Origin of the sequence: Dyella marensis (assembly GCF_900112865.1) — a bacterium.
GTDB classification, from domain to species: domain Bacteria; phylum Pseudomonadota; class Gammaproteobacteria; order Xanthomonadales; family Rhodanobacteraceae; genus Dyella_D; species Dyella_D marensis_A.
Genome location: NZ_FONH01000002.1, coordinates 1 through 57,221, shown reverse-complemented (window position 1 = coordinate 57,221; position 57,221 = coordinate 1). Strand labels below are relative to the sequence as shown.

Here is a 57,221-nt window from a genome sequence, read left to right as displayed (position 1 = left end):
ACGTATGGACAGGCGGAACGTTTGTTGGGGTTCGCTGCGCTCACCCCAACCTACGCCTTCGGCTTGCGGTCGACATACGCGGTCCCGGCGAGCGCGGCATTGACGCCGGCGAAGCCGCGCTCCATCACGCTGGCCAGCGCCTCGCCCGCCTTGCGCTTCGCACGGAACGCCCGCAACGCCTCGCCGTATGCCACCACCAGCGTGCCCATCAGCATGGCCGCAGCGAGGCGCGCTTCCGGGTCGGCGTGCGGTCGTCCGACCGCGTCGGCCAGCATGCCGGCCAGGTCGTCGGTCAGGGTTCCCTGCAGTTCGCGGGCGCGAAGGGTGAGCGAAGGGCTGTCGGCGACAGCGCCCCAGAACTGGATGGGCCGTCGGTTGATGCGCAGCATCGGGTGCTGCTCATCCAGCAGCGCACGCATCAATGCCTGGAACACCGGCACGGGCGGCTGTTCGCCGCGCGCTGCGAGCGCCTGGTGCACCAGTTCGCGGCTCTCCTCCTCGCGATCGAAGACCAGGTCTTCCTTGCGCGGAAAGTAGTTGAACACCGTTTTCCGAGCGACGCCCGCTTCGATCGCGATCTCGTCGATCGAGACGTTTTCGAAGCCGCGCTCGACGAACAGGCGGGTGGCGACGTTCGAAATCGTCAGGCGCGTCGCGGCCTTCTTGCTGTCGCGAAGACTGGGTGGATTTGACATGGCGCTGGTCATCCCATAAAACTTACACTCAGTGTAACAATTTTCCATGCCGGTCGACACCCCCACGGATCGGCATTCCGTTCGAGGAAACAGCCTTGATCCATGACGTCGTCATTGCCGGAGCAGGCCCCGTCGGCCTGTTCCTCGCCTGCGAGCTGCGTCTCGCGAAACTTTCCGTATTGGTGCTGGAGCAGGCGGAAGAGCCGGGCTCTCCCTTGAAGCGCCTTCCATTCGGCATGCGCGGCCTGACGGTGCCCACCGTCGAGGCGCTTTACCGGCGAGGTCTGCTCGATGAGATCTCGGCGCTGCAGGTTTCCAAAGACGGAGCCAGGAACAAGGCGGCACATTGGGCAGGCCAGCCGCGCCAGCCGGGCGGGCATTTCGCCGGCATCCAGTTCTACCAGGACAGGATCGACACTTCGAAGTGGCCGTACCGTCTGCCCGGTTCGGCCGGCAGCAGCATGCTGGTCGACATGGAATCCCTCGAAACCGTCTTCGCCGCGCATGCGGATGCGATGGGGGTGGAGATCCGGCGCGGCATCGGCGTCGAGGATGTCGAGCAGTCCGATGAAGAGGTGGCCGTCCGCGCGGGTGGCAAAACCATCCGCGCGCACTGGCTGGTCGGTTGCGATGGCGGACGCAGCACGGTCCGCAAGCTGGGTGGTTTTGAGTTCGTCGGCACCGATCCCGAGTTCACCGGCTATTCCGTCGAAGTCGAACTGGCCGATCCCGCGCAGCTCCGCCCCGGCCGCCACTACACGCCCACCGGCATGTACACCTACGCGCCGCCCGGAACGGTCGCCATGGTCGATTTCGACGGCGGCGCGTTCCACCGGACCCAGCCGATTACGCCCGAACATGTTCAAGAGGTATTGCGCCGCGTCTCCGGCACGGACGTCACCGTGACATCCCTCCAACTGGCCACGACCTGGACGGACCGCGCCAACCAGGCCACGACCTATCGCAACGGACGCGTGCTGCTCGCCGGCGACGCCGCGCACATCCATTCGCCGCTGGGCGGGCAGGGGCTCAATCTGGGCCTGGGCGATGCGATGAACCTCGGCTGGAAACTCGCCGCCACTATCCGCGGCGACGCGCCGGACGGCCTGCTCGACACCTATACGAGCGAGCGGCACCCGATTGGCGCCCAGGTGCTCGACTGGTCACGCGCGCAGGTCGCGCTGATGCGGCCGAGCAGAAGTTCGCGGGCGTTGGGGGCGATCATCCGCGACCTGATCGAGACGCCGGATGGTGCGACGTATTTTGCCGAGCGCGTATGGGGTGTATCGCTGCGCCATGACCTTGGCAATGGCCATCCGCTGGCGGGACGCAGCGTGCCGGATTTCGAGCTGGTCGATGGGACGAGGCTTGGCGAGCACCTTAAGGCGGGGAAGGGGCTGATTCTCGACTTCGATGCGAGCACGCCACTGCGAACGCTGGCGAATCGCTGGGGTGATCGAGTCGCTTATATCGCGAGTGCAGCGACTGACATGCTTGGCTTGAGCGCCGTGCTCATACGCCCCGATGGCGTTGTTGCATGGACTGCTGAGGGCAATCCGAATTCTGGGGAAGCTGCACAGGCCGCATCCCGATGGTTCGGCAGGCCGAAATAGGTTTCGAAGTGACGCAAGTAGACGTCCATTCGGAGCGAGAACTAACCAATCCCCCGAACCTGCCCCCTCTCCCCTCCGGGGAGAGGGCTGGGGTGAGGGGCCGCCCGAAGCGCAACCTCCCACCCCAACCCCAGTCCCATCAGCTCTCAACCCCCGCCATCGCCCGATAACCCAGCGACTCCCCATACCGACTCAAATAATGCACCGCCGCAAACACCCCTTCGACACACGTCGGCGGCAACGGCAACTCCCCATCTTCTCCAGCCACCTCATAAGCCCGCCGATCCCGAAAGCTTTCGCTGTTCGCGAGGATGCCGTTTAAGACATTGATCGCCATGTTGATGCCGGCAAGATCGGCCAAGAGGTTCGTCTGCGGGTCGGCCTCATCGTCGGTCGGATGGAAGGCGCGCCCCAGCGGGCTGGTGGGGGAATTTTCGGTGAGAACTTTCGGGCAATAGACTGCCGTATCATCGCTAATAGCCATGACTAACTCCTAGTAAGTTGGTTGTGGTCAGCGGGTCGTATGGGTGCCAGCCCATGCGGCCCGCGCTTTACTTCTCTGCCTAAGGTCGCCGACGTTATTTATGTATGAGGGCGTCGGCGACCCTTTTGAGGGTAGGCAAAGGGGCAAGGGATGTCTGTAGGGGATCGCCTTTTTTATGTAAGCGGTCTACAGCGCTCGCATTTATGGTTTGATTTGTAACGATGTTCGCGGTCCGCTTTTAATGGGTGGTGGCGATGTGCTGCCAGGGATTATCCACAGGGGAGATATGAGGCCATGGCTGGTTCAACGTTTCAGACAAATCCCTATGACTTGCTTAAGCTTCTGGAAGATTGCCATCGAGGTGCGCTTCAGTTGCCGGATTTTCAGCGCAACTGGGTATGGGATGAAGACAGAATCAAGGGCTTGATTGCTTCTGTGTCGCGCGCTTTCCCAGTCGGTGCGCTGATGACCCTGGATACTGGCGGAGAGGTGAATTTCAAGCCCAGGTCAGTAGAAGGGGCGCCTGTCAAAGATGGCCTTACGTCGCCGCAGTCACTGCTGCTGGATGGCCAGCAACGCATGACTTCCCTCTATCAAGTCACTTTGCGTGGCAAAGTCGTGGAGACTGTCACGCCGAAGAACAAGAAGGTCAAACGATGGTTCTACATCGACATTCGCAAAGCTCTGGATCCCTTGGCTGACCGAGAGGAGGCGATCATCGGGGTGCCAGAGGATCGCGTGCAGCGAACAGATTTTGGCAGGGAAGTGGTCAGGGACCTTTCTTCATCAGATAGAGAGTACGCCGAGCTCATGTATCCAGTGGCCAGCGTGTTCGACTGGGATCGTTGGCAGGATGGTTTTGACAGACACTGGCGAGGCGATGAGCACGAAGATATCCGGCAGGCATTTCGCGACTTCAAGCGCCAGGTGCTGGAAAATTTCAAGTACTACCGTGTTCCAGTGATTTCCTTGGACCGCAGCACCTCCAAAGAAGCAGTGTGCGTGGTGTTCGAGAAGGTCAACACTGGAGGGAAACCGCTTGATGCGTTCGAGTTGGTGACCGCCATGTACGCAGCGGACGGGCATGAGCTTCGAAAAGACTGGTATGGAGACGAGGCTCAAAAGGGACGTCTTGGCCGGTTCAAGGAGACGCTCAGGCCTGCGGATTCTGAGTTCGGAATTATTGGTGGCGTCAGTAATACCGACTTTCTGCAGGCCATCTCGCTTTTCTATACGCGAGAATTGCGTCGTCAGGCGGAACAGGCCGGTAGAACAGGCAAGGATCTGCCGGCTGTTATCGGGAATCGGCAAGCTTTGTTGAGCTTGCCTCTCGCCGCCTACAAAAAATACGAGAAACAGGTCGAGCAAGGATTCGTGCAGGCTGCCAAGTTCCTGCATATGCTGCATATCTATCGGATATTCGACTTACCTTATCAGTCGCAAATCGTGCCGCTGGCGGCGATCCTCGCCGATATTGGCGATGCCGGAGAGCACGAGTCCAATCGACTGAAGCTCGTGCGTTGGTATTGGAATGGCGTTTTTGGCGAACTTTACGGTTCTGCTGTTGAGACGCGTATTGCACGTGATTTCATGGAGGTGCCGCGCTGGCTTGATGGTGGTCCCGAGCCTTCGACGGTAAGTGAAACGATCTTCCGCTCCGATCGCCTGAAGACGATGCGTATGCGGCTTTCAGCTGCGTATAAGGGGGTCAACGCCTTGTTGATGGGTGAGGGGGCTCAGGATTTTCGCTCCGGCCAGAAGTTTGACCACACGGTGTTCTTTGGGGAGAACGTGGACATTCACCACATCTTTCCTCAGGACTGGTGCAAGAAGAATGGAATCAAGCCCGCTATTTATGATTCCATCATCAACAAGACACCCCTTTCATTTCGCACGAATCGAATCATCGGTGGTGTCGCGCCATCCGCATACCTCTCCAGGCTTGAGCGAGGGGACAAGGCGACCCCGGCAATTCCCGAGGAGCGCCTCGATAGCTACCTTCGCTCACACCTGATCGATCCTTTGCTACTGCGAATGGATGATTTCGATGCGTTCATGGCGGATCGTCAGAGGCAGCTCCTGTCTCTGATCGAGAGGGCGACGGGCAAGCTGGCGTATACGGGCGAAGTGCAGGAGGAGGGGGAGGATTTGGAGGCGGACGAGGATGTCCTTGAATCTGGTTTGAGTCCTATTGATGACCGTTTGATCGTCGCTGCGTGAGCAAGGTAATGGCGTGGGGTGATGAGGCTGGCTTCGTCGCCTCCGCTTTCTTTCGATAGGGGCATTCTAAGGGGGAAGCCCATGGCTTTGACTCAAATGCAGCAAATTCAGAGCCTTGGCGAGGCTCTGGCGTGGCTTGAACGAGAAATAGGCTGGGGAGTGACGCCATCGGCTCTACAACATTTATGTGGGCGCATTGGCGAGCTCTATGCGTGTGTTCTGACGAATGGGCAGATGGCCATGGAACCACAGCAGCGTGGTTACGACGTCGTTGCAAGCACCGGTGAACGTGTAAGCGTGAAGACCACTACGCAACGCCTTCCTGCTCACGTGCAATTCAATGAGAGGACTTTTGCTGACGTTGATCGCGTCATGGTCTTCCGTATAAATACCGACGAGATGCAGGTCGAGACTGTATTCGATGCTTCTGTTGAGGCGGCTCGAGCTGCCATGTCAGGGGGGAATGGTAAGAAGTTTTCACTCTCGGTTCGTTCGGCGGCGACAAGCAATGGTGCCGCACCGTCGTCTCGTGAGGTGCGAAACGCTTCTTTCGATGCGCACAGAATTGCCGAGTTCGACAACGGTTCAATTCGCGTATGGACAATGGGCGAGCCTGTTGAGCCGGTCAAGCCGGTGCTTCGTAAGATAGCGGCTAGCCTTGGCGTAGAGACGCGGAATTCGCGTGGAAACGAATTCAATACCAGGCAGCTCGGCACACATGTGCTCGATCATTTGTCCGAGCGTTGGGGGCACATTCCATACGTGCCTGAACCATTTTCGCCGAGCAATTTTATCGGGTAAGCCGAGTTAGGTGATGGCAAGGTAAGTGCACCTAGCGGGATTGATAAAACGACGTTCTGGCTAGAGATGCACCAGATTCCAGGCCTTCGTCAAATTGCTTCTGCGCCTGAGTAATAGCCTCCTTGTTCTCCTCCGCCCACATCACCAACCCCATCACCGGCCCCAACAACCCCTTCGCCACCTCCGTCAACTCATAATCCACCCTCGGCGGAATCGTCGGATACATCGTCCGCGTCACCAGCCCATCCCGCTCCAACCCTCGCAACGTCAGCGTCAACATCCGCTGCGAAATCCCCTCCACCTCGCGCCGCAATTCATTGAACCGCCGCGGACCGTCGCGAAGCATGGCGATCACGAACAGGCTCCATTTGTCGGCGATGCGGTCGAGGATTTCGCGCGTTGCGCGGCAGTTGTCGACGGTGGGCTTGGTCGTTTCGGTAAGGTCGATGTGCGTCGGTGACATGCGTGTGCCTTCTTGTGGGACGGGGAACGGCGTCCATACCATCCCTGGTGTGGTTCGGTAACTCACGAATCATTAGTTACCTGGTTCCCATTCTACCCTTAAGGAATAATCAATGACTTATAAGAAGACCATCGCCATCTTTGGCGCCGGTCCGGGCCTCGGCGCGTCGGTGGCGGCCAGGTTCGGTGCCGAGGGTTATCGGGTGGCGCTCGTGGCGCGCCGGGCCGAACCGCTGCAGGCCCGCGTGGCCGAGCTGGCCAGTGCCGGCATCGAGGCGGCGGCGTTTCCAGCGGACCTCGGCCGGCTCGACGGCATTCCCGCGCTGGTGCGCGCGATCGAGGAGCGATTCGGCGCGATCGACGTCGCCGTCTACGCGCCGGTACCGTCCATGTTCGGTTTCATCCCCGCGACGGAAGTGTCCGCGCAGGTGCTGCAGGCGGCCGCGGACCTTTTCCTGTACGCACCCGTCGAGGTGGCGCGCGCCGTGTTGCCCGGACAGCTCGAGCGTGGCGATGGCGCGGTCGTCATCGTCGGCGGGCTGTCGGCGCTGATGCCGGTGCCGGGGCTCGCCGCGATCGGGCCGCTGATGGCGGCGGCGCGCAACTATGCGCTGGTCCTGAATGCGGAGGCAAAAGCCCGCGGGATCTATGCCGGCTCGGTGAGCATCGGCGCGATGATCGACCGCTCGGCGGGCAAGCTCGCGCTGGAAGCGCAGGGAGTGAAGCTCGAAGGCGATCTGCCCACGATGGATCCCGACGACATCGCGCAGGAGATCTGGGCGCTCGTCACCGGGCGCGATCGCACCGAGGCGATCCTGCCGCCGCTGCCCAAGGCATGAACCGGGAAGTGGTTATCTGAAGACAAGGGCGGGTTCGTCGCTTCGGGGCGAGCCTGCTCTTCAACGAGTGGCAACTCCACGCGCCAGTTTCGCCAGCGTGCGCAATAACGGCTCGTACAAATGCTCAGGCGTGTTGCCGTATCCAAGCACCAGGCCATTGTCGACCGATGCCGGCCGCATCGCGAAGGTCGACAGCGCAAGCGCCGCCATCCCATGCGCACGCGCCGCGGCGACCAGTTCACGATCGGGATAGCGGGCCGGCAGGCGAAGCGTCAGATGCAGTCCGCACGGCCCGCCTTCGACCTGGTGCTCGATGGCGAAGCAGCGTTCCAGCGCATCGAGCAATGCACGCCGCCGGTCGCGATACAGGCGCCGCATCCGTCCCAGGTGCCGTGCGTACTCGCCACCATCGATGAAATCCGCCAGCGCCAGTTGCGCATGGCGTTGCGCTCCGCGCTGCAATTCGCGCACCGCATCGGCGACGGCGGGCATCAGCGCGTCCGGCAGCACGACGAAACCTATCCTCAGTGCGGGGAACATCGTCTTGCTGAACGAGCCGACATACAGCACTGGCGCATCGGCAACCAGGCCCTGCATCGCGCCGACCGGCTCGCCGGTATGGCGAAACTCGCTGTCGTAGTCGTCCTCGATGATCCACGCGCGATGGCGGCGCGCCGCCTCGACCAGCGCCAGCCGGCGTGCGACCGAGAGCACGGCGCCGGTCGGGTACTGGTTCGACGGCGTGGTGTAGATGATGCGCGGCGACGGCACGCGTGCTTGGGCGGCCTCAACGCACAGGCCTTGCGCGTCGACGCGGACCGGCAGCACCTCCAGGTCGCCGGCATGCATGGCTGTCTTCGCACCGCGGTAGCCGGGGTCTTCGACCCAGGCGACGTCGCCCGGATCGGTCAGCAACCGTACGCACAGGGCGAGTGCATCCTGCGCGCCTTCCGTGACCACGATCCGTGCGGGCTCGCAATGCACGCCACGGGTGACGGCGAGATGTCGCGCGATCGCCGCGCGCAGCGCAGGCTCGCCGGCAGGATCGCCGTATCCGAGCGCCGCCGGGCCAGCTCGTCGCGCCGCACGGTCCAGCGCACGGCGCCACGCACCGGCCGGAAACTGCGCGAGCGCCGGCACGCCGGGGCGGAAATGCCCACCTTCGTGTGCAGGCGGCGTGGCGGCACGCGGGCGCAGGTTCGCCACCCGGCGCGCGACCGGCGGTGGCGTAGATGTCTGCCGTGTGCGCACCGGGCGAGTCAGCTCGGTGACACGCGTACCGCGACGATCCGATTGCAGGAATCCTTCGGCGAGCAGCTGCTCGTACACCGCCATCACCGTATTACGCGAGATTCCCAGCGCATCCGCCAACGCGCGCGTGCCGGGCAGCGTGCTGCCGGCCGGCAGCGTGCCGCCCAGCACCGCGTCGCGCAGGCGTTTCAGCAGCTGGCGTTGCAGCGACGGGGCGCTGGCGGCGCGCGACAGTGGCGCATCGAGCGGTTGCGGCCGGGTCGGGCGGGGAGCACGGGCGGGCAGGGAAGGCGTCACTGGCTGGCACCATAAAATGTGCTTTGGCTGGCACTTTTCATGGTACCTAGGCCTGCCTACGATCGCCAATCATGCCGGCATCCGGCCGGCCATAACCGAGCGAGACGCGCCTTGTCCCACACCACCAATGCCTTCGGACAACCCATTGGCTTGCCCGTGCCGGGCTGGACGCCGCGCCCGCGGCCCGAGCGCGTGGCGCTGGATGGTCGCTACTGCCGTCTCGAGCCCCTCGATGCGGAACGTCACGCGGCCGAACTCTATGCCGCCTATGCCGCCGCGCCGGACCAGCGCGACTGGACCTATATGGCCGCTGGTCCATTCCAGGATGCCGCGGGTTACCTCGCCTACGCACACAAGGTCGCGGCAAGCGCCGATCCGCTGCATTACACGGTGATCGACCGCGCCACTGGCCGCGCCGTCGGCACCCTGGCGCTGCTGCGGATCGAACCGGTGCACGGCGTCATCGAGGTCGGTTGGGTCGCCTTCTCGCGCGCACTGCAACGCACGCCGATCTCGACGGAAGCGCAATACCTGTTGATGAAATATGTGTTCGACACGCTCGGCTACCGCCGCTACGAATGGAAGTGCGATGCCCTCAACGGGCCGTCGCGCAACACCGCGATGCGCCTGGGCTTCCAGTACGAAGGCGTATTCCGCCAGGCGATCGTCTACAAGGGGCGCAACCGCGACACCGCCTGGTTCGCCATGATCGACCGCGACTGGCCGGCGCTGGCGGCCGCATTCGAGGCATGGCTTGCGCCGGACAACTTCGCTGCGGATGGCGCCCAGCAGCGCTCGCTCGCGGCGATTCGCGCCGGGCAGGCCTGACGTAGTCGCCTTGCCGTACGTATTGGCCTTGGCATCAGTCAGCGAGACGTTGACGCGCCCCCGACGGCTGCACGGATAATCCGCCGCTTGTGCGATGGGCTCGTCCATGCGCATGAACCGAACGACCGGCCCAGGAGATTCGCTTGATCTTTTATAGCGGGACGAAGAATGCATCCAGCTGGTCGTTCCGGGCCTGGCTCGCGCTCAAGGAAGCCGGGCTGGTCTTCGACGAGGTCGATATCGAGCTCCGGCTGCCGGCTCGACAGGAAGCGCTCGCACGCATCGCCCGCTTCTCTCCCGCCGCGTCCGTGCCCGCGCTGGTCGACGGCGAAACGGTGGTCTTCGACTCCCTTGCCATCATGGAATATGCAAACGAGCTGTGCGGTGGCCGCCTGCTGCCCGGCGACGCGAAGGGACGCGCGGTCGCGCGGTCCTTGCTGGCCTGGCAGCACAGCGAGGTCGGGCGCATCTGTCCCGCGCTGTCGTTCGAAAGCGTCTTCTACGACGACAAGCGGGTGCCTACCGCGACCGAGCAGGCCGGGGCGGAGCGCCTGCTGGCGGCATGGGGCGATTGCCTCGAACGCTCGGGCGGCCCTTATCTGATGGGCAGCTTGTCCCTGGCCGACCTCGGTTTCGTGCCCACCGTCATGCGCGTCTTCAGCCACGTGGACGTGCCTGCGCGTTGGGGGCACGTCAAGGCGTGGATGGATGCGCTGCTGCAGCGGCCGGCGGTACTCGAATGGATGGCGCAGGCGACGCCCTTGCCGCCCGTGCGCCTGCCGGAGTACTTCGGCGGTGGCCGAGGGTAGGGCATCGTCCTGCGGATTCGCCACGCCGGTGTGACAAAATCCGCCCCCGTCATGCCTCTCTTCGAGGCAGCCCAAGGCCCCCGGACGGATGAAACACCCAAGCCGCGTCTTTTTCGCCCGCTGCGCCCTGTTGGCGGCGCTGTTGTGCCTCAACGGCTGCGCCATGGTGGGCGTCAGCCATGTCAACGCCCATGACTCCATCAGCGAGCAGCGCGGCGACGTGATCAGCACGGGGCGGCTGAGCGACCAGAGCGTGCAATCGCTCAACGTGGTGGCGCTGACCGCGCGCGACTGCGAGCGTGCGTTCCCGGCCTGCGTGGAAACCGTGCTGCACTCGCCGGGGCTGGACGACGAGCAGCGGCTTTCCGCGCTGTCCGAGCTGTGGCTGGGCCTGGCCATGCGCACCGATCGCGGTACCCGCGACACCCGCATGAGCGACCAGGCGCTCGATGCCTACCTGCAGGCGGGGCGTTATGCCTATGCCTATCTGTTCTATACGAAGCGCCAACCCTCCGAGCGGTCCTTCGAGTTGCGCCAGGTGCGGGTGATCGGCTTCTACAACTTTGCCGTGCAGCGCGCGATGACGCGCTTTTTCCAGGAGCTGCCGCACCTGGAGCGCAATACGCGGCATGCCGAGCTGGCCGGCTGGCAAGTCACGGGCAATGAGCCGGCGGTGCGCTGGGCGGGGGCGGCGTCGGATCCGGCCGAGCTGATTCCCGCCTCGACGCTGCGCTTCAACGGCGTGCGCAATGTGTACCGCCGCGATGGTTTCGGTTCGGAATTCGTGGCGGTGGCGCCGCCGGATGCGCCGGCCAACGACGTGCCCTGGCGCGATCCCGACTATGTATCGATGACCGGCGCCATCCTGTTCGACGGCGCCAGCTTGAGCGATGTGCTCGCCACCAGGCAGGCCGTGGTGCAGGTCGAGGACCCCTACCGCAACGACTCGATGACCGTGGCCGGCCACGCGGTGCCGCTCGCCGGCAACTTCACCGCGGCCTATGGCGTGTGGCTGGCCCGCTCGGGTTTCGCCACCCAGTCGATCCGGTCGCTGCTGGGCCGGGAGGGTGGCATCAAGACGCCGCGCGTGCTGCTGATGCAGCCTTACGATCCCGATCGCCTGACCATCATCATGCTGCATGGCCTGGCCAGCAGCCCGGAGGCATGGATCAACGTCTCCAACGAGGTGATGGGCGACGAAGACCTGCGCAGCAATTACCAGGTGTGGGAGATCTACTACCCGACCAATGCGCCCATCGCGGTCAACCTGGCCAATATCCGCAAGGCGCTGGATGCCACCTTCCAGCACTTCGATCCGGGCGGCCAGGCGCGTGCCTCCAACAACGTCGTGCTGATCGGCCATAGCATGGGCGGCGTGATCGCGCGCCTGCTGGTGTCATCCAGCGGCGACAAGCTGTGGAGCCTGATGCCGGCGCGCGCCAACCTGTCGAAGGCGAAGCAGGACCGCCTGCGCGAGCGCCTGGCGACCTATCTGCAGTTCACGCCGATGCCGCAGGTGACGCGTGCGGTGTTCCTGGCCTCGCCGCAACGCGGCACGCCTTACGCGCAGAACACCATCGCGCGCTGGATGGCCAACCTGATCCGGCTGCCGGCCAATGTGCTCAAGGAGGTGGCGAGCATCACCGACCTGTTGAAGGAAGGCGAGGGCGGCACGCCGGTGCGCATTCCCAACAGCGTCGACAACCTGAGCGACACCGACCCCTTCATCGTGGCCGCGGCGGACCTGCCGATGTCGCCGCGGGTGCGCTACCACACCATCGTCGGCGTCTATACGCCGCCGGGGCCGCTGGCCGACAGCAGCGATGGCGTGGTGCCATACAAGAGTGCACACCTGGCAGGTGCCGAGTCGGAACTGGCCGTGCCGTCGTGGCACAGCGTGCAGGAGACGCCGGCGGCGATCCTGGAGTTGCGCAGGATACTTCGCGTGCATATGGCGGCGTCGGGCGGGGCGCGTTGAGCGGCCCCGTGTTGCAACATCTTCCTGGCCAATAACGCCTTTCGCCGGATGCACGGCACCGCGGCGCCGGTGGTGCTGTGGCTCAATCTCGAAAGCCGCGACGCGGTGGACGAACTGCACCGCGCCTGGAGCGCCAGCGACGCCCGGATCGTCTCGCCGCCCGCATCCAAGCCGTGGAAACTGCACGAATTCACCGCGGCCGATCCGGACGGCAACCTGTGGCGTGTCTTCTACGACTTCGCCTGGGAGACAGCCTGACCGGTCAGCCCCTGCGCGCCGGCAGGAACCGGCTGTTGCGCAGCAGCCCGGCCGAGACCAGCGACACCAGCACGCCGATCGGGAAGATCTCCACGAAGGTCATCGGCAGGCGGTACAGCGGGTTGGCATATTGGACTTTGAACGTCTCCATGTCGGCGCTCAGTTTCGCCAGCGCTTCGGCGCTCGCGCCCTTGGCCTTCTGGCTGGCGATGATGGCGTTGGCGTAGGAGCTGGCGAAGTCCATGTGCATCATCGACTGCACCGCCTCCCAGGCGGCCACGTAGAAGATCCCGGCGATGAAGCTGATGCCCAGCCCGACGCCGAGCGCCGGCCAGAAGCCGATGACGCCGCCGCGGTCCAGGTCGCGGTGCCGCTTGATCCCCACGAAGACCGCGCTCAGGGCGATCAGCATGGTCGTGTAGCCGACCACCATGCCGTACTTCAGTGGTGGCATTCCACGGAACAGAACGAAGGTGGCGAGCTCGAAGCCGCCGACGACCAGGCCGGCGATCAGGCCGTATTTCAGGATGGTGCGCAGCACGGTACGGTTCCTTGTGAATGGATGGTGCCGCCATTGGCCGCGATCCGGCGCCGCCAGGCAATCGCCCGAATGGATGATTTGGGGCGGTTCACCCCAAAAGATCCGGTCTCAGGGCACGATCCCCAGCTCGCGCGCCCGCCGGATGGCGTCGGTGCGCCGCTTGGCGCCGAGCTTCTCGAACAGCCGCGCCACGTGGGTCTTGATCGTGTTCGGCGAGACGTGGAGGTGCGCGGCGATCTCCTTGTTGGAGTGGCCGGCCGCCAGTTCATGCAGTACTTCCAGCTCGCGCCCGCTCAGCCCCAGCGCGGTCTGAGCCTTGGGGTTGCCGTCGAAGGTGGGCGCTGCCGGCGCGGCGAAGATCTTGGCGCCCACGACGATGCCCAGCACCAGGAAGGCGGCCGCGACCAGGAACAGATAGATGTCGCCCGGGTGCATCCGCGCCAGGCGCTGGTAGTCCAGCCACTGCAGGGCGAGCGTTCCTGCCGCCAGCAGCGCTCCGTAGCCGACTACCCGCTTCCACATCGTCGTCTCCGCTGGTCCCCTTGGCTGCGCATGTTAGCGCCGGTACTTGCGCAAATCCGGCCTTTTATCCGGGCGACACAGGATGGCTGCTCTGACTTCTGGCCCATAGGCGCCGGTGACAGGCGAGGTGTCCAATGCCCGCCTTGCTGCCCCGATTCCCGGCTTTCGTGCACGTGAACATCCACTTTGGAGGAGCTATGCGTTCATTACTCGGATTGGTCGCGCTCGGCGTTGCACTGATCGCCACGTCGGTCCAGGCAAACAACTTCGGCGACTACAGCAACTTGCCGAAAGACCTCGCCGCCGCCGCCACGGCCTACGACGTCGCGCAATTCAAGGCGGACAAGGCGGAACTCGAACGGGTCCTCGCCGACGACTACACACTGGCCGACACCGCCGGCAAGAACCTGACCAAGGCGCAATTCATCGCCGACCAGACCAAGCCCGGCAACAAGACTCTTTCGGTCCGCATCTACGACCAGGTGAGCAAGGTGTGGGGGGATGGCGCCGTGCTGGCCGGCATGGTGGATGCGAAGGGCAGCAGCGACGGCAAGGAATTTACTTTCCGCGGGCGTTTCGTCGATGTGTGGGCGAAGCGCAATGGCCAGTGGAAGGTGATCTTTACGCAGATCCATCCGGTGCAGTGAGCATGCCGGTTGCGTGTATCGCACCGTTTCTTGCGGCAAATATTTGCGGTTGACAGCGCGGCGCCTGGCCGCACACTTCATTGCGAATCCGCTCGCCGGCCGCTGCCATCGCGTGGCGCGGCGAGCGGCACTGAAGCCTGTCATCGCGAGTCGATCCGCCTCATGAAACTGCCTGTCCTCGTGCCTCTCCTGCTGGGCGTCAGCGGCCTGCTCAGCTGGTCGATCGTCTTCAAGTACCGGAAGGCGTGGGGACAGGAGCTGGGGCCGTATGCCATCTGCGCGCGGTTGTTGAAAGAAGACCGGGCCTGGGGCTGGCTGTTGATCCTGAGCCAGTTTCTCGGCGTCGCGATCGGAGCGTATGCGCTCTATCTGATCAACGTCCGCTAAGCGCGATATCACTCCGCCAGCCGGTCCAGCGCGGCGTGGACGGTGGAGCGGATCAGCGCCTCCACCGCCTTGGCCGATCGCCGCTGCGACAGCATGCGGTACATCGCCATGCTGGTCATGGCGAAGATCAGGTCGACGACGTCGCGTTTTGCCGCGGCGCCCGCCGACTTCGGCACGATGCGCTCGACCAGCCCGCGGACCAGCCCGCGCCGCCGCTCATTGCGTTCGATCAAGGCCTGGGCGAATTCAGGATCTAGCACCATCGCCTCGTGCAGCCGCTCCACCGCGGCGTCGTGGCTCCAGAACTCGCAGAAGATCCCGATCATCTGGTCCAGGCCCTGTCGCGGGTCGGCTTGCATGGCGACGTCCTTCAGGCGCACCAGCCGCCCGCGCTGAGCGATGTCGTCGAATACCGCTTCCAGCAGGCCGCGCCGCGAACCGAACTGGTTGTACAGCGTCAGCCGGGTCACTCCCGCGAGCTTGGCGACCGTATCCAGCGAGAAGCTCGCGGCGCTGCCCGACTCGCGCAGGAAGGCGGCGGCGGCCTGGATCGCGCGCTCGCGCTTCTCGGCGGCAGCGGCCGAGCGGACATGGCTGGTGTAAGAGCGCGTGGACATGGTCACCTCTTGTCTTTGTATATACAACTTGTATAGTCAATGCGGCCACCCGTCTACTCACCCTCGCAGGAGCCGGATCATGCAGTACGTACTGATGGTAGCCATATCCCTGCACGTTCTGGCCGCCGTGTTCTGGGCGGGCAGCACCGCTGCGCTGGCGCGCACCGGCGGCAGCGAAACCCGGCGCCTGTTCCGGCCGCAGATGGGCGCGGCCGCGGTCGCGGTGCTCACCGGCGGTTATCTGTGGCATGTCGTGCACGCGGGGGCGGTCGGTCCGGTGGAACGCAGCCTGATGATCGGCGCGCTGAGCGCACTCGCGGCGCTGGCCGTGCAGGTGATCGTGGTGGGCGGCGCCTTGAGAAAGGGGCGGGGCGACGGCCAGGCGGCAGCCTTGCCGCCACGCATCGTCATCGGGCATCGCATCGCGGCCGCACTGCTGATGATCGCCGTGGTGACGATGGCCGCTTCGCGTTATGTATGAATGGCCGTGGCCCGTTCGAAAACCCGGCGCCTGAAGCGGCCGTAGCGCCGGCCGGTCAGGTCCAGGCGGCGATCAGCAGCAGCACGAAGCCGATCACTGCCACCAGGGCATGCACGATCATCAGCCCCTTGGGCAAGGGCAGTTGCTTCCAGTGGTAATTGAGGTTCAGCACCACGCCGCCGATCGCCGCGAGCACGAACAGCACCAGTGCGAATTGCGCCAAGGTCGGCAGGCCGACGGTGAAATATGCGTAGACCAGCAAGGTCACCGCGGCACCGGCGATGAAGCCGTGACCCATGGCCATCCAGGTGGGCGGATGCGGCTTGCCGGCGAAACGGATGCCGGCCATGGCGAGGCCGCCCGCGGCGGCCACGGCCAGCAGCACGACCGCGGTGCGCATGATCAGGATCGGTTCCATGGCGGTACTCCCTTTCATTTGGAATACGCGGGGGATAGTCGATTCGTTCTGGTGATGCGCGTGTGGACTACGCGAGAACGAGCGGGAGCACGATTGCAGGATAGGCGTAATCGGTTACCGCCGTTCGCGTCGATTTAATTGAATCGATTTATGGCGAAGAAAATCGCCTGAAATGCGCTTTTCCCGCATGCTTTGTCGGCGCATGCATCGCGGTGCAAGTTCTCGCTCCCGCCCTTCGCAAGATTCACAACCCAGTTCGCACTTCTTTGCGTAAACCGCAGATTGTCACGTTTCATTGACCAACCCCCGTGATAGCGTCGCCCCGCCGTCGAATAGGGGCTCGGCGGCTATCTCAAGTAACTCGTTTGCACAGAAGCGCATCGCCGGTGCGGCGTAGGTTCTTGCCTGTTTCTTCGACAGGCAGGAATGGGGACGGCTTGCTTCTCACAATTGATTTTGCAAGCAGACGTTCCTGTTTTGGGGAGTGTTTCGCGCTGCCCGGTGGTTTCCCATAACCCTTTGGAGAACACCGCAAATGAATAGTGCAAAGATGGGGCATAAGCGTGCATGTCTGTGGCTGGCCGTGATGGGGCTGATCGGCGCCACCAGCGTGCATGCGGCGGATATGAAGAAACTGCAGGCGCAGAGCCTGGGCGTCACGCCGGGCAACCAGCTCGCCGCGAAGCTCGGCCTGAGTGCCGACAACAGCTTCGTCGCGCAGGGCGCGGCCAAGACGGTGCGCGGCACGCAGGTGGTGCGCATGCAGCAGTACTACAAGGGCGTGCCGGTCTACGGCCGCAGCATCGCGGTCGAGCAGGACGTGGCCGGCAATGCGCTGACCGCCGACGGCGCCGTGCTGCAGAACGTGCAGGTGGACCTGGGTTCGGTGGCGCCGCGCCTGAGCACCACGCAGGCCTTGTCCGCGCTGCGCGCGACCAAGGGCTTCCTGCCGACCACGGCCTCGGCCCCGCGCAACGAGCGCGCCGACCTGTACGTGTATCCCGATGCGAGCGGCCGCGCGCGGCTGGTGTATCTGACCTCGTACGTGGTCGACAGCCCGAATCCGACGCGTCCGACCGCCATCGTCGACGCGAACACCGGGCAGGTGATCAAGCAGTGGGAAGGCCTGACCAATGCCAATGCCACCGGTCCCGGCGGCAACGCCAAGACCGGCATGTACCAGTACAACGGCACGCAGTTTCCCTATCTCAACGTCACCCAGTCCGGCAGCACCTGCACGTTCCAGAACGCGAACGTGAAGACCTACAACATGAACCACGCCACCAGCGGCACGGGCACGCTGTGGAGCTTCACCTGCTCGAACAGCGACGAGGCGGACGTCAATGGCGCCTATGCGCCGATCAACGACGCGCACCACTTCGGCGGCGTGGTGCATGACCTGTATCAGAGCTGGTTCGGCGCTCCGCCGCTCAACCAGGTGCTGGTGATGAAGGTGCACTACGGCAACAGCTACGAGAACGCCTTCTGGGACGGCAGCTCGATGACCTTCGGCGACGGCGCCAGCACGTTCTATCCGCTGGTGTCGCTGGACGTGACCGGCCATGAGATCAGCCACGGCTTCACCGAGCAGCACTCCAACCTGGAGTACAGCGGCCAGTCCGGCGGCATGAACGAGGCCTTCTCCGACATGGCCGGCGAGGCGGCGGAGTACTTCGACCGCAACGGCAGCAACGACTTCCTGGTCGGCGCGGAGATCTTCAAGTCCAGCAGCGGCGCGCTGCGCTACATGTGCAATCCGACCCAGGACGGCTCCTCGATCGACAACGCGGCCGACTACTACGATGGCCTGGACGTCCACTACTCCAGCGGCGTCTACAACAAGGCGTTCTGCGTGCTGGCCAAGACCAGCGGCTGGAATACGCGCAAGGCGTTCGAGGTGTTCGAAGGCGCCAACGCGGTGTACTGGACCGCGACCTCGGACTACAAGGACGGCGCCTGCGGCGTGGAGAAGGCCGCGGTCGACAAGGGCTACACCAAGGCGGACGTGACCGCGGCGTTCACCGCCGTGGGCGTGAGCTGCTCGGGTGGCGGCGGTGGCGGTACCGTGTTGCAGAACGGCGTGCCGGTCACCGGCCTGTCGGGCGCCACCGGTGCGCAGCTCAACTATACCGTGGCGATCCCGGCCGGTGCGCGTAACCTGAAGATCGCCATCTCCGGCGGCAGCGGCGACTCGGATCTGTACGTGAAGTTCGGCTCCGCGCCGACCACGTCCAGCTACAACTGCCGTCCGTACCTCAACGGCAACAACGAGAGCTGCAGCTTCAGCACGCCGTCGACGGGCACGTACTACGTGATGCTGCGCGGCTACACGTCCTTCTCGGGCGTGACGCTGAAGGCGACCTGGACGCCTTGATAGGCGGGCTTCGCTCACTGCACCTGTGGCCTTGAGCGAAGCGGTCGGTTGAACGGAGGGCCGGTGGGCGCGATGCGCTCACCGGCTTTTTTCTTTTGTGGATGCGGCAAGCGCAGCCGTCCTTCGGTAGCTCGGATGGTCGCGCTCATACTGGTCTGTCCTATCGAAATTCGCCGCGGCTGCATGGAGCATGCTTGTCGTCCACTGCGCGATATGTCGGCTGCCGTCCGGATGCAGACGCGCCAAACGGGAACATTTGTCATTCGATAGAGATGCACGCCCGGCTCGATGCCTTCTTATGATGATGCTGCCAGCGTGACATGAGACGTCATCGCCAGCTCCAGCTCGTGTGCAGGCCCAGAGGTCTTTTCGGACAGGCTGCCACGACGAACATTCTCTGGCAGCGCAGAACCCAACGGCAGTACCGGGCAGGCCTGTCCTGAGTCAGCCGGTACGGTGATTCGCCAGCTGAAAATCCATCCAATGCGGGGCGTGGACGTCAATCCACGTCATGGAGGGGCGTTTCATGAGGCATCGAAATTCATATCTGATCCGCATGCTGCTTCTCGCGGGGGTGACGACGGCCGAGGCGGCTCATGTGCAGAATGTTCGCGGAGTCGTCCTCGGCAAGACGCCTGTCGAAGATCTGCCGGCGAAACTCGGCCTTGGTCCCGGTAATACTTTCAAGGCCGCTGCCTCGATCCAGGCCACGCAGGGCACGCAGGTAGTACGCATGCAGCAGCACTACAAGGGAGTGCCCATATACGGTTTCACCCTCGCCGTCGAACGGAAGGCGGATGGAAGGATCAGGGCGGATGGAAGACTGCTACAGCATGCCGGAAGCGACTTGGCCTCGGTAAAGCCGCGCCTGGATGAAAGTTCGGCGCAGGCGACATTCTCTGCCGTTCTGCCGCCCATGGCACCCCGCAGCGCTGGTGCCAAGCTGCATATTTACGTCGATGACAGTGAGCGTGCGCGGCTTGCCTACCTGGTCTATTTCAATATCGACGTACCGGCTATCTCCCGGCCCATGGCCATCGTCGATGCCAATACAGGGGAGATCATCAAGGAATGGCAGGGGCTGGCCAGGGACGCTGACAACACGGGAACGTACAACGACTGGCAATGGATCAAAGGGGACATCACTTTGGCCAGAGGTGTCGGCGGAAATCCGAGGGTGGGCCTGTACACCTATGGACGGGAGTATCCGGCCCTCGCAGTCACGCAGGACAGGAAGAACTGCTGGCTGAAGAACAAGTATGTGGTGACCTATGGCTTGAACGAATTCGGCCGGCCAGGTCCTCAGAAGTTTGCTTGCCCGTATAGCCCCTCTTATCTCGCTGCGGCGAACAATGCTCATCACTACGCCGGGGTGGTGGTCGACATGTATCGGACCTGGTTTGGCGAGCCGCCGGTCGACCTGCCGGTAAAGATAGTGGCCAATTCCAGCGTGCCCGACGGCACCTCCGGCTGGGATGGTGAGGCGGTGCACCTTGGGAAGGACGGGAATGGCCGGTATGCGCCCGCGGTGCTTGATCTGATCGCCCACGAGATCAGTCACGGCTTCACCGAGAAGCACACCAATCTATATTTCCCTCGCCCTTATCTATATTTCCCTCGTCCTTATGGTTTGGGGAAGATTCCGGCTCATCAAGAAGTAGAGGGGGCTGCCGCTGCTGTCGCCGAGGCATTCTCCGACATGGCGGGTGAGGCGGCAGAATTCTATTCGCGCGGATCAAACGACTTCCTCGTCGGAGCAGAGATCTTCGAAGCCAAGGATGACGCGCTGCGCCATATGTGCAATCCGACCAGGGATGGCAAATCGATCGACCACATGAAGGATTACTCCCCAGACCTGACCCCGCATCAGGCGGCCGGCGTATTCAACAAGGCATTCTGTCTGCTGGCCAAGACCGACGGCTGGGATACCAGGAAGGCGTTCGAGGTTTTTTATCTGGCCAACAAGGTTCTCTGGACGCCACTGGATTCCGCCGAGGAAGCGGTCAATGGCGTGGAGAACGCTGCGAGGGTCAAGGGTTATCGAAAACTCGACGTGACTGCGGCGTTCGCCGATGTCGGCTTGAGCAGCGAAGAAATCGAGGAGCTTGCGAACGGCGAGCCGGTGGCCATCAAGAGCGGCGGCAGGCGTAGCGTAAAGAACTACAAAATCGCCGTTCCGCCTGGCGCCAGAACCCTCAACATCTCCATCAGCGGAGGCAAGGGGAATGCCGATCTTTACGTCAAGCATGAGGCACTACCCACTTCATTCGACTCGGATTGCCGTTTGAAACTCGCAGACAATAACGAGACTTGCAGCTACAACGGGAGCATGTCTCCAGCCGCAGGAACCTATTTCGTGCAGGTGCGTGGGAGAAAGGCTTATTCCGGCGTGGTTTTGATGGCGACCTGGACTTACTGAGCCGCATGTTTCCGTCAGGCCGCCCATTGTGGCCGGGCGAGCGGCGGTGATGATGGGCGTCGTGCGCTCGTCGGAGTGACCGGCGAGGCACGGCGCCACTATTCTGCTTCGGCTGCCGCCATCGCGGCAGCGATACCATCCAGGCGGTTGCCATCCACCGCCAGCGCAATGCCATCGAAGCTGCCCTGGGCCAATCGGGTCAAGCTCCTGCCCGGCGGCATTTCCACCGCCAGCCGAGCGCCGCGCTCCCACGCCGCGCGCATGCTGTCGCGCCATAGCACCTGACGAGCCATGTTGCGGGCCAGGTCCGCGGCGATGTCTTCGGGGCGGAACAGCGGTCGAGCCAGGCTGCTGCTGAGATAAGTGACGCGCGGAGGGCGCAGCGCCACATGATCGAAGGCGTGCGCGTAGTTGGCGGCGGGGGCATCGAGCAAAGCGCAGTGCGAAGGCACGCTCATGCGCAGGCGATGGCTGCGCCGTGCACCGCGTTCGCGGGCGCGCCCGCTGGCGATGGCCATCGCTTCGTCGCTGCCGGCGATGACCAGTTGGGTGTCGCTGTTGAGGTTGGCCAGATAGACCGGCAAGCCCTCGCTGCGCACGTCGGCCAGCAGGGACTCCAGCATGGCCGGCATGAGTCCGTCGATTGCCGTCATGCCGTAGCCATGCGGGAAGGCCTGCTCCATCAGGCGTCCGCGCAAGGCGACCAGGCGCACGGCATCGGCGAACTCCAGCGCGCCGGCCACCACCGCAGCGGGAAACGCACCCACCGAGAGGCCGCACACCATGCCCGGCCGTGCACCCATCGCGGCGAGTGCGCGCGATGCCGCGACGCCCGCGACCAGCAGGCACAACTGCACGGCTTCGGTGGAGCGCAGGCTGGTGTCGTCGTCGAGCGCGTCGATGGATCGGCCGAGCACCGCAGCCGTCTCATCCAGCGTTTCGCGCACGATCGCCTTATCGGGCAGCCGATGCAGCATGCCCGGCCGCTGCGCCCCTTGGCCGGGGAAGGTGAACAGCACGCTCATGGCGCGACGATAGCCCAGGGATCGGCGACCAGGCGCGGACCGCGGTCGGTCTTGAGCAGCACCGGGCCGCCGCGCAGCCATTCGGCGAGGGCGAAGCCGCCGGTGCCGGTGTCGATCTGCACGTCTGCCCGCAGCGGCAATCCATCGAACAGGTGCGATGCTTGCCGAAGTTCCGCCGGATCGGGCGCGCGCGGAATGCGCAGCAGCAGATCCAGGTCGCTGCTCTCGCGCAGCACCGGCAGGCCGCTGGACATGGCGAAGCCCGCGCCGCCGGTAATGCCCCAGGCCCACGGCAGTGCGTCGAGTTGCGGAGCGAGTGTGCGCAAGGCGCAGCGGCAGGCGTGGCCGGCGGCGTCGCCCCACGGCTCCCAGGCGCGGGTGCGCGCCAGCACTTCCGGCGGCGTACGGCGCGTGATCGCCGCCTCCGCCAGATACGCCGCGTGACGCTGGTGGCGATCGCTGCCGCGCAGGCCCACCGGCACGTATCCCGGCGGCGCCTGTTCGCGGCGCACCACCATCGGCGCGACCGCCAGCCATGCCGCGTCGGCCCATGCGGGCAGCGGCGAGCCGCCGTGCAGGGCATCGGCCACGCCGCGCGCCCACAGCAGATCGTGCGGACGCGGCGCGTCCGCCGCCGCCCGTGCCGACTGCGCGTGCGGGCTGGCCGCCATGCCTTCAGCCCACCAGCGCTTTGGTGACCAGGAACAGCACGGACGGCCCCAGCAGGCAGCCAAGTCCGGTATGGAAGGTGGCGATCAGCGCCCCGTACGGCACCAGGCGCCGGTCGGTGGCCGCCAGGCCCGCGCTCACGCCGCTTACCGTGCCGGCGAGTCCGCCGAAGATCATCGCCGAGCGCGGCGTGGACAAGCCCAGTGCGCGCGCGGCCACCGGCGTGAAGATCATCACGATGATCGCCTTGACCAATCCGGTGGCGATGCTCAGCGCCATCACGTCGGAGCTCGCGCCGATCGCCGCGCCGGTGACCGGCCCGACGATATAGGTGACCGCGCCGGCGCCGATGGTGGTCATGCTCACCGCATCGCGATAGCCCATGGCATGCGCGATCGAGGCGCCCACGATGAAGGGCAGCAAGGTGCCCAGCAGCAGCGAGACCGCGCCGATCAGGCCGGCCTTGCGCGCTTCGTCCACCTGCACCTCGAACGCGGTGGCGACGATGGCGAAGTCGCGCAGCATCGCGCCGCCCATCAGGCCGATGCCGGCGAACTGCGAGAGATCGGCCAGCCCATGCTGCCCGCCGGTCTGCGTGCCGCCCCAGTAGGCCAGCAGCAGGCCGATCAGGATGGCGATGGCCGAGCCGTGCACGCGCCCGAAGGTGAGCTTGCGCGACAGCAGCACGGACAGCCACATCACCAGGCCGACCATGGCGAAGGCCGCGACCAGCCCGTTCTTGTTGAGCATCTTGTCCAGCATCTCGATCATGGGCGTGTCCTCAGCTCAGCAATTGTTCGGCGGTGGGTTCGGGCAGCGAGGTGTCGTCGCGGCCCATGCGCGTGAGCAGGGCGATGCAGCCGCCGCAGACCAGCACCGCGCCGACCGCGGCCATCAGCGCCACGGGGCCACCGCGCAGCGCGGCGACCACGTCCTGCTGCGCGGCCATGGCCACCACCACGGGGATGTACATCGCGCCCCAGTAGCCGACGCCGGCTTCGGTTTCCCGGGGCATGACGCCGCGTCGATGCAGATAGATGCGCGCCGCGATGAGCAACAGCATGGCGATGCCGACGCCGCCGACATTGGTGCCCACGCCGATCAGGCGGCCGAGCGCTTCGCCTAGGAACAGGCCGATCAGGTAACACAGGGCGAGCAAGGTGGTTCCGTAGACGATCACAAGCACCTCCACGCGCCATGGCGCGCCATGAGTGAGAGACGAAGCGCTAGCGCCACTGTGCGCGCAGGCGGGTGCGGACTTCGGCCGAGGCTGCGCGCAGCGGGCCGCGCAGGCGGCTCTCCAGGCCGCGGGAGGCGTCGTTGCGGATATCGGCGACGGCTTCGCGCAGCGCACCGGTCACGCTGGCGATGGCATCCGCGCCGGGTTCGCCCGGCTTGGCGACGGGAAGGAGTTTCCACAGCAGGCCGAGTGCGGCATAGCTGTGGATGTCATAGGCCATCGGCGGGATGTCGGCGGCGAGTGCGTCCAGCTCGTCGACGCTGCGCAGGGTGATGCGCGCGGCGGCATCGCGGCCCATCGCGTGCACCATCACCTGCGCATCGTCCAGCGCGATCAGGCGGTTGGCCTGGTAGCCGTGGGCAAGGAAGGCGCCGGACATGGCCTTGCCGACCAGCAGCGCGATCACCGGATGGCCGTGCAACCGTGCCGTGGCGTAGGCATCCGCCGCGGCGGCCAGGGCCTGGTGGATGCCATAGGCTTCTTCGTTGCGGCCATAGGCCTGGCTGGGCGTGTCGACCACCGCGACGATCGGGCGGCGGATCTCGCGTTCGCGATCGGCCTCGACGGCCTCGCGCACGGCCCTGGCCAGCGACCAGCCTTCGATCAATCCGGTCTCGCCGTTGCGGGCGCGCGGGAAGGGGTTGTGCGGATCGGGCACGATGGCGATGTAGCGCGCATGCTCGTTGCCGAGCGCTGCGTCGGCGACGCGCAGCGACGGCGCGTAGCCGGCGAGCGCGTCGGCGCCGCCGGTCAAGGCCTGCCACCACACGGTGCCGCGTTGGCTGGACATGTTCATGCGCGCAACTCCTTGCCGTAGGCGGTGGCGACGTCAGCGGGCGTGGCGGGACGCGTGCCGTCGATCTTCGCCAGCGACGCAAGGAAAGCCTCGGTGCGCTCGCTGCGGCAGCGCCCGGGGCGCCCTTCGCGCATGCAGTCGAGCAGGGCCTGGCGAAGATCCGCCGCATCGTCTTCCACGTAACGATCGGCCAGTCCACTGCGGTAGCGCTGCTCGCCGCCGGTCAGGCCCCAGATCGTCGCGCGGTCGCGCGAGTCGAATTCGCCGACACCCGCTTCCTGCTCGATCACTGCAGGACCGTTGAGGCCCAGGCGCGCCTCGCGCGTGACCAGCAGGTAGCTGCACAAGCCGGCGGCAATCGACATGCCGCCATAGCAACCGACCGGCCCGGCGACGATGCCGACCACGGGCTGGTAGCGGCGCAGGTCGACCATCGCGGCCTGGATCTCGGCGATGCCCGCCAGGCCGAGGTTGGCTTCCTGCAGGCGCACGCCGCCGGTCTCGAACACGATCGCGGCGCGGGTGGGAATGCCGCGGGCGTTGTCCTCGGCGGCCAATTCAAGGCTGCCGGCGATCTTCGCCGCCGACACTTCGCCCATGCTGCCGCCCTGGAATGCACCCTCGATCGCCAGCACCACGGCAGGGGCGCCGTCGAGCAAACCGCGCGCCACCACCAGCCCGTCGTCGGCCTGGGTGACGATGCCTTGCCGCGGCAGCCACGGCGAGCTCAGCCGCTCGAACGGATCGATCAATTCGCGGAAGCTGCCCGGATCGAGCAGTGCGCGCGCTCGCGCGCGGGCATTGAGTTCGGTAAAGCTGTTGCGGGCGAGCAGGCGTTGCGCATCCATCGTTCAGTCCTCCTGCGCCACGGCATCGAATGCCTGCGCGATGCGCAGGCCCACCACGCCCGGCGTGGCGCCGAAATCGTTGATCTGCAGGTGCACCGCCGGTCGCGTCGGTTCGGCGAACAGGCGCGCGAACAAGGCGGCCCAGGTGCGCTCCATGCCTTCCACCGAGGTGGTGACCTCGATAGTGATGCGTGCATCGGAGGCCGGTTCGAGCAGCACTTCGAGATCGCCCGAGGCGACCACGCCGGCCAGGGCGCGGCCGCGTGGCGGCGCTGCGGCAGGGAAGGTGAAGGCGAGGGTTTGCATGGGCAGTCCTCTCAGGAGCGGGAAATGCGGTCCAGCAGCAGGCTGGCGGCAAGGAGGTCGGCGGCACCGCCGGGAGAGACGCGGCGGGCCAGCAGTTCGCGGTCGAGGCGGCGCAGCTCGCGCCGGCCGGGCAAGGTGGCGCAGCCATGGGCGAGGGCGCGGCGAGCGCCGGCCTGCATGGCCTCGAGCGCATCCGGTCCGCCGCGCGACAGCACGCAGGTGTCGTCGAGCGTGGCCATGATGGCGAGCAAGGCGTCGAGGCGTGCGGCGTGTTCGCTGCCGCCGTTCGCGCGCGTGTTGCGCAAGGTCGGTACGCCAGCTTCGACGACATGCGGAAAGCCGGCCTGCGCCTGGCCGCGCGCACCGCCGACGCCGTAGCGCCGGCAGGCGCGTTCGCCAGGGTGGTCAGTGCATGCGGGAGCTGCGCCATCGGGAATGCGCGCCAACAGGCAGGCGCGTGCGGCGATGGAGGCGGGAGCGAGATCGTCCGGCACCTGCGCGGCGGCGACGGCCAATAAGCCCAGCGCCCAGATCGCTCCGCGATGCGTATTCACGCCGCCGGTCGCCGTCAGCATCGCGGCTTCCGCCTCGCGGCCGAGCGCGCCGATGCGTTCGCGCAGCGCGATGCTTGCCGGTTGCCGATAGCCGGCCACTGCCATCGCCTCGAAGCCCGGCCGCAAGGCCTGCGCCGAACGGCATAGCAACTGCCAATGCATATCGTCATGAGCACCGCGGTGGCGCGGATCGACCAGGCCGGGCTTGGGCGCGAGCATAACTTCGTCGATCAGCGCGCCGGTGACCTGACCGGCCAGCCAGGCGGCGCATTGCACTTTGGCGTTTTGCCGCGGGAGCGCGGTGGACATCCGGATGGCCATCTCCATTACCAGCTCCGATAGCGCGCAGGCGGTTGATAGAGTCCATCCGACCAGACAACCAGCTCGGCCATGTTCTTCGCCGCGAGCAGCGAGCGATCGGCTTCGCCGGGGTGGATGCCCAGGTCTTCCGGCAGCGCGACCAGCCCGTCGCGGCGGAACTGCGCCAGGGCCCGCGCATCGCTTTCCAGGCCGATCGGCGTCACGCCCGACACCGCCGCGATCATCGCCTTGCGCTGCTCGATCGAATCGGCCTTGTACAGATAGGCAATGCCTTCCTCGGTGAGCACATGGGTGACGTCGTCGCCGTAGATCATCACCGGCGCCAGCGGCATGCCGGCGCCACGGCCCACCGCGACGGCGTCCAGCGATTCGACCACGCTGGGCTTGCCGCCCGCCTGGAAGGTTTCCACCACCTGCACCACCAGCTTGCGGCCGCGCTCCAGCGGATCGTCGCTGCGGATCAGGTCCAGCCAGGCCGGCGTGGCATGGCGGCGGCCGCGCGGATCGTGGCCCATGTTCGGCGCGCCGCCGAAGCCGGTGAGGCGGCCGCGCGTCACCGTCGAGGAGTTGCCCAGGCCATCCATCTGCAAGGTGGAGCCGATGAACAGGTCGACCGCGTATTGACCCGCCAGCTGCGACAGCAACCGGTTGGAGCGCAACGAGCCGTCGCGCCCGGTGAAGAACACATCCGGCCGCGCGGCGACATAGGCCTCCATGCCCAGCTCGCCGCCGAAGCAGTGCACGCTTTCCACCCAGCCGCTTTCGATCGCCGGGATCAGGGTGGGATGCGGATTGAGCGCCCAGTGCCGGCAGATCTTGCCTTTCAGCCCCAGGCGTTCGCCGTAGGTCGGCAGGATCAGTTCGATCGCGGCGGTGTTGAAACCGATGCCGTGGTTGAGCGACTGCACCTGGTGGCGTTCGTAGATGCCGCGGATCGCCATCATCGCCATCAGGATCTGAATCGGCGTGATCAGCCGCGGATCGCGGGTGAACAGCGGCTCGATGAAGAACGGCTTGTCCGCCGGCACCACGAAGTCCACCCAGGAGCCGGGAATGTCCACGCGCGGCAGTTCGTCGACGATCTGGTTGACCTGGGCGATCACGATGCCGTCGCGGAACGCCGCCGCCTCCACCAGCGCAGGGGTGTCCTCGGTGCTGGGGCCGGTGTAGAGATTGCCCTCGCGGTCGGCGCTGTAGGCCGCCACCAGCACCACGTTCGGCGAGAGGTCGACATAGAGCCGCGCATACAGCTCGATGTACGTATGGATCGCGCCGATCTCCAACAGCCCGTCTTCCAGGCACTGCGAGATACGCAGGCTCTGCGCGCCGGCGAAAGCGAAATCCAGCTTGCGCGCGATGCCGCGCTCGAACAGGTCCAGGTGTTCGGCGCGGCTGACGCTGGGGATGATCATGTGCAGGTCGTGCAGCCTGGCCGGGTCGGCCTGGGCCAGCGCGCGCGAGAGGAAATCCGCCTGCTTCTGGTTGTTGCCCTCCAGCACCACGCGGTCGCCGGGACTGATCAATCGTTCCAGTGCCTCGGTCAGGCGCGCGGTGGGCAACTGGTTGCCGCGGGCCAGGTCGCTCACGGCGGCGAGGCGGCGCTGCTTCTCGGTGCGCCGGGTAGTCCAGCGTGCGGGGGCTGCGGAGGGGGCCGTCATCGATGGGCTCTCGCGGAAAAGGCGAGGGCGACTCTAGGTGGCGTCCGGTTGCGCTTCAATCAAGCCAAGGGTAATTTCATTAGCTTCAGGCTAATGATTCCGTGGGCTGGGAGGCAGCATGGCCATCGACGATGGCTTCACCCTGAAGAAGCTCGAGGTATTCCTGGCCTTCATGCAGCTGGGCAACATGCCCAAGGTGTCGGAGCGGCTGTCCTATAGCGTGGTCAGCGTGCACCGGGCGCTGCATTCGCTGGAGCAGGCGGTGGGGTGTCCGCTGTTCAAGCTCGACGGGCGCAAGCTGATTCCGCTGCAGACGGCCTATGCGCTGGCGGAACATGCGCAGCGTGCACTGCATGAGGCGGAAGAGGGCGTGCGCCGTGCGCGCGAGATCGCCGGCCTGTCCACGCCGCGCCTGAAAGTGGGCTCGCTCTACTCGCTGACCACCCGCACCATGCCGCCCCTGCTGGTGCGCATGAAGCTGCGCAACTCGGCCTTGGATATCGACCTGACCCTCGGCTCCAACCGGCTATTGTTGGAACAGCTGCGCGAAGGCCGCCTCGATGCCATCGTGATAGCGCTCAGCGAACCGGTGGACGACGACCAGCTGCGCGCCGTGCCCTTGTTCGAGGACAGCATCTTCTTCGCCGTGCCCGCCGACTCGCCTTATGCGCGACGCACTTCGCTCGACCTTGCCGAGGTGCGCAACGAGAAGTTCGTCTGCCTGGAAGACGACTTCGCCACCGCGGCGAGCTTCCAGCAGGCTTTTCGGCGGGCAGGCTATGAGCCGCAGGTGGCGATGCGCGTGGGCGACATCTTCTCGCTCACCAACCTGATCAGCGGCGGCGTCGGCTACAGCCTGCTGCCGGGGCGGATGGAGTCCTTCAACCCGCGCGTGCGTTTGATCCCGCTGGTGCCGCCGTATACCTCGCAGCAGATCATCACCTTGCTGATGCTGCGCAGGCGCGAGGGCGATGCGCATCTGGTGACGCTCGCAGAAGAATGCCGGCGCCTGGCTGCGCTGGGCGGTACCTGATTTTCCGCTTCGCCAATCAGTGCAGATCAGGATAAGCACGACGGCTCTGTCAGCCGTATCAGTTACGCCAGCGGATATGTCGCATCTCGATCAGCCCACCGGTGCTGACGAGGCGCAGTTCGGTGAGTGTCTTTTCATTCTGAGGTTGTCTTGAATTGTCTGGCATGCCGGACTCGGCGGCGAGCTGGTGCATATGATCAGGCCACACCAACGTCAAGGAGCGGAAAGCTAATGAAAATCCGATGCAGTCTTCTTCCGGTCGCAGCGGGACTGATGGTGGTCGGATCTGCTTATGCGGCGGGTCTCGATCCGGTTCGCGTGGAGGGCGATCTCCGCAACAAGGAGCCCTGGACCATTTCCTCAAAAGGAGGGGATTCGACGTTTTTCAGTGGTGCGAAATTCTTCAAGGTGGATATTCCACAGGGAGCGAAGAACCCGCAAGTCACTACTGCTGGCGGAACCGGGGACGTTGACCTGATTATGTTTATGAATATTTCCGGCAATCCCAAGCCCATGATTACTCAGCTGGCACATGTTTGTGGCAGTCAGCAAATGGGCAATATCGAGCAATGCAAACCGAATTCTGTCAGGCAGGCTCAGCAGTATTACGTGATGGTGTTCAGCAGGCTCGGTGGAACGGCATATTCAGATGTGCATCTGCGTGCTTCTTGGGATTAATGTGGGGAGCTGATGGGCGCAAGCCCATTAGCTTCTTCTATGGCCTAAGGCAGGCGCGATTACGTGCAGGTTCTTGCGTATATTTACTGCTGGTAGGTGGCAAATCCCGTCGGCACCCGATCGTCGACCGGTACCGCCTTGCCGATCAGCTTCTGATCCGACAGGCCTCCGGCGTCGGCCTGGCCGTCGCACTCGTGCAGCTCGGTGTGGCCACGGTTCTCCACCAGCACGCCGTTGCGTTCGTAGCCGCCGGGGCTGGTCGTTTCCGAGAAGACGGTATAGCTGGTGCTGCCATAGTTCATGCGCAGGTAGGTGAGGTTGCCGCCGGCGTTGTCGCTCACACGGTTGCCGCTGGCGAAGGCCCGCGGTGGCACCGGCTCGGTAGGGATGTTCACTTCCAGGTTGCGGTTGCTGCCGTAGCGGTAGCTCAGCGCGCCGATCGACGAGTCGTCGCCCGGGGTCGCGCACACGGCGATCTGTTTCCGTCCCGAGGAGCAGGCAAACACCACGTTCTCGCCGGCCTGGCACAGGCCGCCTTCCGGGGGACTGCCGGCGTCCGACTCTTGCGCCTGCAATCGGGCCGCGGGCCCGGCGAGCAGGCAGGCGAGCGCGAGTGCGCAGGGAAAAATGCGGCGATTCGATTTCATGACGAGCCTTTCCTTGTTGTCCATGCGTCCACCGTCCTTACTGGCGTCCCGGCGAAGCCGCAGGCGCCGCGCCGCCGATGATCCACGCGCCACGCCCGAATAGATAGAGGCCTCGGCTCGGCACCGTTGGAGTCAGTCTGGTGCAAGTGCCCGCAGGGCGATCCACGTCACCGGATCAGAATAATTCCTAGGCCATGCCCGGCTTCACGTCCTTCTAGCAAATCCTGTGTTATTCGACCGCGGCCATTCCATCAGGGGGAATGCCTTGCTCGACCTTCGCGACGCACGCTCGCGCCTCATGGCGCGGGCCTTGATCGTGCCTGCCTGCATCGCGCTGGCGGCATGCACCCAGATCCGTGTGGTGCAAGGGGGAACGACCGCGGTCTCGTACCGGTTGGGCGTGCTGCAACTGCAGTCCGATCCGGATGCGCCTTTGCTTGTCGCCGAGACCACGGGCTTCGGCGTGGTGCCGCTTGCCGACGGGACGGCGGTGGGCTGGACGCGGCAGCTGTTGATCACCAGCAAGGATCCGGATCGCTGCCAGCTGATCGTGGTGATCCGCACGGCGGAGGAGGCGGCGGCGATCAGGGAGCAACTGCAGAAGGGTGGCGGTTCGTTGGAGCACGTCTGTGAGGTCAATACACATCAAGGGGGATGACATGGATTTGCGTGCAAGGATGGTGGCGGTCGCGGCTGGACTGATGGCGCTGACGGCGTGTTCGCCGTTGCCGCAGGCGGCACTGGTGTATTCGTCGAGGGTGAGTTTCGGGGTGACCGTCACCTCGGCACCGGCGAGTGCATCGGGGCCGACGCTGAGCATCGGTTACGACCAGCTGGATGCGGCCTATGTGCCGGTGTCGGTGGCGGGCGCGAACAAGAGCGGCACCTCGGATCTGGCCTTGGAACAGATCCGCGCGAAGTATTCGAACGACCAGCAGCCGCAGGGCCAGCAGGATGCCGCCAACCTGGCCAAGGTCAACGACTACCTGCAGGCGGCGAAGACGGCCGACGCGACCAAGAGTTCGATCCAGGCGCTGAGCAGCCAGAAAGCGCCGATCGATCCGCTGAAGAGCCAGGTCGCGGTGGCGACGTCGCGGCTGAGCCAGTTGAAGGCGGCACGGCTGGATACCAGGGAAGCGGCGAGCCAGCTGCAGGACGCGAAGGGGCAGCTGGTCACCGCGCAGACTGCCAACCAGGCGATCGACAGCCAGATCAAGCAGCTCACGCCTTCGTTGACGGTCGCCGAGCAGGAGGCGGCGGCCAAGCGGCCCGCCGCGCTGGAAGCGGCCAAGCAGCTGGGGCTGGTGAGAGAGGACGCCTTGTCGGTGTATGGGCGGTTCGACGGCAAGAGCGACGCGCAGACGGCGACGGTCGGGCTGGCGATCGGCAAGGTGTTCTCGACCGGTATCGCGGCGCAGAGCCTGGCGGAAGGGGCGGGGCGTGCGGCGGCGATGGATGCGTATACCAACTGCCTGTTGGCGGCGAAGGCGGCCGGGAGCGATGGGCAGAAGTGTACGGATCTGAGTGCGGCGTCGACGGGCGCCATCCGTTGATATCGCGTAGGTTGGGGTGAGCCAAAGGCGAACCCCAACAGGCCTGCATCCCTGCCTCCATGTTGGGGTTCGCTGCGCTCACCCCAACCTACGCGGGCTGTCGATTGGTGCACTGCACTGGTGCAACTGCGCCGCGTGCGAATGATCTTGGTGCACCCTGCAGCGGCCTGATCGGCCGATTTTTCGATAAATCCCGCGCTTTCAGCGCTTTAACCGCGTGGCACATGTGTTGCATAGCAGCACATGTGTCCCGTGCATCTCCTGTGCCGGGACCGTTTCGTTCTCTGCGGGGAGAAGCGCATGTCGGGCAAGGCGACTCGGATCGAGCTGCTGCGGTGGGGGACGCCGCAGATGCGGGCGTTCCATCTCAGCTGGATGGCGTTCTTCGTATGCTTCTTCGCCTGGTTCTCGGTGGCGCCGCTGATGCCGCTGATCCGCGGCGAACTGCAGCTGAGCGCGGACCAGATCGCCAATATCAATATCGCCGCGGTCGCCGTCACCATCTTCGGCCGGCTGCTGATCGGACCGCTGTGCGACAGCCTGGGGCCGCGGCGCGTCTATACGGGATTGCTGCTGCTCGGCTCGCTGCCGGTGTTCGGCATGCTGCTGGTGCACAGCTACGAGTCGCTGCTGTTCATGCGCCTGGCCATCGGCATGATCGGCGCGAGCTTCGTGATCACGCAGTACCACACCTCGGTGATGTTCGCGCCGCAGGTAGTGGGTGCAGCCAATGCGACCGCGGCGGGCTGGGGCAATGCCGGCGGCGGCGCGGCGCAGGCGGCGATGCCGTGGGTGCTGGCTGGCGTGCTGGCGCTGGGCGTCGGGCAGGGCATGGCCTGGCGCGGCGCGATGCTGCTGCCCGGCGTGCTGATGGTGGCGGTCGGCATCTTGTATTGGCGCTGCACCCAGGACAGTCCGCAGGGCGATTACCGCGATCTGCGCGCACGCGGCGTCGCCATCGACGGCGGCAAGCCCGGCGGCTGGGCGGCGTTCCGCGCGGCGGCGCGCAACTATCGCGTGTGGTTGCTGTTCGTCACCTATGCCGGCTGTTTCGGCATCGAATTGTTCGTGCACGGCGTGGCGGCGAGCTACTACGTGGATCGTTTCGCGCTCAGCCTGCGCGATGCCGGCCTCGCGGTCGGCGGCTTCGGCCTGCTCGCGCTGTTCGCCCGTGCACTCGGCGGCATCGCTTCCGATCGATTGGTGCGCCGGCACGGCCTGCCGGTGCGGGCGCGCCTGCTCTGCGTACTGATGCTGTGCGAAGGACTGGGCCTGCTGTGGTTCTCCGGCGCGCACAGCGCGGGCGTGGCGGTGGTGGCCATGCTCGCCTTCGGCCTGTTCACGCACATGGCCTGCGGCGCGACCTACGCGCTGGTGCCCTTCATCGATCGCAAGGCACTCGGCGGCGTGGCCGGCATCGTCGGCGCCGGCGGCAACGTCGGCGCAGTGGCGGCGGGTTTCCTGCAGAAATCGCTGGGTTCGGTGCAACTGACTTTCATGTACCTGGGCGGCTTCGTGCTCGCCGGCTCGGTGTGCGCGCTCGCCGTGCGCTTCAGCCGCGAGCACGTGGCCGAGGAACGCATCCTGCGGCTGGGGCGGGCGGATGCGCCTTCGCCCGCGGCGCTGGCCATCGACTGAGGCGACGCGCATGACGACGAGACTGGTGGTGATCGGCAACGGCATGGTCGGGCACAAGCTGCTGGAGGAGCTGGCCGCGCTGGGTACGCCCGGGCTGGAGATCACCGTGCTGTGCGAGGAAAGCCGCCCCGCCTACGATCGCGTGCACCTGTCCGAATACTTCAGCGGCCGCAGCGCGGACGAACTCTCGCTGGTGACGCCGGGCTTCTTCGATCAGCCGGGCCTGCACCTGCGCCTGGCCACGCGCGCCGCGCGCATCGACCGTGCCTTCAAGCGCGTGACCACGGCGGACGGCGAAGTCATTCCCTACGACAAGCTGGTCTTCGCTACCGGCTCCTCGCCGTTCGTGCCGCCGATTCCCGGCAACGACCGGCCGGGCTGTCTCACCTATCGCACGCTCGACGACCTGGCCGCGCTGGCCGGATGGGGCGCGCAGTCGAAGCGCGGCGTGGTGGTCGGCGGCGGCCTGCTCGGCCTGGAATGCGCCAAGGCCGTGCGCGACATGGGCCTGGAGACCCACGTGGTCGAATTCGCGCCGCGCCTGATGGCGGTGCAGGTCGACGACGGCGGCGGCCGCATCCTGCACCGGACCATTGAGGAACTGGGCCTGGTGGTGCATACCGGCAAGAACACGCAGGCCATAGTTGATGGGAGCGGCATTGACGGCGCCAATGCGCGCCACGCGATGAAGTTCGCCGACGGCAGCACGCTGGAAACCGACCTGATCGTGTTCTCCGCCGGCATCCGCCCGCGCGACGAGCTGGCGCGGCAGTGCGACCTGGGCGTCGGCCAGCGCGGCGGCATCATGGTCGACAACTTCTGCCGCACGCGCGACCGCGACGTCTACGCCATCGGCGAATGCGCGCAATGGGGCGGCAAGGTGTTCGGCCTGGTGGCGCCCGGCTATGACATGGCGCGCGTGGTGGCCAAGCACCTGCATGCCCTGCTGACCCGCGAGGAAGCGCGCGACCTGCCGGAATTCGCCGGCGCCGACATGTCGACCAAACTCAAGCTGATGGGCGTGGACGTGGCCAGCCTGGGCGACGCGCACGGCGCCACGCCGGGCAGCCGCAGCTACCAGTTCAGCGACGAGCGCCGCCAGGTCTACAAGCGGCTGGTGGTGTCCGAGGACGGCAAGCGCCTGCTCGGCGGCGTGCTGGTGGGCGACGCCACCGAGTACGGCACGCTGCTGCAGATGATGCTCAACGGCATGGACCTGCCCGAGGCGCCGGAATCGCTGATCCTGCCGGCCTCCGACGGCAAGTCCAGGCCCGGGCTGGCGGTGGATGCGCTGCCGGCCGCGGCGCAGGTGTGTTCGTGCAACAACGTGTCCAAGGGGCAGTTGTGCGTGGCGGTGGCGGAAGGCGCCACCTCGATCGGCGCGCTCAAGAAAGCCACCCGCGCCGGCACCACCTGCGGCGGCTGCGTACCGCTGGTCACGCAGATCATGAAGGCGGAGATGGCGCGCCAGGGCCTGGCGGTGAACAACCACCTGTGCGAGCACTTCGCCCATTCGCGCCAGGAGCTGTACCACCTGGTGCGGGTCGAACGCATCCGCCGCTTCGAGGACCTGCTCGCGCGGCACGGACAGGGCCTGGGCTGCGATATCTGCAAGCCGGTGGCGGCCAGCATCCTGGCCTCGTGCTGGAACGAGTTCGTGCTGCAGCAGGAGCACGCCTCGCTGCAGGATTCCAACGACTACTTCCTCGCCAATATCCAGAAGGACGGCACCTACTCAGTGGTGCCGCGCATGCCCGGCGGCGAAGTGACGCCGGACGGGCTGATCGCGGTGGGGCGCATCGCCAAGTCCTACGGGCTGTACACCAAGCTCACCGGCGGCCAGCGCGTGGACCTGTTCGGCGCGCGGCTCGAACAGCTGCCGCTGATCTGGGAAGAACTGATCGCGGCCGGCTTCGAATCCGGCCATGCCTACGGCAAGTCCGTGCGCACGGTGAAATCCTGCGTGGGCTCGACCTGGTGCCGCTACGGCGTGCAGGATTCGGTCGGCACCGCGATCGACCTGGAAAACCGCTACAAGGGGTTGCGCTCGCCGCACAAGCTGAAGTTCGCCGTGTCCGGCTGCGCGCGCGAATGCGCCGAGGCGCAGAGCAAGGACGTGGGCGTGATCGCCACCGAGCAGGGCTGGAACCTCTATGTCTGCGGCAACGGCGGCATGAAGCCGCGGCACGCCGAGCTGCTGGCCGGCGACCTCGATACCGCCACGCTGATCCGCTACATCGACCGCTTCCTGATGTTCTACATCCGCACCGCCGACCGCCTGCAGCGCACCAGCGTGTGGCGCGACGGCCTCGAAGGCGGCATGGACTATCTGCGCGACGTGATCGTGCACGACAAGCTGGGCCTTGCCGACGAGCTGGAGGCGGAGATGGCGCTGGTGGTCGATACCTACGAGTGCGAATGGAAGCGCGCCGTCACCGATCCCAAGGTGCGCGCCCGCTTCCGCCATTTCGTCAACAGCGAGGCCGGCGACGACCAGGTCGCCTTCGTGCCCGAGCGCGGGCAGATCCGGCCGGCCTCCGCGCAGGAGAAGCGCGCGTTCCGCGGCATCCCGGTGGTGGTGGAGACGGAGTGAGCCCATGACGAACGAAACCAGCTGGATTTCCGTGTGCGCCGTCGGCGACATCGTGCCGGACACCGGCGTCTGCGCCCTGGTGCATGGCGCGCAGGTGGCGGTGTTCCGCGTCGGCGGCGAGCTGTACGCGATCGACAATCTCGATCCGTGTTCCGGCGCGGCCGTGCTGTCGCGCGGCCTGGTCGGCAACCTGGGCGAGCGCGTGGTGGTGGCCTCGCCGATCTATAAGCAGCACTTCGACCTGCGTACGGGCGAATGCGTGGAGGCGCCGGAGCAGGCCGTGCGCACCTGGCCGGTGCGCCGGCAGGGCGACCATGTGCAGGTGGGGCAAGCTGACGCATGAGCGAAGCCGTACGCACCACCTGTCCTTATTGCGGCGTCGGTTGCGGCGTACTGGCCAGCGTGGATGCGGACGGAACGACGCGGGTGGCAGGCGATCCGGCGCATGCGTCCAACCTTGGACGGTTGTGCGTCAAGGGCTCGGCCCTGGGCGATACGGTCGGCCCGGAAGGCCGCCTGCTGCATCCGGTGCTGCGCGGGCAGGATGGCGTGGCGCAGCGCGCGACTTGGGACGAGGCGATCCAGCGCGTGGCCGACGGCTTCTCGCGCATCGTCGCCGAGCACGGTCCGGACGCGGTGGCGTTCTATGTCTCCGGGCAATTGCTGACCGAGGACTACTACGTCGTCAACAAGCTGGCCAAGGGCTATCTGGGCACCGCCAATATCGATACCAACTCGCGCCTGTGCATGTCCTCCGCGGTGGCGGGCCACAAGCGCGCGTTCGGCGAGGACGTGGTGCCCGGCTGCTACGAGGACCTGGAGCAGGCCGAGCTGGTGGTGCTGGTCGGTTCCAACACGGCCTGGTGCCATCCGGTGCTGTTCCAGCGCGTGACCGCCGCGCGCGAAGGCCGCGACGGCCCGCGCGTGGTAGTGATCGATCCGCGCTTTACCGCCACCTGCGAAGGGGCCGACCTGCACCTGCCGATCCGGCCCGGCACCGACGTGCGGCTGTTCAACGGGCTGCTGTCGTTCCTGTTCCGGCATGGCGTGATCGATCCGGATTTCATCGACGCGCATACCGCCGGTTTCGACCAGGCGCTGGCGGCGGCCGAGGCCGAGTCGGGCGACCCGGCCATGGTGGCGCGCCAGTGCGGGCTGCAGACGGCGGACGTGGTGGCGTTCTATCGCCTGTTCGCGCGGCACGAGAAAGTGGTCACCCTGTTCTCGCAGGGCGTGAACCAGTCCACCAGCGGCACCGACAAGGTCAACGCCATCATCAATTGCCACCTCGCCACGGCGCGCATCGGGCGGCCGGGGATGGGGCCGTTCTCGATCACCGGCCAGCCCAATGCGATGGGCGGGCGCGAGGTCGGCGGGCTGTCCAACATGCTCGCCGCGCACCTGGAACTGGGCGAGCCGGCGCACCGCGACATCGTGCAGGCGTTCTGGCAATCGCCGCATATCGCCGGCACACCCGGGCTGAAGGCGGTGGAGCTGTTCGACGCGGTGGGCGAGGGGCGGATCAAGGCGCTGTGGATCATGGCGACCAATCCCGCGGTGAGCCTGCCCGATGCCGACAAGGTGCGCGCCGCGCTGGCCCGCTGCGAGCTGGTGGTGTGCTCGGACATCGTCGAGCGCACCGATACCAATGCCTATGCCCACGTGCTGCTGCCGGCGCTGGGCTGGGGCGAGAAGGACGGCACGGTCACCAGTTCGGAGCGGCGCATATCGCGGCAGCGGCCGTTCCTGCCGGCGCCGGGCGAGGCGCGCGCCGATTGGCGTGCGGTGTGCGAGGTGGCGAAGCGGATGGGTTTCGAGCGCGGTTTCGAGTTCGCCCATCCGCACGAGATCTTCGTCGAGCATGCCCAGCTCACCGCGTTTCGCAACCGCGAGCCGCTGGCCGACGGCGTGCCGGCCGCGCGCCGGCAACTGCAGCTGGGGCCGTTGGCGAAGCTGGACCGGCGCGCCTACGACGCGCTCGCTCCCGTGCAGTGGCCGGTGACGGAGCAGGGCGCCGGCACGCCGCGCCTGTTCGCCGACGGCCGCTTCAGCCATGCCGACGGCCGCGCGCGCTTTGTCACCACCGCCTCGCGCGCACCGGCGCATGCCGCGGATCGCGAATATCCGCTGGTGCTCAACACCGGCCGCATCCGCGACCAGTGGCACACCATGACGCGCACCGCGCGTTCGCCGCGCCTGAACAACCATATCGGCGAGCCGTTCGTCGACATGCATCCGCACGACGCGCTGCGCAGCGGCGTGCGCGAAGGCAGCCTGGCGCGGGTGGTGTCGCGCTGGGGTTCGATGGTGGCCCGGGTGCGCCATGGCGGCGGCATCCTGGCCGGTACCGTGTTCGCGCCGATTCATTGGAGCGACCAGTTCGCCTCGGACGCACGCGTCGGCGGTGTGGTGAACCCGGCGGTGGACCCGGTCTCCGGCGAGCCGGAGTTCAAGCACACGCCGGTGCGGGTCGAGCCGTTCCCGGTGCGCTGGTACGGCTTCGCGCTCGCGCGCCGGCCATTGCCGGCTTCCATGCTGAGCTATTGGACGCTGATCCGCGGCGACCGCTTCCTGCGTTACGAGCTGGCCCATCGCGAGCGGCCGGCCGAGATCGAGGCATGGGCGAAGGCATGGCTCGGCGTGACGGACGATCAGGCCGACTGGCTGGCCTTCGAGGACCTCGATACCGGCGTCTACCGCGCAGTGCATCTGCGGGAGGGCCGCATCGAGTCCTGCCTGTTCCTCGCCGCGCAGCCGCACCTGCCGTCGCGGCAATGGCTGGCCTCGCTGTTCGCGCGCGATCGATTGGACGAAGCGGACCGGCTGGCCTTGCTGTCGGGCGAGGCACCGGGCGGCGGTGGCGATCCCGGGCCGGTGGTGTGCTCCTGCTTCGGCGTCGGGCGCAACACCATTCTCGAGGTGATCCGCCGCAACGAGCTGGATCTGCCGGCGCAGATCACCGCGGAGCTGCGCGCGGGCGGCAATTGCGGTTCCTGCATTCCCGAGCTGCGGCGGCTGATCGCCGAGACGCGGGCGGCATCCGAGGCATGAAACGGCAGGGACGCGGCTGGAGGGCAAGACCATGAAGCTGTATCCGCTGTTTGCCGATCTGAAGGGCTTGCCCGTGCTGGTGGTGGGCGGCGGCAGTGTCGCCAGGCGCAAGGTGGCGGCCTTGCGCGACGCCGGGGCGCAGGTGCGCGTCGGTGCGCCGCATATCGATGCGGAGCTGGCGCGGTGCGCAGCGAGCGGCGAGATCGAATGGCTGCAGGGCGAGTACGCGCCGGCCTGGCTCGATGGCGTATGGCTGGTCATCACCGCCACCGGCGAGCGTGCGGTCAATGCGCGCATCGCCGCCGATGCGAGGGAGCGGCGCATCCTGGCCAACGTCGTCGACGACGCCGTGCTGTCGCGCTTCCACGTGCCGGCCATCATTGACCGTGCGCCGCTGACCATCGCCATCTCCACCGCAGGCGCCGCGCCCGCACTGGCGAGCCGCGTGCGCGAAGCGCTGGAGCGCGTGCTGGATCATGCGATCGGACCGCTGGTCGCCCTGGCGCAGCGCCATCGCGCCGGTATCGCGCGGCGCTTTCCCGATCTGGCCGAGCGCCGCGGCTTCTACGGTTGGCTGCACGACGGGCCGGTGCTGAAGCTGCTGCGGCGCGCCCGTGCGGCGGAGGCCGAGCAGGCCTTGCTCGATGCGCTGCAGGTCGGCGCGAGCGCGCCCGCCAAAGGCTCCGTCACCCTGGTCGGCGCCGGTCCCGGCGATCCGGGCCTGCTGACCCTGGCGGCCCTGCGCGCGCTCGGCCAGGCCGACGTGATCCTGCACGACCAGCTCATCGGCGAGGAGATCCTCGCCATGGCGCGGCGCGATGCCGAGCGCATCGACGTGGGCAAGCGCTGCGGCGGACGCCAGGTGCCGCAGGAGCAGACCCAGGAACTGATGCTCGCGCATGCGCGCGCCGGACGCCGCGTGGTGCGCCTGAAGGGCGGCGATCCGTTCGTGTTCGGCCGCGGTGGAGAAGAGCTGGCTTTCCTGCGCGGCCACGGCGTCGATTGCGCGATCGTGCCCGGCATCACGGCCGCCGTAGCCTGCGCGGCTTATGCCGGCATTCCGCTGACCCATCGCGAGCATGCGCAGTCGGTATGCCTGGTCACGGCGCACGGCAAGGACGCGGCGGAAACGCTCAGCGACGCCATGCTGGCGCAGCCGCGGCAGACGCTTGCGGTCTATATGGGCGTGGAGCGGCTGGGCATGCTGACGGCGCGCCTGCTGGCGCGGGGCCGCGCGCCGGATACGCCGGTGGCCTTGATCGAGCACGGCACCACGCCGCGGCAACGCGTGATCGCCGGTGTGCTGCGCGAGCTGCCGATGCTCGCCAAGACTCATGCCGTGGCTACGCCCGCGCTGCTGATCGTCGGCGAAGTGGCCGCCTTCGCGCATACGCAGGCCTGGTTCGGCGAGCTGGTGGCGGAAGCGCGGGCCATCCAGCCGCAACCTGTCCGCATGGAGGTGGCCTGATGGCCGCAGCCGAACCGTCGCTGGCCGGCCGCCGCATCGCCGTGCCCGAATCGCGCGAACTCGACGTCTTTGCCACGCTGCTCGAACGCCGCGGCGCCACGGTATTGCGCTGTCCGCTGGTGGATATCCGCGACGCGGCGGATCCCGCCCCAGTCCTCGAATGGCTGCACCGGTTCAACGACGGCGCCTGCGACGACCTGCTGCTGTACACCGGCGAGGGCCTGCGCCGGTTGCTCGGCGCGCTCGACCGGCACGCGCCCGAGCAGAAGGCGCGCTTTATCGAGCGGCTGGCGCAGGTGCGCATCGTCGCGCGCGGACCCAAGCCGGGGCGGGTGCTGCGCGAGCTGGGCCTGCGCCCGGACCTGGTCGCGGAACCGGCGACGACGCCGGGCATGATCGCGTGCCTGGCCGCATTGGACCTGCATGATCGCCATGTCGGCGTGCAGTTGTACGGCAGCGAACCCAATGCGCCGTTGATGGCCTTCCTTGCCGAGGCCGGCGCGCGGATCCTGCCGGTAGCCCCTTATCGCTACGCCGATGCGGCGGACGATGCCGACGTGCTGACGATGCTCGAGCGCATGCGCCAGGGCGAGCTGGACGCGATCGCCTTCACCAGCCTGCAGCAGGTGGAGCGGCTGTTCCGGCTGGCTGCCGCGCATGCCGGCGAAGACGCGTTGCAGGAGGCGCTGTCCCGCACCGTGGTCGCCGCGGTCGGCCCGCTGGTGGTCGACGCGCTGGCGCGTCATGGCGTGCGCGTCCACGCCGTGCCGGCCGGCAACTACTATATGAAACCCCTGGCCACGGCGCTGGCCGCAGCCCTTTCGCGCTGAGCCGCATGAGCCGCCGCTGGCCGGGCACCCTCCTCAGGGCGCCTTGGCGGCCTCGGCCAGCACGTGCTCCAGCGCTTCGGCCGCTTTCGACGGCGCGGGCCTGCGCTCGATGACGTATTCCAGCGTGCCCAGGTCGGGCAGGCCTTCGTCGAGCGGGATCAATCCTTCGGGCATGGCGTAGCTGGTGAATGCGCCGACGCCCAGGCCGGCCAGCACGGCCGCGTGGATCACCGCGATGCTGCTGCTGACCACCGCCACCCGGTAAGGGCGGCCGGCGGCCTGCAGGGCTTCGAAGATGCGGGTGCGGGTGATGCTGGGCTCGGGATGCACCGCCAGTGGCAGGACCAGGTCCGCGCCGCGCGGCGGCGTGACCGCGCTGCCGCACCAGTACAGCGGCTCGGTGCGCACGATCCGGCCGCGGCGGCTGCCGCCGAGTCGCTTGGCGAAGACCAGGTCGTGGCGGTCCTCGTCCAGTTCGCGGAACAGATCGCCACTGAGGCCGGTGCGGATGACCAGTTCCACCTCCGGGTTGCGCTCCACGAAGCTGGCCAGCGCGGCGGCCAGGCGCGAGGACGCGAAGTCCTCCGGCAACCCCAGCCGCACCGTGCCATTCAGCGGCGGGCCGCTGACCGAGGTCACCGCCTCGTCCATCAGCTGCAGGATCCGCACGGCGTAGCGATGCAGCGTTTCGCCATGCGGCGAGAGCCGCACGTTGCGCGTATCGCGCTCGAACAGCGGCTGGCCGAGCAGCTCTTCCAGCCGGCGGATGTGCTGGCTGACCGTGGACTGCGACAGGTACAACTGCTCGGCGGCCGTGGTGAAGCTGGCGGCGCGGGCCACGGCGACGAAGCTGCGCAGGAGTTCGGAGGGCAGGGGGCGCATCGGGAATCCCAATAAGTCGCTGCGGAAAACGTCATCAATCCTGGCGTTACGCCTGGGGGCGCCGGCACGAAATCCTTCGTGCAAGCCACTTCCGTCGAACCGAACCCGAGGATACCCCCATGAACAGCAAATTCACCCAAGGCCTGGCCACTTCCATCGCGCTGCTGCTGGGCACCGCCGTCACCCCCGCCATGGCCGCTCCCGCGCGCAATATCGTGCTGGTGCACGGCGCCTGGGTGAATGGCAACGGCTGGAAGCCGGTGTACGACATCCTGGTCAAGGACGGCTACCGCGTGTCGATCGCCGAGCATCCGCTGACGTCGTTCGCGGACGATGTCACCGCGGTGAAGCGCATCGTCGACATGCAGGACGGCCCCACCATCCTGGTCGGCCACAGCTATGGCGGTGCGCTGATTACCGACGTCGGTAACGACGCGAAGGTCACCGGCCTGGTGTATATCGCCGCGCATGCGCTGGACCAGGGCGAGACGGAAGTCGCCAATGGCAAGCGCTATCCGAGCGAGACCAGCAAGACGACCGATATCAAGAAGACGGCCGACGGCTTCCTCTATCTCGACCCCGCCAAGTACCCGGCCGATTTCGCCGCCGACCTGCCGCCGGCGCAGGCGCGTTTCGAGGCGAATGCGCAGGAGCTGACCGCGGCTTCCGTCTTCAATACGCCGGCCGGCGTGCCGGCGTGGAAGAGCAAGCCCAGCTGGTATGCCGTGGCCACCGCGGATCGCATCATCAATCCGGACCTGGAGCGGATGTATGCGCGGCGGGCACATGCGCACACCATCGAGATCCAGGGGGCGAGCCACTCGGTGTACGAGTCGCGCCCGAAGGAAGTGGCGGCGTTGATCGAGCAGGCGGCGAAGGGCAGCTGAGCTACACGAGCGCAGGCCGCATGCTCACGACACGCTGCCCCCTCTCCCCTCCGGGGAGAGGTTTGGGGTGAGGGGCCGGGCGGAGCGTGACCCTGAAGCTGATGCTTGCCACCACCCGGACGTAATCCTGCATCGAACAAGCGGTTGTCCCGTATCGCATCGATGTGTGATCACGTCGACAGCAAGCCCGTCCGGCCCGACATATACAATGTGTATAGTCATTTTGACTTGGTCTTCACAGGGCTTGCAGGGGAACTCGAACATCACGCGCATCGCCTCGCCGCCGCGAGGCGAAAGGGAGCGCATGTCATACGGAACGTGCCTGCCTCGTCCTGGCGTCGGGCTGCGCGAAGCCTGGGGTTTCGCGGGCCGTAGTGCATTCATGGTCGTCGTCTTCATCCACGCGCTGGCCCCACGCCACGCCGTGTTCCCTCGTTGAAGTTCACAAGGAAAAACCATGCACCAGGCACGCACCCTGCTTTTCGCCCAGCTGTTCGTCGCCCTCGCATTCGCGCAGGCGCCGGGCGTCTCCTTCGCTGCCGACCACGCCAAGACATCGGCGCCCGCCGGCACCGATCCGCTATTGCACTACGCCACTGCCGCCACCGCGCTGACGGCGCGCCCCAACGATGGCTCCGGCTACTGGCCCGATTTCTCCAACACCGGCTACGTCAACACGCCCGCCAACGCCGGCGGCCTCGGACTGGGCGCCTATCCCGGCCACCTGACCGACTACGCTGCAAACATGAGCGCGAGCAAGCCGATCATCGTGACCTATCCGGATCACAGCATCATCTCCTTCACCCGCTTCCTGGCCTTGAAGGTGGTGATCTACGGCGACGACCTGACCTTCGTCGGCTGCCTGTTCGAAGGCAAGGATCCCAACGACAACCTGGTGCAGATCTACGCGCCGACCAAGGTCACTTTCCGCTATTCGACCTTCAAGCCCAGCGCCTACGCCATGCCGCCCGGCAACGACGGCACGGTGTCGTCCTCGCACACCACGCCGGGCACGCCGTTCAAGCAGTCGTGGCAGCTGGTCACCACCATGGACGAGGCGGTGGCGACCATGGACCACAACGACATCTGGGGCAATGCGGGCCTGGAGATGACCACCGGCTTCCCGGACCGTCCCTCGGTGTGGACCAACAACTACATCCACGACGCCGCGGACACTTCGCACAACGTCTATCACCACGACGGTATCGGCCCGCAGAGCGAAGGCGACGGCGGCCCGATGATCATCGACCACAACACCATCGCTTCGCTGGGCAACACCAATGCATTGGCCTTGCAGGGCGACGGCGTCTACGACCGCATCAGCTTCACCAACAACTACGTGTCGGGCTACGGCTATGCGCTCAGCTTCGGCGTAAAGAACAACGCCACCAACCTGACCGTGACCGGCAATGTGTTCTCGGCGGAACTGAAGGAGCTGTGGGGACCTGTCTACGGCGGCCTGTGGGGTGGCATGGCGCAGGGTTCGATCTGGCGCAACAACATCTATCAGGTGCGCCTCGGCGACGGCAACACGTCGTTTGCGCCGTCGGACAATGGTCGCTACTGGTGGCCGACCGACGATGTGAGCCATGCGGAGGACTACGCCGACTGAGGCGCGCCGTGGACGGCAGGAGCACCCCTGGTCGCTCCTGCCGTCCACGGCGATGGTCTCAAGGCGCGATGGTTTCCACCGGGCAAACGACCTGCACAGGCGAGGTCCAGTGTTCCCGCAGCAAGTCCCTGGCGGTGCGCCATGCCGCATCCTTGCGCTGGCCCAGTTCCATGACGTCCGGCGGCGCGGCGCAATCCGGGCGGACGCCGCGGTCGCGCGGCAGGCCGGGCCAGTTGAAACGGAATTGCAGCAGCGGGATATGCAGGCTCATGCCGCTGTTCGGCAAGGTCAGCGGCCAGCGATAGCCGCTGGTGTTGCCTTCGTGGGTGCCGCCGACTTCCTCGCCGACGAAGACGGCGCGGCGGACGTGAAACAGCATCGATGCCAGCTCCGCCGCACCGGAGAACGTATTGCCGCCGGCCAGGACGACAAGCCGGCCGCGATAGACCGGCGCAGCGCGATGCCAGCGCGTCATCAGTCCTTCCGGCGGGAGATTGCGTCGGGTCAGCCGTCCATTCGGCAGGCGCCGCTGCTGCTTCATTTCGTCGTCGTCGAAGACTTCGACGTCGAACGGCGTGCCGCTGCTGTCCTTGACCGCGATGCGGCGGCCGCGCGCTTCCACCGCCGCGTACTTGTGCAAAGGCTGCTCGACCAGGTGCGAGAACAGGATGCTCTCGTTGGGCTCGGAGCCGCCGCCGTTCTCGCGCAGGTCGAGGATCAGGTTGCTGGCGCCGCGCCGGTCGAGCTCGTCGAACAGCTGCTGGATGGTCTGCGCGAAGTCCGCGCCGGCCGCGCGGTAGCGCTTGTTGCTGAAAGTCGGCACATCGAGATAGGCGGTGGTGGCGTCCAGCCATGCCAGCGTCGCCACCGGCGAGGTCGCGGGGGCCTGGCGCTCCTTGCGCAGGGCAGGCGCTACGCCCGCCAGGTCGCGCACAAGCAGGTTGCCGTTCCGCGTACGCAGGACGAGATGGAAGTTCGTCCGCGACCCGGTCATCCGGTAGAGCAGTTCGCCGTAGCCGTTGCCCGAGGCCTCGCGCAGGATGCCGGTGCGGATGCTGCCGTCGTGGGTGGCGGCGAACATCAGCTCATCCGCCAACGCTTGCGTGTCCTTGCCATCGATGGACACGATGGCGGCGCCTTGCGGGATATCGCTCGCGTCGCCATAGCCGCCGATGACGTAGGCGCCGCGCTCGGTCCAGTGCACGGCAAGAGGCAGCAGCAGGCCGGTCTCGCGTTCGCGCCGCTTCATCGCCTCGCTGCGCTCCAGGCTCAGGTGGCCTTCGCCGATCCGGGCCAGCAAAGGCATCAGGATGCGCCAGAGCCCCTCGCTGTCGGTGACCTGGTCGAGGCTCGAGCGTGCCGTGGCCTTGGCACGCTCCCAATCGGCCGGCGACTGGTGCCAGTAGATGTTCGGCAAGGCCGCTTCGAGCGCGGACAGGCTCAGTTCCAGGTCTTGCCTGGCCTGGGCTGGCGTAAGCGCGGTGCCCGGTGGCGCGCCGGGTGTTTCGGCGCTGGCGCCACCGGTTGAGATCACGAAACAGATCAGCGCCAGGAAAATCCCGCGCAAGCATGCCGACATCGATGATCCCCTGGCTGCACCGGCTTAGAGATGCTGGCCGGCCAGCGCGCGGCGAAGCAACTCGTAGCGGGCCGCATCGCGATCGATCCGCGTCCGCGTGTTCGCGCCGATGTCCTGGCGCAGCAGCCCGCCGTCCTTGTCCGCCACGGCGGGCCAGCGCGGCAAGCCCGCGCCATTCGGATCGCCGGTCTTGATGAACTGCGCCCAGTAGCCCTGCATCACGTCCGAAACCTTGCGGTCCGTCGGCGTCCACGCATAGACACGGTTACCCGCCAGGTTGCCGAGTGCGTACTCGATTTCCCCGCTGTGCACCGCGCCGGCATCGGGTCCGGCGCTGCCGTCGTCCTTGGCCGGGCGTGGCTGGTCGAAGAAGTAGTAGTACACCGGCGCCTTGCCGGTCTGGCGCTGCAGGCGCATCCACTCCCAGGTGGCGTAGGCGATGAAATGGTCGCCGGCCAATGCGGTGCCGTTCGCCTTGATCCCGGCCTCGCTCGTGCCCGGATACAGCTTGAGGATCGCCGCGGCATGCTCGCCGAACTGCTTCTGCACCGCCGCGCGATAGTTGTCCGGCGTCGGCGCCTGCTTGTCGAGCAGGTTGACGTAGCTGCCTTCCTGCGAGTTCGCGCCGAGCAGCACCGGGATATGGGCCTGTTCGCCGGCTGCGTAGATGGCGGTCGGCGAGCGCGGGAAGAAGTAGCCGTCGATGGTGGGGCCGAACTCTGGCACGTCCTTCTGGCCGGCGGTGTCGAGCAGCGCCTGGGCGCTCATGGCGCGCAATTGTTCCAGCGACTTCGCGCCTGCGCGCTGTGCAAACGCTGCGCCTTCCTGCAGCGTCTGCTCCCGCGGGCGCGGTTCGAGATTGCCCAGCACGGAGCCGCTTTCGCCAATGGCGCCGCGCATCAGGTGTTTCGACAGCGGTGACGCCATCAGTGCGGACACCGACATCGAACCGGCCGACTCGCCGCCGATGGTCACCCGGTCCGGATCGCCGCCGAACGCGGCGATGTTCTGCCGGACCCATTCGAGCGCCGCATGCTGGTCGAGCAGGCCGTAGTTGCCCGCCGCGTGCTGCGGCGATTCCGCCGCCAGGTCGGGCGAGGCCAGGAAGCCGAATACATCCAGCCGGTAGTTGACCGTGACCGTCACGATCCCGCGCTGCGCCAGGCCGGCGCCGTCGTAGCGCGGTTCCGAACCGTCGCCGCCGACAAAGCCGCCGCCGTAGAAATACACCAGCACCGGCAGCTTCTTGCCCGCACCGTGCGCCGGCGTCCAGACATTGAGATACAGGCAGTCCTCGCTCATGCCGTCGGAACGGAACACCATGTCGCTGAAGATCGGGCGCTGCATGCAGCGCGGCCCGAAGCGCTCGGCCTTGCGCAACTCCTTCCACGCCACCGCCGGCTGCGGTGGCTTCCAGCGCAGCGGCCCGACGGGCGCTGCGGCGTAGGGGATGCCCTTGAATTCGTTCAACCCGGTCGTGGCGTCGTGCAGGCCGGAGAGGCGGCCGGTGGCGACTTCGGCCAGCGGTGGCGAATCCGCAGCGATGGCTGCATGGCAGGCCAGGGCGATGACGAGGCCAAGGCCGAGGCGGCGCGGCAGCAGGGAAGCAGCGGGCATGGTCGACTCCTACGGGGAAAGTGAGGCGCCGGGAAGCGGCGCATCGATGGGGTATCTGTCTAAGGTAAAGCCTTGTCAGATATCCATCATGCCGCCTTATGTTTTTTTCGGCATGCGCCGGCAGGCAGCCTGGCGCGGCGACGTCAGGCCGTGGCGCTGACGAGACTCCCGCTGCTGCTGCCGCCTTCGGCCATCAGGGCCGCCGCCAGCCGCGCCGCCGCGGCGGACAGCTGGCCCATGGTGGTGGAGACGGCGGACTGCAGCGCGGCGATGCGTTGCTCGTTGGCCGGATCCTTGTCCCGGCCGCCCGCCATGGCGGCACGCAGCTGCTGTTCCTGCTGGGCAAGCTGCTTCTGCAACTGCTCGATCTGCTTGCGCAGCGCCTGCACGGTGGGGCTCTCGCTGCTGCCGCCCGAGTCGGTGGCGATGGCCTTCGCGGCGGTCGGCCGGGTGGCCGTGACGATCGAGGCGGCGGGAGAGGTCTTGGCCGCGGTATCGGCCTGGGTCGAGTCGGCAGCCGCACTCTTGGCGGCGAACGACGCCATCGGGCCGGTCGGATTGAAGCTGATGTTCACGCGGGATCCTGGTGAGGCCACGCTGCCTGCTTCGGCCGATGCCCGACAAACTTGAGGGCCGATGCGCGGCCCTCCGGCACTCACTGGCCCGCGGGCGGCTCCCACAGTTCGACCTTGTTGCCTTCGGGGTCGACGATCCAGCCGAACTTGCCGTACTCCGATTCCTGCAGCTCGCCTTCGATCCGCACGCCTTCGGTGCGCAGCGCCGCCAGCAGGGCATGCAGGTCGTGGACGCGGTAGTTGATCATGAAGGGAGCCGTGCTCGGGGCGAAGTGATCCGAGGTCTGCGCGAACAGGCTCCAGGCGGTGGTGCCGACGCCGTCGGGATTGTCCGGCCCGTTCCAGTCGAACGCGGCGCCGCCCCAGGGCTGCACGTCGATGCCGAGGTGCTGCTTGTACCAGGCGCCAAGCGTCTGCGGATCCTTCGCCTTGAAGAAGATCCCGCCGATACCGGTGACTCGTTTCATGCCTGCTGCTCCAAAGGGTCCGATACTGCGCCGCGAGCTCAGCGGGCCATGCCGCCGGTCTGCGCCTGGGCCTGGTTCTGCTGCTGAGCCTGCTGCTGATGCTGCGCCGGTTGCTGCGACGCCTGGTGCTGGTTCACCGCCTGCATGGCCTGGCTGCTTTGCTGCAGCGAGGTGCTGGCCGCCTGCGCAGTATCGACCTGGGCGACCTGCTTGAAGGGCGAGTTGAGGTCGCCCTGCACGGCATACACGCGCGAACGGTCGTCGCTGAGCATCACCTGGTCCACCCGGGTCAGCCCCGCCTGCTTGGCGGCGACCGCGACACTGCCGGCGATCTGGTCGCTGACCTGGTCGGGTGCCCGACCGTGCGCGGCGTCGAGGCGATGCACGGCGTTCCTGGCCTGGTTGTAGAGGCCGTGATCGGGATGATTGGCCTGGTCGAGGCGGGGCGCGTGTGCCGCGTCCTGAGCGCGCGCCTGTGCCAGCGAGTGGCTGGTCACCGGGCCGACCGCGCCGTCCGGATGCAGCTTGTGGTCGCGCTGGTAGGACTCGACCGCGTGGCGGGTATCCGGGCCGAAGCGGTGGTCGACGGCCAGCGGACGGCCATCGGCGCCGGTATAGCCCAGGTGGCGCAGCTGGCCCTGCAGTTCGCCGACCTCGGCGCCATGCGAGCCTTCCTTGAGCAGGGCAGGCGCGGCTTCGCGCGCATGGGCAGGACGGACCGGTGCGTTCGGCTGCGGCTCGTGCCTGGGCTCCGTCCTGGATTCGGCCTGCACGTGCTGGCGGTCCTGCATCAGGCCGCGCGCCTTCGCCAGCGGATCGGTGGCGTAGAGCGCGACGCCGTGCGACTGCTTGTACTTGAGGTAGTCGTCCACCGGCGTCAGGTGCACGCCCTGGTGGCTGCTGGACTGGCTGATCATCAGCTCGCCGCTCTTGGGGTCGCGCACCACCATGGTGATGTGGTCGATGTCGTGATAGCGGCCCTTGGCGAACTTGGCGCCGTTGCATTCGCCGATCACCATGCCTTCCTTGAGCGCATCCTTGGTGACGGCGCGTCCCTCGAGCATCACGCCGGAATGCTTCTCGACCTTGCGGATGATGTCGGCGGCGCAGTCTTCCTGTGTCTTCAGGTAATCGCGCCGGTTGAACACTTCGCGGCCGGCCTTGTGGTTGATCTCGTCCAGCGTGGCGTTCTCGGCCTTCACCACCCAGCCGGAGCAGTCGACCTTGCCCGAGTCGGGATCCTTCTGGCCGAAGCCGTAGGCGACCTTGTGCTCGTACTTCCTGCTCAGGTCGTAGGCGGCGTCGAGCGCGATCTTGTGGTCGCCGGAGGCGGGCGCGGCGGGGTTCGCTGCAGGCTGAGACGGCTGTGCAGGGGACGAGTGAGGCTGCGGATGCGCCTGGGCAGGGTGTGCCGCCGCCGGCTGCGCCGGTGCCGCCTGCTGGTGCCCCGGCACCGGCATCCGCTCGAACTTGTGCTCCCAGTAGTCGCGGTAGGTGGTGGCCAGGGCGCGGTCGGACATGTGGCTGGCCTGGGCGTAGGTATGCCCGGTGAGGCGCTGGATGTCGCGGTCGCTCATGTTGTTGAGGATGTTGCCGCGGGTGTCGGTGCGGTTGAATTCGCCGCTGGCGATCGCCGCCTGGATCGACGCATAACCACCGGAACCCTGCTGGTGGGCGACGTACATGTCGAAGCCGTCCGGCGTCGCCTTGCCCGAGAGGTAGGGACGGCCGTCGTGCGTGTGGCGATGCTCGAGCGAGTGGCGGTTGTCCAGGTACATGCGCGCCGCGGCATGCGTGTTCGCGGCCGCGTCCAGTTCCTGGCCGCGGATGCCGTAGTGCGAGGCGGCGGCGGGCTCGAACTGGAACAGTCCCTTGGCGCCATGCGCGCCGCGCGAAACGCTGGGATCGAAGCGGCCGCCGGTTTCGATGGCGGCGAATTTCAGGAAATCATCGTGCGGAATGCCGCTGCGCCGGGCTTCCTGTTCGATGATGCCGATGACCTGGTCGCGGGACGGGGTCGGCTGGGGCATAGGTCGGACACTCCATGTGAACCTTGCGAAGGGAGCGGCTTACTTCGCCGCTTCGTAGACTTTGCTCTGCGGATTGAAGCGGTAGGTCGCGGCATCGGCCGCGCCGTAGGTTTTCTTCTGCCCGGCATCGTCGATGCCGGTGCCGGCGAGCGCGACGCGCAGCTCGGGCAGGCCCTTGTCCGCCGGGACGAAGCTCAGCGTGCCCGCGCCGGTGACGCAGGGCACGTGGTTGCCGGAGCCGTCGGCGTCGCAAGCCGCGCCGTTGTCTTCGCCGCGCGGGATGTTGCCGAGATAGGTCCAGCTGGTGTCGTCCGGATCGTCCGACGGCGTGGGCCGGTAGACGAACAGGCTGAAGGACTTGATGCGCGAGCCGGAGGCCAGGTACCAGGTGGGCACGGCCAGCAAGAGGCGGCCATCCGCCGTCGCAGCGCCCTGCGCCTTGGCCTGGTCGTCGATCGCGTCGGCTTTTTCGAAGCTGCCGAATTCGCCGATGAAGCGTTCCGATTCGAGCAGCGACCAGCCCGGCGCAGCGGCGTCCTTGGCCAGCTCGAACGTGGCCTGGGTCAGGGTGACCTTGGCGTCGGGCGCCGGCGTGGTTTCCTCGTCCTGCTTGCCGAACTTGTCGGGCGTGTCGTAGGCGAAACCGGTGTAGTAGTGCTTGCCCTGCAGCTCGAAGGCGTAGCCGTACCAGTACTTCGCCTCGCTGCCGTTGGCGATCGCCATGGCGTCCTGGCCGTGGCTGTCCTTCTGGTAGATGGCCTCGAGCACCTGGCTCGGCTTGGGCGGCGCGATCGCCGCGGCGTTCTGGCTGTGGTCGTCCATGCGGGATCCATCCTGATCAGTGCCGGCCTGGTGAGCGCTGGCGGGCGAAGCCGGTGCGGCCGGGCGGGCAGTGGCGGGCGCATTCGCGTTGGCGTCGCCTTGCTGCGGTTTGTCGCTGCATGCCGCCAGCAAGGGCAGGGCGGCCAGCAGCAGCGCAAACTTTCCAACCGACATAGGCCATCTCCGTTTGATTTCGATGCCTTCGTCCATGTGGCCGGAAGGCGCGTCCTGAAGGCTGCAAGCCTACCCAAAGCCCGGGCCTGCAAGTTGCGTACTGCCGCAGATTGGGAGGTTTCCGCTTTGTGTCAGAAAACACCGCGCACGCATGCCGGTGTTCCTCTGGCAACTACGTAGGCGTCCCCCTACAGCGTTGAGCCAATTGTTTCCCGCGCCAATGCGCGTAGCTTCCTGACGCCGCGAAACCTTACGCATCAATACCGCTGGCTGTCACGAAATCCGCCCCCGGCGGCGGCGTAAGACGGTTTCGCATCCAACGCAACTTACAGCCATCACAGGAGGCGAGTATGAGCGCCGCAGTCACTGTGTTTCAACTCGTGGGCGATCGTCAGGATGTGTTCGACGGTTCGGTCAACGGCAATACGCTGACCCGCAAGGCCAATGCGCGCGTGCTGCCGGCCAATGCCGGCGTCGCGCTTGACGGCGGCTTCCTCGACCTGTCGCGCAGCCACGACCTGGATTCGCTCGACAGCTTTACCGTCACGGCGACCATCACGCCGAAGAAGGTGGGTGGCACGCGCCAGAACATCATCGAAGGGCAGACGCCGTCGATCGCGTTGTTCGTCGAGGCGAACGGAAAACTCATCGGTTCGATCCACACCGCCGCCGGCTGGGTCACGGTCGACAGCGGCGCCAGCCTGGTGCAGGCCAACGTCGCGCAGAAAGTGGCCTTTGCGCGCGGCAGCGACGGCAAGACCCTGCTGCAGATCGACGGCAAGCAGGTCGGTGCCGGCAGCGCGCCGGGGGCGATCGTCCCGGTCGGCACCGCGGGTTTCCGCATCGGCTGCGGCATGGACGGCGCCAACTACGCGTTCTCCGGCACCATCGCCGACGTGAACCTGCGCCGCGGCGTTGTACTCGACGCCGACATGGCCAGGACGCGCCAGGCCGCGCTGGACCTGGCCGGAAAAATCAAGCTGGCCGGCCTCAAGAACGTGGTGGTCGGCCTGCTGCCGGACGAAAGCCACGCGCGCCTGCAGCACGTGAAAGACATCATGAACGCGGCCGGCGTGCAGACCCTGTCCGACCTCGACACGCTGCCGATCAGGCAGATGACGCCGCTGCGGCGCGGGCAGGTGCTGGTCGCCGCGCGCAAGGGCAGCGTGGTGGTCAACTGGGGCGACCTGGCCAAGCAGTTCCGCGTCAGCGACGCGGCGGGCCGGCAGTCGATCCTGGCCACGCACCTGATCAACCGCAACAGCGAGAAGATCGTCCGGGCGCTGCCGAGCCGGCCCATCGCCAGTGCGGTGGCCAGCGCGGTCGTCGGCACCGTCGCGACGGCGCATCCGGTCGCCGCGCCGGTCGCGGCGCAACCGGGCGCAGTTCACCCCGTGGCGGTGCAACCGATGACGGTTCAGCCGATGACGGTCCAGCCGGTCCTGGCCCACGCCCTGGGCGTGGCACCCTTGATCGGCACGGTGGCGCGGCCGGTCGCGGGCATGCCCGCCACCAACGTGACGCGGCTGCGCGCCAGCCAGCCCGCGACGCCGATCGCCGACCTCACCGACCGGGTGAACGGACGTCTATCCGCAGTCGATCCGGCCTTGCTCGGCAACCTGGCCGGCAAGGTACCGGCGCTGTGGCCGACCACCGGCGGCAGCGGCATACAGGTGCTGGACCTGCACACGATCCCGCTCGATAGCGCGGTGGTCATCGCCGGCGTGCTGGACCTGACCAACCAGCAGCTGCTGGTCGAGCCGAACGTGGGCACGCTGTACATCATTGCCGAGCAGGTGATCTGCGGCGACGGTGCCGCGGTGACCTGGCGCCGTCCGGGCGGATCCACGCCGGCGCGCGCCGACGATCCCGACCTCAACGGCCGCGATTTCTTCGGCGTGCAGACCAAGGCCAATTCGCGCGACGGACTCAACGGCGGCGACGCCATGTCCGGCGGGCCGGGCACGCAGGGCGCCGCGGGACACGATGCGCCGAACATCGAGATGTGGGTCAAGAGCATGACCGGCCTGCCCAACCTCGACTTCAACGGCGAGGACGGCATCCAGGGCGGCCGTGGCCAGGCCGGCGGACGCGGCGGCCATGGCGGCGACGGCCATGTCGGCGAGCGCTGGTGGCTGTTCGGCTGGCATTGCAGTGCGGATCCCGGCGATGGCGGCGACGGCGGCAATGGCGGCCGCGGCGGCGACGGCGGCCGCGGCGGCAACGGCGGCAGTGGCGGCAAGATCACCATCGGCGTGCTGTCGGGCACGCTGGCGTCGACGGTCGCCAACCACGCGGTCAGGATCAAGAACCAGGGCGGACGGGTCGGCCAGGGCGGCGCGGGCGGTTCCGGCGGTGCGGGCGGCGGCGGTGGCCGCAGCGGCAACGGCGAGACCTGCCAGAGTGCGAAGGACGGCCATCCGGGCGCGCAAGGCCAGCCCGGCGCCGCCGGCAGCGTGGGCGTGGCCAACGGCAGCGACCAGACGGTCGAGTTCTTCGAATTCACCCAGGCCGCCTGGGACGACCTGATGACGCGGCCGTGGATTACGCAGATCACGCCGCCGGAGGCGTTCCCGGGCGATACCTTGACCATCCGCGGCAGCCGCTTCACGAATGCGGACACGGTGATGCTGGCCGGCCGCTCGCTCGCCCCGACGGTCAATGCCGACCAATCGATCTCGGTGACCATTCCGATGGACATCGTCGGCGGCCTGCAGCCGGTCTATGTGCGGCGTGCCGACGGCACCGAAAGCAATCGCGTCAATCTCGGCGTCAAGCCGGAACTCGATCCGCTGACCAGCGGACTGGCGCAGGGCGCGACGGCCACCTTGAAGGGCAAGGCCTTCCTCGCCGGAGCGTCGGTGCTGTTCAACGGCGCCACCATCCCCGCCACGTCGGTGACCGCGACCCAGCTCAGCTTCCAGGTGCCGGGCACCGGAGGCGGCGGCAGCGCTGGCGGCACGGCCACGGTGCAGGTGCGCAATCCGGACGGGCGCGTCAGCAATGCACGCAGCGCGCCGCAGCCGGCGATCCTGGAGATTCCCTTCCACTACGGGCAGCACAATCTGTCGTTCGGCAACTTCACGGACGGCAAGCCGGACTGGGGCACCTTCGAGGACACCTTCGGCACCGCCGAGGTCTGGCATGAACTGCTCGATCCGATCTTCGGGCATCCGGTGCTGACCGCCGCCTACTTCGCCTTCTACGTGTATTTCCTCAAGGGCAAGGGGCATGGCGGCCTGGCCACGGGCTTCTGCACCTCGCTGTCCAGCCTGGTGGCGGATCGCTTCTGGCTCGGCAATGTCGATACGCCGACGCTGACGCTGGACGACGCGCGCAAGACCATGCTGACCGGCCAGCACGGCAAGCTGCTCAGCCGGCAGACCTTGCTGACCATGCATGCGCAGGGCAGGGAAGGCATTGCGCGCGTCGAGGAAACCTATCGCGACATCGAGGCGACCTTCCTGCGCGGCACCGACCGGCAGAACCAGCCGCTGCTGTTCTTCATTCCGTCGGGCGAGGTGTGGGATTCGGGCTATGTCGACAAGCTCAGCGCCTCGCACTGCGTGATGCCGTACCGCTTCGTCTATCCGAACGGCCGCGCCTTGCCGGTGCTGACGCCGGATGGCGCCTCGACGATTTCCGATCCGGACGGCGTCGAGCTGTTCGTGTGGAATTGCAACCAGCCCAACTCGCCGCTCTCCAAGCTGCGCTTCCATCGCGACGCCGGCGTCCTGCAGTTCGACTTCTTCCCCGGCGTTGCGGCGGGCGAGGCGGCCGATGCGGACCTGGCCAGCTCGAAGGGGATCACGCTGGGCATGATGCGGCATGGCGACTACATGCTGGCGGACCATGACCTGCCCTTCAGCGGGCCGTTCGGACTGACCGCCTTCGTGGTCGACTTCCTGCTGTCGCCGGCCGACCTGCAGGTCACCGATGCCAGCGGCATGCGCGCCGGCAACTTCGGCGGGCAGATCTTCTCGGAGATCCCGGGCAGCCATCCCAGCTATCTGATGAAGGGCATGTACCTGTTGCCGGCGGATACGGCGCTGTCGCGCACGATCGTCGGTACCGGCACCGGCACCTACGACTACCACTCGATCCTGCCGGACGGCACTTCGATCCAGCTCGAAGGCGTGGCCACCGACGTGGGCCACCAGGATCTGCTGGGCGTCAACGCGGATGCGACCCAGGTCCGCTTCACCCCGGCGGCGGACAAGACTTTCACCTTGTCGATCACGCGTGTGGTCAATGGCCAGGCCCGTGCCATCTCGGTGGCCGGCACCGGCGCGGGACCGGCGAATGCGCTGGACCTGACGGTCTCGCCGGATCTCACCGTGGTGCGTCTCGGCAACCGCGGCGCCGTCCGCTCGCTGACCGTCAAGGCGCTGGCCGTGACCAAGGGCGGACAGCCGGTCAACAAGGCGCTGGCGGCGATCAACGTGCCGGATGCGAACGACCTGGCGATCACGGTGGCGGATTGGACGGCGGTGGATGTGCAGGCGGTGGCGGTGCCGTTCAATTGAGGTGATGGCAAGCGCTGCGTCGCGACCGGGAGGATCGATCGCGACGCAGCATCTCAAGCCCGTCATTCCGCGCAGGCCGGAATCCAGTGGCCTCAGTATTGGATGATCGCGGATGGGCTTTCGCGGAAATCGAACCTGATCGTTACTGGATTCCGGCCTGCGCCGGAATGACGGCTTTTGCGGGCGTATGGCCTGTACCGG

General features: G+C 66.7%; 51 protein-coding genes. 26 read left to right on the top strand and 25 right to left on the bottom strand.

Annotation, left to right across the window (positions count from 1 at the left end; all coding sequences use genetic code 11):
• Positions 1 to 50: 50 nt before the first annotated feature.
• Positions 51 to 707, bottom strand: a complete 657-nt coding sequence (locus BM172_RS03185) for a TetR/AcrR family transcriptional regulator (RefSeq protein ID WP_231504127.1) — start codon at positions 705 to 707, stop codon at positions 51 to 53.
• An 83-nt stretch (positions 708 to 790) separates the two neighbouring features.
• On the opposite strand from BM172_RS03185, the gene BM172_RS03180 reads away from it, so the two are divergent.
• Positions 791 to 2,308, top strand: coding sequence for an FAD-dependent monooxygenase (locus tag BM172_RS03180; protein WP_026634037.1), 1,518 nt, complete (start codon positions 791 to 793; stop codon positions 2,306 to 2,308).
• 139 nt (positions 2,309 to 2,447) lie between these two features.
• Here the strand turns inward: BM172_RS03180 and BM172_RS03175 are convergent, their stop codons facing one another.
• Positions 2,448 to 2,792, bottom strand: a complete 345-nt coding sequence (locus BM172_RS03175; RefSeq protein WP_026634038.1) for a hypothetical protein — start codon at positions 2,790 to 2,792, stop codon at positions 2,448 to 2,450.
• Between the two features lie 294 nt (positions 2,793 to 3,086).
• On the opposite strand from BM172_RS03175, the gene BM172_RS03170 reads away from it, so the two are divergent.
• On the top strand, positions 3,087 to 5,012 hold the full coding sequence (locus BM172_RS03170) for a GmrSD restriction endonuclease domain-containing protein (protein ID WP_026634039.1): 1,926 nt from the start codon (positions 3,087 to 3,089) through the stop codon (positions 5,010 to 5,012).
• Between the two features lie 81 nt (positions 5,013 to 5,093).
• The gene (locus BM172_RS03165) at positions 5,094 to 5,813 is read left to right on the top strand and encodes a DUF6998 domain-containing protein (protein ID WP_177218773.1); all 720 of its coding nucleotides are present in this window, start codon (positions 5,094 to 5,096) and stop codon (positions 5,811 to 5,813) included.
• A 31-nt stretch (positions 5,814 to 5,844) separates the two neighbouring features.
• On the opposite strand, the gene BM172_RS03160 is transcribed toward BM172_RS03165, so the two are convergent.
• A complete protein-coding gene (locus BM172_RS03160) occupies positions 5,845 to 6,276 on the bottom strand; it encodes a winged helix-turn-helix transcriptional regulator (protein WP_051548380.1) in 432 nt (143 codons plus the stop codon).
• A gap of 112 nt (positions 6,277 to 6,388) precedes the next feature.
• On the opposite strand from BM172_RS03160, the gene BM172_RS03155 reads away from it, so the two are divergent.
• On the top strand, positions 6,389 to 7,114 hold the full coding sequence (locus BM172_RS03155; protein WP_026634040.1) for an SDR family NAD(P)-dependent oxidoreductase: 726 nt from the start codon (positions 6,389 to 6,391) through the stop codon (positions 7,112 to 7,114).
• A 60-nt stretch (positions 7,115 to 7,174) separates the two neighbouring features.
• Here the strand turns inward: BM172_RS03155 and BM172_RS03150 are convergent, their stop codons facing one another.
• Positions 7,175 to 8,662, bottom strand: coding sequence for a MocR-like pyridoxine biosynthesis transcription factor PdxR (locus BM172_RS03150; RefSeq protein WP_026634041.1), 1,488 nt, complete (start codon positions 8,660 to 8,662; stop codon positions 7,175 to 7,177).
• Between the two features lie 111 nt (positions 8,663 to 8,773).
• Here BM172_RS03150 and BM172_RS03145 point away from each other — a divergent pair, with 111 nt between their 5' ends.
• From BM172_RS03145 to BM172_RS03130, 4 genes are all read left to right on the top strand, one after another.
• A complete protein-coding gene (locus BM172_RS03145; RefSeq protein ID WP_035322626.1) occupies positions 8,774 to 9,490 on the top strand; it encodes a GNAT family N-acetyltransferase in 717 nt (238 codons plus the stop codon).
• Between the two features lie 143 nt (positions 9,491 to 9,633).
• On the top strand, positions 9,634 to 10,299 hold the full coding sequence (locus BM172_RS03140; protein WP_197022829.1) for a glutathione S-transferase family protein: 666 nt from the start codon (positions 9,634 to 9,636) through the stop codon (positions 10,297 to 10,299).
• Positions 10,300 to 10,387: 88 nt separating this feature from the next.
• Positions 10,388 to 12,277 (top strand): esterase/lipase family protein, encoded by a 1,890-nt coding sequence (locus BM172_RS03135; protein ID WP_026634043.1) that lies wholly within the window; start codon positions 10,388 to 10,390, stop codon positions 12,275 to 12,277.
• 48 nt (positions 12,278 to 12,325) lie between these two features.
• Complete coding sequence (locus BM172_RS03130; RefSeq protein WP_051548381.1) at positions 12,326 to 12,535, top strand: VOC family protein; 210 nt, start codon at positions 12,326 to 12,328, stop codon at positions 12,533 to 12,535.
• A gap of 4 nt (positions 12,536 to 12,539) precedes the next feature.
• Here the strand turns inward: BM172_RS03130 and BM172_RS03125 are convergent, their stop codons facing one another.
• Together BM172_RS03125 and BM172_RS22860 are read right to left on the bottom strand one after the other, a co-directional pair.
• Positions 12,540 to 13,076: a DUF4199 domain-containing protein gene (locus BM172_RS03125; RefSeq protein WP_026634044.1), complete on the bottom strand. Its 537-nt coding sequence runs from the start codon at positions 13,074 to 13,076 to the stop codon at positions 12,540 to 12,542.
• A gap of 108 nt (positions 13,077 to 13,184) precedes the next feature.
• A complete protein-coding gene (locus BM172_RS22860; RefSeq protein WP_026634045.1) occupies positions 13,185 to 13,598 on the bottom strand; it encodes a response regulator transcription factor in 414 nt (137 codons plus the stop codon).
• Positions 13,599 to 13,732: 134 nt separating this feature from the next.
• Here BM172_RS22860 and BM172_RS03115 point away from each other — a divergent pair, with 134 nt between their 5' ends.
• Complete coding sequence (locus BM172_RS03115) at positions 13,733 to 14,245, top strand: nuclear transport factor 2 family protein (RefSeq protein WP_081805043.1); 513 nt, start codon at positions 13,733 to 13,735, stop codon at positions 14,243 to 14,245.
• A 162-nt stretch (positions 14,246 to 14,407) separates the two neighbouring features.
• A complete protein-coding gene (locus BM172_RS03110) occupies positions 14,408 to 14,632 on the top strand; it encodes a hypothetical protein (protein WP_026634047.1) in 225 nt (74 codons plus the stop codon).
• Between the two features lie 8 nt (positions 14,633 to 14,640).
• Here BM172_RS03110 and BM172_RS03105 read toward each other — a convergent pair whose 3' ends face one another.
• A complete protein-coding gene (locus BM172_RS03105) occupies positions 14,641 to 15,249 on the bottom strand; it encodes a TetR/AcrR family transcriptional regulator (protein WP_026634048.1) in 609 nt (202 codons plus the stop codon).
• Positions 15,250 to 15,328: 79 nt separating this feature from the next.
• Between BM172_RS03105 and BM172_RS03100 the strand changes: the two genes are divergently transcribed.
• Positions 15,329 to 15,730 carry a hypothetical protein gene (locus BM172_RS03100; RefSeq protein WP_026634049.1) on the top strand — a complete coding sequence of 134 codons (402 nt, stop codon included), beginning with the start codon at positions 15,329 to 15,331 and terminating at the stop codon, positions 15,728 to 15,730.
• Positions 15,731 to 15,785: 55 nt separating this feature from the next.
• Here the strand turns inward: BM172_RS03100 and BM172_RS03095 are convergent, their stop codons facing one another.
• The gene (locus BM172_RS03095) at positions 15,786 to 16,148 is read right to left on the bottom strand and encodes a hypothetical protein (RefSeq protein ID WP_026634050.1); all 363 of its coding nucleotides are present in this window, start codon (positions 16,146 to 16,148) and stop codon (positions 15,786 to 15,788) included.
• Positions 16,149 to 16,683: 535 nt separating this feature from the next.
• Between BM172_RS03095 and BM172_RS03090 the strand changes: the two genes are divergently transcribed.
• Positions 16,684 to 18,522, top strand: coding sequence for a M4 family metallopeptidase (locus tag BM172_RS03090; protein WP_245778720.1), 1,839 nt, complete (start codon positions 16,684 to 16,686; stop codon positions 18,520 to 18,522).
• 526 nt (positions 18,523 to 19,048) lie between these two features.
• Positions 19,049 to 20,941 carry a M4 family metallopeptidase gene (locus BM172_RS03085; RefSeq protein ID WP_177218772.1) on the top strand — a complete coding sequence of 631 codons (1,893 nt, stop codon included), beginning with the start codon at positions 19,049 to 19,051 and terminating at the stop codon, positions 20,939 to 20,941.
• A gap of 98 nt (positions 20,942 to 21,039) precedes the next feature.
• On the opposite strand, the gene mdcH is transcribed toward BM172_RS03085, so the two are convergent.
• The 9 genes from mdcH to mdcA are packed head-to-tail and all read right to left on the bottom strand — an operon-like array spanning position 21,040 to position 28,358.
• Entirely contained in the window at positions 21,040 to 21,966 is a 927-nt protein-coding gene (mdcH, locus tag BM172_RS03080; RefSeq protein ID WP_026634051.1) for a malonate decarboxylase subunit epsilon, read from the bottom strand.
• On the bottom strand, positions 21,963 to 22,637 hold the full coding sequence (locus BM172_RS03075; protein ID WP_035322465.1) for a malonate decarboxylase holo-ACP synthase: 675 nt from the start codon (positions 22,635 to 22,637) through the stop codon (positions 21,963 to 21,965). Before BM172_RS03075 ends, mdcH begins: the two co-directional genes overlap by 4 nt.
• A 4-nt stretch (positions 22,638 to 22,641) precedes the next feature.
• Complete coding sequence (gene madM / locus BM172_RS03070; RefSeq protein WP_026634053.1) at positions 22,642 to 23,406, bottom strand: malonate transporter subunit MadM; 765 nt, start codon at positions 23,404 to 23,406, stop codon at positions 22,642 to 22,644.
• Positions 23,407 to 23,416: 10 nt separating this feature from the next.
• Positions 23,417 to 23,815, bottom strand: coding sequence for a malonate transporter subunit MadL (gene madL / locus BM172_RS03065; RefSeq protein WP_026634054.1), 399 nt, complete (start codon positions 23,813 to 23,815; stop codon positions 23,417 to 23,419).
• Between the two features lie 46 nt (positions 23,816 to 23,861).
• Complete coding sequence (gene mdcE / locus BM172_RS03060) at positions 23,862 to 24,671, bottom strand: biotin-independent malonate decarboxylase subunit gamma (protein ID WP_035322467.1); 810 nt, start codon at positions 24,669 to 24,671, stop codon at positions 23,862 to 23,864.
• A complete protein-coding gene (locus BM172_RS03055; RefSeq protein ID WP_026634056.1) occupies positions 24,668 to 25,519 on the bottom strand; it encodes a biotin-independent malonate decarboxylase subunit beta in 852 nt (283 codons plus the stop codon). The genes mdcE and BM172_RS03055 overlap by 4 nt, the downstream gene beginning before the upstream one ends.
• 3 nt (positions 25,520 to 25,522) lie before the next feature.
• Positions 25,523 to 25,825, bottom strand: a complete 303-nt coding sequence (locus BM172_RS03050; RefSeq protein WP_026634057.1) for a malonate decarboxylase subunit delta — start codon at positions 25,823 to 25,825, stop codon at positions 25,523 to 25,525.
• 11 nt (positions 25,826 to 25,836) lie between these two features.
• Complete coding sequence (locus tag BM172_RS03045) at positions 25,837 to 26,688, bottom strand: triphosphoribosyl-dephospho-CoA synthase (RefSeq protein ID WP_026634058.1); 852 nt, start codon at positions 26,686 to 26,688, stop codon at positions 25,837 to 25,839.
• A 17-nt stretch (positions 26,689 to 26,705) separates the two neighbouring features.
• Positions 26,706 to 28,358, bottom strand: coding sequence for a malonate decarboxylase subunit alpha (gene mdcA, locus BM172_RS03040; RefSeq protein ID WP_026634059.1), 1,653 nt, complete (start codon positions 28,356 to 28,358; stop codon positions 26,706 to 26,708).
• Positions 28,359 to 28,476: 118 nt separating this feature from the next.
• Here mdcA and BM172_RS03035 point away from each other — a divergent pair, with 118 nt between their 5' ends.
• Positions 28,477 to 29,391, top strand: a complete 915-nt coding sequence (locus tag BM172_RS03035; protein WP_026634060.1) for a LysR family transcriptional regulator — start codon at positions 28,477 to 28,479, stop codon at positions 29,389 to 29,391.
• Between the two features lie 231 nt (positions 29,392 to 29,622).
• Positions 29,623 to 30,069, top strand: coding sequence for a PPC domain-containing protein (locus BM172_RS22045; protein ID WP_143096438.1), 447 nt, complete (start codon positions 29,623 to 29,625; stop codon positions 30,067 to 30,069).
• 83 nt (positions 30,070 to 30,152) lie between these two features.
• Here the strand turns inward: BM172_RS22045 and BM172_RS03030 are convergent, their stop codons facing one another.
• Positions 30,153 to 30,716, bottom strand: coding sequence for a hypothetical protein (locus BM172_RS03030; protein ID WP_026634061.1), 564 nt, complete (start codon positions 30,714 to 30,716; stop codon positions 30,153 to 30,155).
• A 265-nt stretch (positions 30,717 to 30,981) separates the two neighbouring features.
• Between BM172_RS03030 and BM172_RS03025 the strand changes: the two genes are divergently transcribed.
• The 8 genes from BM172_RS03025 to BM172_RS02990 all read left to right on the top strand — a co-directional run bounded on the left by BM172_RS03025 (position 30,982) and on the right by BM172_RS02990 (position 41,849).
• Complete coding sequence (locus BM172_RS03025) at positions 30,982 to 31,374, top strand: hypothetical protein (RefSeq protein ID WP_035322471.1); 393 nt, start codon at positions 30,982 to 30,984, stop codon at positions 31,372 to 31,374.
• 1 nt (position 31,375) lies between these two features.
• Positions 31,376 to 32,269 (top strand): hypothetical protein, encoded by an 894-nt coding sequence (locus BM172_RS03020; protein ID WP_143096437.1) that lies wholly within the window; start codon positions 31,376 to 31,378, stop codon positions 32,267 to 32,269.
• A gap of 300 nt (positions 32,270 to 32,569) precedes the next feature.
• Positions 32,570 to 33,907, top strand: coding sequence for an MFS transporter (locus BM172_RS03015; RefSeq protein WP_026634064.1), 1,338 nt, complete (start codon positions 32,570 to 32,572; stop codon positions 33,905 to 33,907).
• Between the two features lie 10 nt (positions 33,908 to 33,917).
• Entirely contained in the window at positions 33,918 to 36,500 is a 2,583-nt protein-coding gene (gene nirB / locus BM172_RS03010; protein WP_026634065.1) for a nitrite reductase large subunit NirB, read from the top strand.
• A 4-nt stretch (positions 36,501 to 36,504) separates the two neighbouring features.
• Positions 36,505 to 36,843, top strand: a complete 339-nt coding sequence (gene nirD / locus BM172_RS03005) for a nitrite reductase small subunit NirD (protein WP_026634066.1) — start codon at positions 36,505 to 36,507, stop codon at positions 36,841 to 36,843.
• Entirely contained in the window at positions 36,840 to 39,551 is a 2,712-nt protein-coding gene (locus BM172_RS03000; protein ID WP_026634067.1) for a nitrate reductase, read from the top strand. Before nirD ends, BM172_RS03000 begins: the two co-directional genes overlap by 4 nt.
• A 31-nt stretch (positions 39,552 to 39,582) precedes the next feature.
• Positions 39,583 to 41,019, top strand: coding sequence for a siroheme synthase CysG (cysG, locus tag BM172_RS02995; protein WP_035322475.1), 1,437 nt, complete (start codon positions 39,583 to 39,585; stop codon positions 41,017 to 41,019).
• A complete protein-coding gene (locus BM172_RS02990; protein WP_035322477.1) occupies positions 41,019 to 41,849 on the top strand; it encodes a uroporphyrinogen-III synthase in 831 nt (276 codons plus the stop codon). The genes cysG and BM172_RS02990 overlap by 1 nt, the downstream gene beginning before the upstream one ends.
• 33 nt (positions 41,850 to 41,882) lie before the next feature.
• On the opposite strand, the gene BM172_RS02985 is transcribed toward BM172_RS02990, so the two are convergent.
• Positions 41,883 to 42,731, bottom strand: a complete 849-nt coding sequence (locus BM172_RS02985) for a LysR family transcriptional regulator (protein ID WP_026634068.1) — start codon at positions 42,729 to 42,731, stop codon at positions 41,883 to 41,885.
• Between the two features lie 119 nt (positions 42,732 to 42,850).
• Here BM172_RS02985 and BM172_RS02980 point away from each other — a divergent pair, with 119 nt between their 5' ends.
• Both BM172_RS02980 and BM172_RS02975 read left to right on the top strand, forming a co-directional pair.
• Entirely contained in the window at positions 42,851 to 43,618 is a 768-nt protein-coding gene (locus BM172_RS02980) for an alpha/beta hydrolase (RefSeq protein ID WP_026634069.1), read from the top strand.
• A gap of 457 nt (positions 43,619 to 44,075) precedes the next feature.
• A complete protein-coding gene (locus tag BM172_RS02975; protein WP_026634070.1) occupies positions 44,076 to 45,230 on the top strand; it encodes a hypothetical protein in 1,155 nt (384 codons plus the stop codon).
• A 58-nt stretch (positions 45,231 to 45,288) separates the two neighbouring features.
• Here BM172_RS02975 and BM172_RS02970 read toward each other — a convergent pair whose 3' ends face one another.
• The 6 genes from BM172_RS02970 to BM172_RS02945 all read right to left on the bottom strand — a co-directional run bounded on the left by BM172_RS02970 (position 45,289) and on the right by BM172_RS02945 (position 52,494).
• The gene (locus BM172_RS02970; RefSeq protein ID WP_026634071.1) at positions 45,289 to 46,809 is read right to left on the bottom strand and encodes a S41 family peptidase; all 1,521 of its coding nucleotides are present in this window, start codon (positions 46,807 to 46,809) and stop codon (positions 45,289 to 45,291) included.
• Positions 46,810 to 46,833: 24 nt separating this feature from the next.
• Entirely contained in the window at positions 46,834 to 48,426 is a 1,593-nt protein-coding gene (locus BM172_RS02965) for a carboxylesterase/lipase family protein (protein WP_035322478.1), read from the bottom strand.
• Positions 48,427 to 48,569: 143 nt separating this feature from the next.
• A complete protein-coding gene (locus BM172_RS02960) occupies positions 48,570 to 49,001 on the bottom strand; it encodes a hypothetical protein (protein WP_026634073.1) in 432 nt (143 codons plus the stop codon).
• A gap of 80 nt (positions 49,002 to 49,081) precedes the next feature.
• The gene (locus tag BM172_RS02955) at positions 49,082 to 49,468 is read right to left on the bottom strand and encodes a VOC family protein (protein WP_026634074.1); all 387 of its coding nucleotides are present in this window, start codon (positions 49,466 to 49,468) and stop codon (positions 49,082 to 49,084) included.
• A gap of 38 nt (positions 49,469 to 49,506) precedes the next feature.
• Positions 49,507 to 51,498 carry an XVIPCD domain-containing protein gene (locus BM172_RS02950; RefSeq protein WP_026634075.1) on the bottom strand — a complete coding sequence of 664 codons (1,992 nt, stop codon included), beginning with the start codon at positions 51,496 to 51,498 and terminating at the stop codon, positions 49,507 to 49,509.
• A gap of 39 nt (positions 51,499 to 51,537) precedes the next feature.
• Positions 51,538 to 52,494 (bottom strand): hypothetical protein, encoded by a 957-nt coding sequence (locus tag BM172_RS02945; RefSeq protein WP_051548385.1) that lies wholly within the window; start codon positions 52,492 to 52,494, stop codon positions 51,538 to 51,540.
• A 350-nt stretch (positions 52,495 to 52,844) separates the two neighbouring features.
• On the opposite strand from BM172_RS02945, the gene BM172_RS22855 reads away from it, so the two are divergent.
• Positions 52,845 to 57,020: a LamG-like jellyroll fold domain-containing protein gene (locus BM172_RS22855; protein ID WP_051548386.1), complete on the top strand. Its 4,176-nt coding sequence runs from the start codon at positions 52,845 to 52,847 to the stop codon at positions 57,018 to 57,020.
• The last annotated feature ends 201 nt before the right edge of the window (positions 57,021 to 57,221 follow it).

Bases quoted from the DNA above. Each gene is read 5' to 3' on its own strand.
- BM172_RS03100 (WP_026634049.1), top strand. From the start codon at position 15,329: ATGCAGTACGTACTGATGGTAGCCATATCCCTGCACGTTCTGGCCGCC.
- BM172_RS03095 (WP_026634050.1), bottom strand. From the start codon at position 16,148: ATGGAACCGATCCTGATCATGCGCACCGCGGTCGTGCTGCTGGCCGTG.
- BM172_RS22855 (WP_051548386.1), top strand. From the start codon at position 52,845: ATGAGCGCCGCAGTCACTGTGTTTCAACTCGTGGGCGATCGTCAGGAT.
- BM172_RS03020 (WP_143096437.1), top strand. From the start codon at position 31,376: ATGGATTTGCGTGCAAGGATGGTGGCGGTCGCGGCTGGACTGATGGCG.
- BM172_RS03090 (WP_245778720.1), top strand. From the start codon at position 16,684: ATGAATAGTGCAAAGATGGGGCATAAGCGTGCATGTCTGTGGCTGGCC.
- BM172_RS03175 (WP_026634038.1), bottom strand. From the start codon at position 2,792: ATGGCTATTAGCGATGATACGGCAGTCTATTGCCCGAAAGTTCTCACC.
- BM172_RS03155 (WP_026634040.1), top strand. From the start codon at position 6,389: ATGACTTATAAGAAGACCATCGCCATCTTTGGCGCCGGTCCGGGCCTC.
- madM (WP_026634053.1), bottom strand. From the start codon at position 23,406: ATGATCGAGATGCTGGACAAGATGCTCAACAAGAACGGGCTGGTCGCG.
- BM172_RS02980 (WP_026634069.1), top strand. From the start codon at position 42,851: ATGAACAGCAAATTCACCCAAGGCCTGGCCACTTCCATCGCGCTGCTG.
- BM172_RS03110 (WP_026634047.1), top strand. From the start codon at position 14,408: ATGAAACTGCCTGTCCTCGTGCCTCTCCTGCTGGGCGTCAGCGGCCTG.
- mdcA (WP_026634059.1), bottom strand. From the start codon at position 28,358: ATGACGGCCCCCTCCGCAGCCCCCGCACGCTGGACTACCCGGCGCACC.
- cysG (WP_035322475.1), top strand. From the start codon at position 39,583: ATGAAGCTGTATCCGCTGTTTGCCGATCTGAAGGGCTTGCCCGTGCTG.
- BM172_RS02990 (WP_035322477.1), top strand. From the start codon at position 41,019: ATGGCCGCAGCCGAACCGTCGCTGGCCGGCCGCCGCATCGCCGTGCCC.
- BM172_RS03170 (WP_026634039.1), top strand. From the start codon at position 3,087: ATGGCTGGTTCAACGTTTCAGACAAATCCCTATGACTTGCTTAAGCTT.
- BM172_RS03105 (WP_026634048.1), bottom strand. From the start codon at position 15,249: ATGTCCACGCGCTCTTACACCAGCCATGTCCGCTCGGCCGCTGCCGCC.
- BM172_RS02955 (WP_026634074.1), bottom strand. From the start codon at position 49,468: ATGAAACGAGTCACCGGTATCGGCGGGATCTTCTTCAAGGCGAAGGAT.
- BM172_RS03075 (WP_035322465.1), bottom strand. From the start codon at position 22,637: ATGGCGGCCAGCCCGCACGCGCAGTCGGCACGGGCGGCGGCGGACGCG.
- BM172_RS02950 (WP_026634075.1), bottom strand. From the start codon at position 51,498: ATGCCCCAGCCGACCCCGTCCCGCGACCAGGTCATCGGCATCATCGAA.
- BM172_RS03015 (WP_026634064.1), top strand. From the start codon at position 32,570: ATGTCGGGCAAGGCGACTCGGATCGAGCTGCTGCGGTGGGGGACGCCG.
- BM172_RS02970 (WP_026634071.1), bottom strand. From the start codon at position 46,809: ATGTCGGCATGCTTGCGCGGGATTTTCCTGGCGCTGATCTGTTTCGTG.
- BM172_RS22045 (WP_143096438.1), top strand. From the start codon at position 29,623: ATGAAAATCCGATGCAGTCTTCTTCCGGTCGCAGCGGGACTGATGGTG.
- BM172_RS03055 (WP_026634056.1), bottom strand. From the start codon at position 25,519: ATGGATGCGCAACGCCTGCTCGCCCGCAACAGCTTTACCGAACTCAAT.
- BM172_RS03035 (WP_026634060.1), top strand. From the start codon at position 28,477: ATGGCCATCGACGATGGCTTCACCCTGAAGAAGCTCGAGGTATTCCTG.
- BM172_RS03165 (WP_177218773.1), top strand. From the start codon at position 5,094: ATGGCTTTGACTCAAATGCAGCAAATTCAGAGCCTTGGCGAGGCTCTG.
- BM172_RS03115 (WP_081805043.1), top strand. From the start codon at position 13,733: ATGCCCGCCTTGCTGCCCCGATTCCCGGCTTTCGTGCACGTGAACATC.
- BM172_RS02985 (WP_026634068.1), bottom strand. From the start codon at position 42,731: ATGCGCCCCCTGCCCTCCGAACTCCTGCGCAGCTTCGTCGCCGTGGCC.
- mdcH (WP_026634051.1), bottom strand. From the start codon at position 21,966: ATGAGCGTGCTGTTCACCTTCCCCGGCCAAGGGGCGCAGCGGCCGGGC.
- BM172_RS02975 (WP_026634070.1), top strand. From the start codon at position 44,076: ATGCACCAGGCACGCACCCTGCTTTTCGCCCAGCTGTTCGTCGCCCTC.
- BM172_RS03130 (WP_051548381.1), top strand. From the start codon at position 12,326: ATGCACGGCACCGCGGCGCCGGTGGTGCTGTGGCTCAATCTCGAAAGC.
- BM172_RS03160 (WP_051548380.1), bottom strand. From the start codon at position 6,276: ATGTCACCGACGCACATCGACCTTACCGAAACGACCAAGCCCACCGTC.
- BM172_RS03050 (WP_026634057.1), bottom strand. From the start codon at position 25,825: ATGCAAACCCTCGCCTTCACCTTCCCTGCCGCAGCGCCGCCACGCGGC.
- nirB (WP_026634065.1), top strand. From the start codon at position 33,918: ATGACGACGAGACTGGTGGTGATCGGCAACGGCATGGTCGGGCACAAG.
- BM172_RS03085 (WP_177218772.1), top strand. From the start codon at position 19,049: ATGAGGCATCGAAATTCATATCTGATCCGCATGCTGCTTCTCGCGGGG.
- BM172_RS03135 (WP_026634043.1), top strand. From the start codon at position 10,388: ATGAAACACCCAAGCCGCGTCTTTTTCGCCCGCTGCGCCCTGTTGGCG.
- mdcE (WP_035322467.1), bottom strand. From the start codon at position 24,671: ATGAACATGTCCAGCCAACGCGGCACCGTGTGGTGGCAGGCCTTGACC.
- BM172_RS22860 (WP_026634045.1), bottom strand. From the start codon at position 13,598: ATGTGGAAGCGGGTAGTCGGCTACGGAGCGCTGCTGGCGGCAGGAACG.
- BM172_RS03045 (WP_026634058.1), bottom strand. From the start codon at position 26,688: ATGTCCACCGCGCTCCCGCGGCAAAACGCCAAAGTGCAATGCGCCGCC.
- BM172_RS03030 (WP_026634061.1), bottom strand. From the start codon at position 30,716: ATGAAATCGAATCGCCGCATTTTTCCCTGCGCACTCGCGCTCGCCTGC.
- nirD (WP_026634066.1), top strand. From the start codon at position 36,505: ATGACGAACGAAACCAGCTGGATTTCCGTGTGCGCCGTCGGCGACATC.
- BM172_RS02965 (WP_035322478.1), bottom strand. From the start codon at position 48,426: ATGCCCGCTGCTTCCCTGCTGCCGCGCCGCCTCGGCCTTGGCCTCGTC.
- BM172_RS03000 (WP_026634067.1), top strand. From the start codon at position 36,840: ATGAGCGAAGCCGTACGCACCACCTGTCCTTATTGCGGCGTCGGTTGC.
- BM172_RS02945 (WP_051548385.1), bottom strand. From the start codon at position 52,494: ATGTCGGTTGGAAAGTTTGCGCTGCTGCTGGCCGCCCTGCCCTTGCTG.
- BM172_RS03185 (WP_231504127.1), bottom strand. From the start codon at position 707: ATGACCAGCGCCATGTCAAATCCACCCAGTCTTCGCGACAGCAAGAAG.